The following is a 57671-nucleotide window of genomic DNA, read 5'->3' as shown; positions in this document are numbered from 1 at the left end:
GTTGGTGGAAAAATGAAATATACAGGTAAAAATCATATCATTCTGATTGGATGGAGTGAAAAGTCAAAATCAGCAATTCAAGAAATTTTTAAATCTGATGAAACCATTGATATTGTTATCATTGATAGCCTGGAAAAATCACCCATGATGGAGGAGCGTCTGTTTTATGTTCGCGGGGATGCCACCGATGAAGAAACATTACTCCGTGCAAATCTGCCTAAAGCAAAAGGCGTTATCATTTTTGCTGACCAAATAACACAAGATAATTATGCTACAAAGGATCCGTTACTTGTCGATGGAAAGACATTATTAGTTGCCACTGCCATAACGTCCATTGAAGAAAAAACCAATACGCCAATACACGTCACCGCTGAGGTAATCAATCAAAAGCATATTCGTTTATTTGAGCGTGTAAAGGTGGATGAGTTTATTCCTACACAAGAAATGATCTCCCACGCAGCAGTACGATCATTATTTTCTCATGGAGTCACTCACATGTATTCAGAACTCATGAGCTCAAAGTATGAAGAGGCGATGTATGAGATTTCTAAACAAGATGAATGGCGAACCTATCGTGATGCATTCATGGACCTTCTTAATAAAGGGGCCACACTGGTAGCAGATCTTGGTGATCTTAACATAAACCAAAAATTAGATGCACGAATTCCTGATGATGCACAGCTTTTCATTATTTGCGATAAAGAGACCATTTCCAAAATAAATTCAAAAATACATTAGAATCAGGAATCTTTAGGGATGCTATAATAGCATCCCTCAGTTTGTAGGCAAAAGGGTTTTTATTTAAGTTAAAACTAAGTTGATTGGAGCGGGTGTTCGGGCCTCCTGCTTAGAAAAGCGAGTGCATCTCGTTCCCAATCAACTTGCCTGCAAATATGCATCCTAAATTGAATAAGCTTTAAAACAAAAAAGAACCTTCAATCAAAGATCGATTAAAGGTTCTGTTGTTTTCAATTTCAATGATGCTTCGATATCCAAAAATTAACTATAAACTAGCTCTTTTTTTTTGCTCAGACCAAGCGTCTCTGATGTTGAAGTTTGAATTTCGTGCAAAAGCTCTGTATTTTCCATTAGTGACTCTCCATAAGAAGGAATCATTTCTTTAATTTTCGGTTCCCACTCTTTCATGCGTTGCGGGAAGCATTTATTAATTACCTCAAGCATAACGTGAACAGCAGTAGAAGCCCCTGGAGAAGCACCTAGCAATGCTGCAATTGAGCCATCGGATGCACTTACAACTTCCGTACCAAATTGAAGTGTACCTTTGCCGCCTTCAGCAGTATCTTTGATAACTTGTACACGTTGGCCAGCTACTACTAAATCCCAATCCTCGCTCTTAGCGTTCGGGATGAACTCTCGTAACTCTTCCATGCGCTGTTCTTTCGATAACATAACTTGCTGGATCAAGTATTTTGTCAATGGCATCTCTTTTGCGCCTGCCGCCAACATCGTTAACACATTATTCGGTTTTACGGAAGTTATTAAATCGAACATTGAACCTGTTTTTAAGAACTTCGGTGAGAAGCCCGCAAATGGTCCAAATAGCAACGATTTTTTATTGTCGATAAAACGTGTATCAAGATGCGGAACAGACATTGGTGGTGCACCAACTTTAGCTTTTCCGTATACTTTCCCATGATGCTGTGCAACAACTTCCGGATTATTACATACCATGAAGTATCCACTTACCGGGAATCCTCCGATATGTTTCCCTTCAGGAATGCCGGATTTTTGCAGTAAATGCAAGCTTCCGCCCCCGCCTCCGATAAAGACGAATTTAGCATTATGACGTTCTACGCTACCGGTATCGACATTACGCACCTTTAATTCCCATGAGCCATCACTGGCACGTTTAACATTATCAACACTATGTTTATATTTGATATCGACGTTTTGAGCCTTTAAGTGGTCAAACAACATGCGTGTCAGAGCACCGAAGTTAACGTCTGTACCGTAATCAATTTTTGTTGCCGCTATCGATTCATTCGATGGACGGTCTTGCATAATAAGTGGTATCCATTCCATCAGTTTTGCTGGGTCATCGGAATACTCCATACCTTGGAACAAAGGATTTTTTGACAGTGCTTCAAAGCGTTTCTTTAAGAACGCTACATTGTTATTCCCTTGCACCATACTCATATGAGGCAATGGCATGATAAAGTCTTGCGGATTATCAATCAGCTTACAGTTTACAAGATACGACCAAAACTGCAATGAAACTTGGAACTGTTCATTTATTTTAATTGCTTTGCTAATATCTATAGATCCATCAGCTTTTTCGGATGTATAGTTAAGCTCGCACAGTGCAGAATGTCCCGTACCCGCATTATTCCATTCGTTAGAGCTTTCTTCTCCTGCGTTTGCAAGCTTCTCAAATACTTTGATTTCCCATTCCGGTGCTAACTGTTTCAGTAATGATCCCAAAGTCGCGCTCATGACTCCGCCGCCAATTAAGATAACGTCTGTTTGTTTCTGTATGTTGCTCATTATAACCTTCCTTATCCCCTATATTTGCAAAAAAGATGTAGGCGCTCCTGCTTAGGTGTTAAAAAAAGCCCGGCACGAACTAGGAACACACCTTTTCTGTCTCCTTATAACTATATCATAATCTATTATTATTATTTCATAGATTAAAATATTCTACTATTACTTTTTTTGTTAAAATGTTGATTTTGAAAAGAAATTGGCTTAAACTTATCCGCCTCGATAGTCGCATTAAAAGATTTCTTCAGCAACTCCCCATCATTGAAGGAAGAAACTGTTAGTGAAATAATATTGACAGATTCGAAAAAGCCAGAAAAATACACATTTATTTACAAAAACGGAAGGAAAATTAGAACTTTCTGTAACCATTTCCCTAAAAAACAAGGGCCTTCCTAAAATTGCTAAACTCTTAACTTTTTAACTAGTATCATAAATTCCACCCAATTATTAGATATTATAACAATACCAATAATTACTGAAAACTAAACCAATATAAGGTAATATCACCGATAATATTCTTAATTTTAAGACTTATCTCATAGTCCCTCATTAATATAATTTCTTAACTTATTGCTATTACAAAAAAACATTATTTCTCTTATTTTCGCAAAAAGATATTTTCAACTTTGTGTTCCGACCCTTTTTTCAAGACGAGTTTTGCCCGTCCTTTTGTCGGCAGTATATTTTCATGTAAATTTTTTAAATTAATTTCTTCCCAAATTTGAGTCGCTTTTTTTATGGCCTGTTCTTTAGAAAAGTCAATATAACGATGGAAATAGGATTCGGGACTTTGAAATGCAGTCTTTTGAAGTAAAAGGAACCTTTCGACATACCACCGCTCTATGTCGTTAACATCTGCATCTACATAGAGTGAGAAATCAAAAAAGTCACTGACGAATACTTGATTTTCCTTGTCAACTTGAAGAACATTAACACCTTCCACTATTAAAATATCCGGATTACAGATCGTCTGCACTTCATTTGGCAAAATGTCATACTTCAAATGTGAGTAGATTGGAACTTCCACTTTATTTTTTCCCGCTTTTACATCTCCGATAAGATTGATTAATTTTTGGGTATCATAACTTTCAGGAAACCCTTTTCTTTTCATCCATCCTTTTTCTTCTAAAAGATCATTTGGGTACAAAAAACCGTCGGTAGTGACAAGACCTACGTTTCTGTGATTATCCCACCTGGATAATAAAGTCTGAAGTAACCTTGCAGTCGTACTCTTTCCTACAGCAACACTCCCTGCAATCCCAATGATATAAGGTACTTTTTTAGCATCAGTTTTTAGAAATGAAGAAGTGGCTGTGTTAAGCTGCTGAGATGCCTCAACATGTAAATTGATCAAACGGGTCAAGGGCAAATAAACCTCTTCCACTTCCTGAATGGATATTTCTTCATTTATTCCTTTTAAGTTATCCAATTCTTCTTCAGTTAAAGGAAGAGGGGTATGGTTTCGCAAAGATGCCCACTTTTTTCGATTGAATTCAAAATAGGGAGTATAGGAACTCATGATTTTTCGTTACCTCACTTTTTAGAGTTACTATCAGTTTAACAAGGATGATGTCCATAAAAAAGATGTTCCTGATCCCTTATTCACTAAATTGATTAAGCTTTGAATGATAACCCACCTGTCTCCAAAGCTTCCCTAAGTTTCGGTAAAGAAGCTGGTCCCATACCGTGGAATTTCAAAATCTCTTTTTCACTATATGCTGATAGCTGTTGTAAAGTGGTTACCCCATTGCTTTCCAATGCACGTCTGGCAGGTGCCGAGAGCACTGAAAGGAATCCTGTATCAGGTTTTCGTTCCTGCTCACATACAGGGCAGGTCGGACAGTCGCTGGATTTATAGTATTTGTGTCCCTTTTCGCAAGTCCTCAAATTCTTCTTTGAAGTGGTCATTGCCAATTTCTCCATTTCTTCTGAATTTTAAGTCCAAACATAAAAGTTCACCCTTCACAATGAAGCAATCATTTTAATCCATTTTATCATTAATTTCATTGGAAAAGGGCTGCCGCAGCAACCCTTTTCAAAACGCAAAGTGAATGATGGATTAACCCACTTTGTCCTCCTTCTTAGCCTCTGTTTGAACATTTGCTTGTACACGCTTGTCTATTCCAAAAGCGAAATAACTGATTGCTACGATAGCCAGAAAACCTATTCCAACCATAAGAGATATACGTGTGTCGTCATTAAACCACATACCGATCAATACCATGATCAAGAAAGCGATGGTCAGGTAGTTTGTAACAGGTGCAAACGGCATCTTGAATGGATGATTGTGCATTTCAGCTTTTTTGACCTTCCTGAATTTAATTTGACTGATCAGAATGACAAACCATGGAATCATTCCGGGAAGTACACTCGCACTGTATACATGCACAAATAAATTTTCTGGTGCAATATAACTTAAAACAACCCCAATCGCTAAACCGACGATCACTCCGAACGTACCGAATAAAGGGACACCGCTATTAGATACTTTTGCAAAGAACTTTGGCGCTTGTCCATTCATCCCTAATGTGTAAAGCATGCGTCCTGCACTGTAAATACCACTATTACAGCCAGACATTGCAGCCGTGATTACGACAAAATTAATGATTCCGGCTGCTGCCGTGATACCAACCTTCGCAAAGGTCGCAACAAACGGACTGCCAATCGAACTTAATTGATCCCAAGGGTAAACGGTTACAATAATGAAGATCGCACCGATATAGAAGATTAAAATACGCCAAATGGTACTTTGAATCGCTTTGGTTATCGTTTTTTGCGGATCTTTTGCTTCACCAGCCGTAATCCCGATTAATTCTACACCTTGATAAGCGGCAACCACCAGTGAGAGAGCAAAGAAAAAGCCCTTCCAGCCGCCTGTAAATATACCGCCATGCTCCCAAAGATTCGATAACCCTAATGCTTCCCCTCCGTTACCGATTCCAAAGAAAATCAGTCCAAACCCTGCAACGATCATTAAAATAATCGTTACGATTTTAATCAGTGCAAACCAAAATTCAATTTCCCCAAAGGATTTAACGGAAATTAAGTTCGCTGCTCCAAGAATCACCATTGCAATTAAACCTGGAATCCAAGCAGGGAGATCAGGGTACCAATACTGCATGTACGTCCCCACTGCAATAATTTCTGCCATCCCGACGATAACCCACTGGAACCAGTTACTCCAAGCTGTCATATACCCTGCCAATGGATGAATGTACTTATAACCAAATGTTGCAAATGAACCTGTACTTGGCTCTAAGTACAACATTTCCCCCATTGCGCGCATGATCAAGAATATAAATAAACCAGAGATCGCATAAGCTAACATTACAGACGGACCTGTCCATTGAATCGTGCTGGCTGAACCCATGAATAAACCGACACCAATCGTTCCGCCCAAAGCGATCATCTGAATATGACGACCTTTCAAGTCCCTATTCAAATCTTTGTTTGCCATTCCATTTCCCCCTACACTACTAATAGTCGAAATTTTATGCAAGATGCTTATTACACTCCCTATTTAGTATAGAAATGATATAGCAGGCACCACTTTATTTAATCTTTCTTAAAGCCGCCTCATAAAATCACTCTTCACTTTTAAGCATTCCTGACAGTTGGAAAGATTACTATCCATTTTCATGTTAATTCTTTATTCTGTCCGAGGCGCCATAGAAAGCGCTTACTTTTTACCGGTTATAACAAGTTCACCCCTTAAACGTAAAAATTCCCCTGTATAAAATAACTCGAATAAAAGAGTTTTGCAACTCTTTTATTCGGCTGGCAGGTTTATTACGCTGTTACCAAAAGGGACTTTAATCTCAGCTTTAACAACATATCATTGGTCATTTTCTCCAAATCATATTCCGCCTTGAATCCCCACTCTTCCTTTGCACATGTTGAATCAATTGTATTTGGCCAACTGTCTGCAATGGATTGTCTTACAGGATCGACTTCATAATTCATGACAAATTCCGGTATATGCTTTTTAATTTCGGCTGCAATTTGCTCCGGATCAAAGCTCATGGCAGAAACATTGAAAGAATTCCGATGTTTCAACTTTGAAGCATCTGCCTCCATTAAAGCAATGATGGCAGCTAAAGCGTCCGGCATATACATCATGTCCATATACGTTCCCTTATCAATGTAAGAAGTATATCGCTTGTTTTTAATCGCTTCATAGTAAATTTCAACTGCATAGTCGGTAGTTCCGCCGCCAGGAGGCGTGACATACGAAATCAGTCCCGGGAATCGAAGCCCCCTCGTATCAACCCCAAATTTATGATGATAATAATCACATAATAACTCTCCGGATACTTTATTCACGCCGTACATCGTATTCGGCCGTTGAATGATGTCTTGCGGTGTCCAATCTTTAGGAGTGGTTGGACCAAACGCACCAATGGAACTAGGTGTGAATAATTGGCAATCGAGTTCTCGTGCCGTTTCCAAAGCATTGACCAATCCGCCCATGTTTAAGTGCCAAGCTAAAAGCGGCTTCTTTTCAGCTGTTGCCGACAATAAAGCGGCCAAATGTATAATCGTATCCACTTCATGTTTTTTTGCCATGTTAAACATCGCATTTTCATCCGTAACATCCAAAACTTCAAATGGACCTGATTGAGCAACATCGCTGTCCGTTTTTCGGATATCTGTGGCAATGATATTGTCAGCTCCATAAACCTCTCTCATTTTTAGCGTCAGTTCTGAACCAATTTGACCTAAAGCTCCCGTTACCAAGACCTTTTTCATCATAAATCCCTCCCCATGTTTTAAACTCTGAAATAAGCAATCTACTTATATGATCGACATCTCTTTTCCTACTTTTTCATAAATGGCCAATGCGCTATCCAACATCTCTTTTGTATGAGCCGCAGTAGGCATATTCCTTACTCTTCCTGTACCTTTTGGAACGGTAGGGAATACGATGGATTTAGCATACACACCTTCTTCATTCAGCCTCTTGCTGAATTGCTGCGTTTTTGCTTCATCACCTATAATGCAAGGCGTGATCGGTGTTTCGCTCTCCCCGATATCAAACCCTATTTCTTTTAGGCCTTTTTTCAAGTAATCGCTATTTTCCCAAAGCTTATTTTGAAGTTCTGAGCTATTCATCAAAATATTGATGGCTTCTATGCTAGCTGCAACTGCTCCCGGTGTGGCAGCCGTTGAAAATAAAAATGGACGGCTTCTCACCTTTAACCAATCAATCAAATCTTTCTTTCCTGCTACATAGCCCCCCACAACACCAATGGCTTTGGATAATGTTCCAATTTGGAAATCCACTTTATCAGATAACCCAAAATGCTTAACCGTTCCTGCACCATTACCTAATACACCCGAACCATGCGCATCATCAACATACGTAATTAAGTCGAACTCTTCGGCAATCTTCACAATTTCAGGAAGTTTGGCTATATCCCCATCCATCGAGAACACTCCGTCGGTAATGATCATGATCTTGTTATACAATCCGGACTCCTTTGCTTGACGTGCTTTTGTCCGTAAATCATCCATGTCGGAATGGATAAAGGGAATGATTTTCGCCTTGGATAGTCGGCATCCATCAATGATTGAAGCATGATTCAGTTCATCTGAAAGAATGGCATCATTTTTATCCATCACTCCTGAAATCGCTGCCATATTACAGTTAAATCCAGATTGATAAGCAATGGCTGCTTCTGTATGCTTAAACTCGGCGAGCTTTTCTTCCAATTTGACATGAATATCTAACGTTCCGTTGATCGTACGAACGGCACCTGCACCGACACCATATGTTTTCGTCGCTTCTATGCAAGCCTCTATTAATCGTCCATCTGTTGCTAAACCTAAATAATTATTGGATGATAAATTAATTAGCTCCCTGCCCGCAATCGTGATAACCGGACCATTAGCACCTTCCACTGGATCAATAACGTTGTAAAGTCCCTTTTCTTTTAAATCTTCCAAATTTTCTTTCAAAAATTCATTTAATATTTCACTTGACATTTAATATACCCCCTTATTGATGGTTGGAATAAATGCAGGATTTTTTTATGTTTTACACCTATTTTAAAAATATTGTATTTTTTCCCTTTTTTCCAAAAATACACGTGTCTTCTCCAAAAACACACACAGCATTAGCGAAAATCCCTTTATACTAAGTGTTATACCACTCATAATAATGGATAATTTTAATGTTGTCCATATTGTGTGGACAAAAAAATTGAATTTTTGTAGTTCTTACAATCAACATCCGCCTAAAATGCGTTTATATCAATGAAAACACGAAGAGAATTTCATCAATTTTCCAAGGCAAACGATGTTATATCTACTGTTTTTTTGGAGACCTTAACCATTAACCTAATTAAGGAGGGGTATAGTGAAAACGGAAGATGAAAAAACCTCAGAAGGCCTAAATGAGATTTTTGAGATTATCAATGCAAAAGGTGACATTGGAGAATTAAAAGAAATCATCCAAAAACCTGATGAACAAACAAATGAAGACAAGTAAACCAAGGGGAGAAATCCTCTTTCAGTTTGTTGACAAAAGGAAGTTCAGAATGGTTCATTCCTGATCTTGAACTGTTTTTGGGGCTTATTTCCCTCTCCAGGCAATCGCTTTCCTCGGGGGGCTTTGCGCCTGAGGGGTCGCTTTTTTAAGCAGGAGTCCCGTTCACCCGCTCCAATCAACTGGATTGTTTTTTAAAGATAAAAACTGCAGGCAAACCCGAGTTCTTCCAATTCTTCCATAGTCAGCAAGGGGATTAATTATCCTCTTTTTTGTCTTTTTTACATTGTACTAATGGACGCTTAAGTCCATTACAACAATACAAAATGAGCTGATGATAGCTCGGATATTTAATTGAATCTCATGTACAAAAAAACAAAAAAAGTCATGCAAAAGAATGGGATAAAGGCGCTAAGAATAAGGATTTTCCCTATTTCTCTTCCTTGTCCACAATCCATGCACAACTAACAAAATTACTCCTCTACTGCACTAATCCTATGACAATAATGCTCCCATAAATCAGATTTCCATGTCCCACCGTTCCTTTTCGGTCTCCTTCATCTGTTTTTCCGTTTTCTCGGGATGAACAGTACGGAATTTATGGTGGTCAGCAGGGATGATTTCGATCATCTTTTCTATCATATCTTCCGGATCGAATTGGTTTTTTAATCCCTTTTCTTGCTTTTTCATATCCTCTGCTCTTGTAAAATTCTTTTCGCCATCGTACCATTTCCATTTTTCCTCAGCTGCCCTGTTGTTAAAATCGGTATAGAAAAAGACCCTGAAATCGGAAAAGTACTTTTCACGAAATCAAGGCCTAAATATCATGATGTGCACGATAAAAACAGTACCGAACCCTTATCCCCTATATCTCAAAGTTAATCCTTTTAAGAAATTCCTGGCGTATCGATCTCCGCACTCTTTATAATTCCTATGACCCACTTTTCTTAATATAGCGCTTAATTCCCCTTTGGTTATCATGACTCCTGCTTCTTCCAAAATATCAATCATATCCTCACTGGTTAATGATAATGCTATTTTCAGTTTCTTCAGAAGGATATTATTTACACTTTCCTTTTGCTTTACAGCCGGTGCCTGACTTTGAGGCTGACCAGGTTTTGGCTCTTGTCTCCCTCTTTTAAAAATGATCAAACCATTTAAAAAGGACTCTAGCATCATGTTATTGCAGTTTACCCCATCATCGGCTTCATCCAAATCATCATATTCTTCATATTCATCATAATAATCATCTTTTGGTTTTGTGAGCATCTGCATGACTTCTTCCATTGTCACTTCGATCTCCCCAAGTTTAAATATCTCAACCATATCTTTATTTTTAATATCCAACGCATATCTTAATCGAATTAATATATCATGATTATGCATCCAAAACCCTCCTATGTATTTCTCGATTTTCACAGTACTTTCATTATTTCACAAATGGTTGGAAATAAACGCAGATTAAAATCCGAGAACCTTTTACAGATTCCCGGATCACTCTGCTTATTCTTTAATCAGCTTCAATGACGTTACTACTTCCACATGGCTCGTTTGCGGGAACATGTCCACGGGCTGCATGGCCTCCACTCGATATGATGAGCCCAGTTCTTGTAAGTCCTTCGCCAATGTGGACGGGTTGCATGATACGTACACTATGGTTTTCGGTTTAACTTTCAAGATTGTCTGCAGTAAAGATTGGTCACAGCCGGATCTTGGCGGGTCGACGACCAGTACGTCCGGTTTCCAGCCTTCTTTGGTCCAGCGTGGAAGGATATTCTCGGCTTTGCCTGTTTCATAGTATACATTGTTGCGTTTATGTTTTTTTGCATTTTTCTTGGCGTCCTCAATGGATTCTTTGATGACATCCATTCCTCTGACTTCCTTGGCGTTTTCAGATAGCCATAGCCCAATGGTTCCAACACCGCAATAAGCGTCAACCACTTTTTCCGTGCCGGTTAAGGCTGCTGCTTTTTTCACTTCATCATATAAGCGAACAGTTTGAACCGGGTTAAGCTGGAAGAATGTACGGGCCGATAGTTCGTATGATAGGTCACCCAATGTTTCGTTGATGACTTTTTCGCCTGCCAGGTGAATCGTTTTTTCGCCAAAGATCAGTGATGTGTCCCGGTTGTTGATGTTTTGTACGACCGATTTCACTTCTGGCAATTGGTCACGAATTTGTTTTAGCAACTGATCTTTTTGTGGAATTTCCTCCGCTCCCGTAACAAGGACAACCTGGACTTCACCTGTTTCAAATCCTACCCGTGTAATGACAGTACGGATGACACCTTTTCTTTTTCTTTCGTTATAAATCGAGATGTTCAGGTTCTTCAGTATCTTTTTTACTGTACGTGTTACCTTATTCGTTGCCTTATGCTGTACAAGGCAATTCGGGATATCGATCAGTGTATGGGAATTCATGCCATAAAGGCCTGCAATCAACTTGCCATCTTTTTGGCCGACTTGGTATTGACTTTTATTGCGATAATTCCAAGGATCTTCCATGCCGATCGTTTCTTTTATATTTAATGAAGAAACTGGGAATTTTGAATGACGTTCCATCGCTTGAATGACGATATCACGTTTTTCAACAAGCTGCTGGTCATAGCTCAAATGCTGCAACTGACAACCGCCGCATTCAGCGTAAACCGGACATGGCGCAGCAATGCGATGCGGTGATTCTTTACGGATGGTTTTTATTTTCGCCTCGGTGAAGTTTGGCTGAACCTTTGTAACCAAAGCTACAATTTCCTCACCAGGTAATGCTCCTGGGACGAAGACGACTTTCTTTTTGAAATAACCGACTCCCTCTCCGTTAATTCCCAGCCGTTTAATCGTAAGGGGAAGGGTTTGATTCACTTCTAGTTTTGTATCTTGAATGTTTGTCATTTCTTTTCACTCCGTTTTTCAATGCTTCTCCACAAATAGAGGGAAGCGTAGCTTAGATATGGAGCCCATTTCACACTATAGGACTCCATTTCTTCTTGGGTTGGCTTTTGCGGTAAGCCATATAATATTTTCAAGGCATTTTGAATGCCAATGTCGGCTTTAGGAAATAGGTTCGGCCGGCCAAGTCCAAAAAGCAGGAAGTTTTCAGCCGTCCATCTACCGATACCGCGTATTTTTATTAGTGTATCCATAACCTCTTGATCGGATAGCTTTTCCATTATATCAAGGTTGAGATGGCCCTGAATGATCTGCTCGGAAAGTCCGATGACGTATTCCGCTTTCCGGCCACTGAATTGAATGGCTCTTAATTGCTCGATTTGTAGTTGGGCGGTTGTTTCCGGTGTCGGATAAAACCAGGCGCCTTCCATCTGGAAGCCGAAGGTTTTAACGAATCGTTCCGTGAGCGTATGGGCAAAAGATAAGTTCAATTGCTGATGTATGATGCATTTCACGAGGCAACTGTAGTAATCGAAGTCCAAGACGATGGCAGTACCGCGGTGCTCTTCGAAGATTTCCCGCAAATCGGATTCCCGGAAGTGCCGGGAAACGCCTTCCAATGGCTCATGCCAATGAAAAACCTTTTTTAACCGTTCGATTGCTTTTGACTTGTACACCTCTGATTGACCTTTGATGATAAAAGATGGTTCATCGATATTTCCTATTGCCTGAACCTGCAAAACGATCGGTTCTTTTTCTATATATAGCGGAACTTTTACCGTCCTGTTAGTAAAATCAACTACCTGAAGTGGGTCTAACGATAATCGTTCGAGAACAAGATCGAAATTATAGGGTCCTTGAACCTGTAATTTTTCTGTCCACACAAGCGATCCATCCTTTAGCAGTTTTCCACGTATTATAGCATGTTTCCTGAAATATTACTTGAAATTGAGAAGAATGGATAAAAGCGGGACCTGAAATATTACGACAGGACCCGCTTCTCACTTTAATAAAGCATTCGGTTCGGCAACTGTTTCTCAATCATTAATTCATCAAGGCTACCAAAGGTGTACCCCTGTTTTTCAAGATCCGTCAGAATTGACTCCAATGCTTCCGCATTATCCTTCGATACGGTATGCAATAATAAAATCGCGCCGGGATGAATCTGCTTAAGCACTTCATCATGTGCAAAAGCGGCACCCTTTTGTTGATCTACAATCCAGTCCCTATATGCCAGTGACCAGAAGATGTGGTAATACCCTTCTTTTTTTGCGACCCTCATTGTTCTCTCATTAAATACGCCACGAGGCGGCCTTAAATAGTTCATTCCCTTTTGCCCCGTTAATTTTTCCGTTGCTTCTTTTACCCGCTCAAGTTCGGTGCGGATCACATCGTCCGTCACGCTGGTCATATCCGGATGGTTCCATGAATGGTTTCCTACGATATGCCCCTCATTGGCCATACGGACAACAAGCTCAGGTGCCGTTTTTAAGTAATGACCCGTGACAAAAAAAGCTCCAGGAGCACCATGTTTCTTCAGAACATCTAAAATCTGGGCCGTATAGCCATTTTCATAACCGTTATCAAAGGTTAAATAAACGACTTTTTTCTTTGTATCCCCCTTATAAATCGCTTCATATTCAGGCAGCATTTCATTGAATTTTTTTCCGGCATCGGCAGGTGCACCATTTTTCCCTTTATTGAATCCCCAATTATAGGATTCTGCAAAAGCTGGACTGGCCAAAGAGCATATCAAGCATATAAAAGCGGATAAAATCACCATTTTTTTCATTGGAACATCCCCCATGTCTTTTTTCTTATTGTTTGGAACATGGAGATTTATATGCATGATATTGTGAAGGTCGAATTCCTTCCGCAAAACAAAAAAAGGCCCTTCCTCCGAAAAGGATAGGCCTCCATGTTCTGATTATCCTTTAAATAACGCTTGTGCCGCCTTCCAAATAATGGCGATAGCGAAAATGAGAACGATTACAATTCCGACTACGTCAAGGAATGTTTCAAGACCGGAGAAAATCGTGTTTGCCACAGGAAGTTGGATGAAAGCAAAACCAGTTATCATGGCGAAAAAGAATAAGATGTAGTTATTCTGCATGAAAATCCCTCCTTTCTCTTCTAATGTATGTGCGACCATTCCAAAAGATTGTACTTTTCTGAGGTAATTTTCGCCTTTTTTTTCATATACATGTACCAAGAGGGGAATGTAATGCTGGAATGGGTTATCACTCTTGGCTTTGTTGGTTGTCTTGGTTTAAGTGGTGGAGTGTTTGTTCATTTTGTGAAAAGCGGATTGAATTTGGAGGATTCATCAAGGATCGATCCACTGCCGGAAATCAAAGAGTAAGATATGCAAAAGACGCTCAACCTTTTGGTGAGCGTCTTTTGCCAAACATTTATTTAAATACCGGTTCTTTGAATTGTGCCAATTTTTCCAATGAAGATTGCTGAACGTCTTTATGCAGGCTGTTTCCATGTGAATCCATGGTAACTACTGCAGTGAATCCTTCAACATTCAGATGCCACATTGCTTCTGGAATACCAAATTCAGTGAAGTTCACACCCTCGACGGATTTGATGCAGTCTGCATAATATTGAGCAGCCCCGCCGATTGCATTTAGATAAACGCCGCCGTGTTCACTTAATGCTTCTAGTGTTTTTGGTCCCATTCCGCCTTTACCGATAACTGCACGGATGCCGAATCGCTTCATGATATCGCCTTGGTATGGTTCTTCACGAATACTTGTTGTTGGTCCGGCGGCCTTCACATGCCATTTGCCCTCTTCATCCTTCAGCATAACTGGTCCACAGTGATAGATGATTTGTCCATCCAGGTCGATTGGTGCAGGATTTTCAGATAAGTGCTTATGGATGGCGTCACGGCCTGTATACATTCTGCCGTTAATATGAACTACGTCACCCACTTTTAATTCACGGATTTGTTCTTCCGTGATTGGTGCTTGCAGGGTGATTTCACGGGAAGCTTCAACGTCCGATTCTGCAGCGGCTGCCACTTCATCCTTCGCTGCTTTTTCTGCTTCCAGAGCAAAGTCGATTTTCTCACCTTCTTGATACAACCACTCATTGATTTCGCCTGTTTCAGGATTGACTTTCACTCCTAAACGGCGGAACGCCCAGCAGTTGTAAGCAACGGATACGAAAAAGCTTGCCGGAATACGGTGCATGACACCGATTTTACATCCAAGCAGTGTAGTTTCGCCGCCAAAGCCCATCGTGCCGATGCCCAATTCATTAGCAGTCTTCATGATGTAATCTTCAAGTTGACGAAGATCTTCATTCGGATTCACATCTTCATTACTGCGGAAAAGTTGAGCCTTAGCCAGATCATATCCGGATGAACGGTCCCCTCCGATACCCACGCCGATGAAGCCGGCACTGCAGCCTTGTCCTTGTGCTTGGTAGACAGAGTGAAGGATACATTTACGGATTCCGTCCAAATCACGGCCCGCTTTTCCCAATCCTTCAAGTTCCATAGGCAGACTGTATTGGATGTTTTTATTTTCACAGCCGCCGCCTTTTAAGATGAGACGAACATCAATATAGTCTTTTTCCCATTGATCGAATTTAATGACAGGAAGACCTTCCCCAAGGTTATCCCCGCTATTTTCACCCGATAAAGAATCAACTGCGTTTGGACGAAGTTTTCCGCCTTTTGTCGCTAAAATGATTGCATTTCGAATTGCTTTTTTTATTTCAAGTTGGTTCACGCCAACTGGAGTTTTTATTTTGAAAGTCGGCAGACCAGTATCCTGGCAAATCGGTGATACATTGTCGTCAGCCATTGTAATATTATTCGTGATGGTGGTCAGGCTCAATGCAGAACGAGTACCTGCATTTTCACGTTGTTTTGCACTTTTGACCGCACGACGAACATCCTTTGGAAGATTCGTTGAAGTTTCAACGATAAGACTGTACATACTTTCTTGGAATTTTTGAATATCCAAATTTCTCTTCCCCCTCTTATTTCCCCTAGATTAGATTTAATCATTTCCCTGCTTCTCTATAAATAGTGAATGATTCACACCCGTTTTATTATACATCTAACATAATCTTTCGAAAACAAGTAATTATTTTTCTTAATGAACAGCAATTTAGAGAGAAATGAGTAAAGCGCCAGAAATAGCCCATATGTTAAATTTCATCACCAAACATTTCCATCAAAAAAGGACGACGAAGTTTCTCGTCATCCCTTCATGAATATTAACATTGAAAAAATCATACTATCGAAACAGATATTAGTCTTCGCGGGTTTTGAATTGTTCCACTTTGCCTTCCAAATCATCTATCATGCCGATTAAACGGTCTATATCTTCCAACTCCGTATTTTCCGGTTCAATATGATCAAGAACTTCCATGAACATCGTGAGGCGTTCTTTTAAGTATGTTAATTGTTCGTTTTTACCTGTAATGGATTTTCCCATGAGGCACTCTCCTTCCGTTCTTCTTTCATCGTAACGAAATCTGCTTGAAAGTGCAATGGCAAGCTATAAATGCAGCTCTCCGCCATTTGACAATTTTTGTCCCCATTGTTCATAATGGGTTAGTGCATTATTACGTAAGGAGTTTTAAATATGTCAATAATCAAGCAAGATCTTTTAACACCAATTACACCCAAGTATGATCCTTGGGAAGCATATATGGACGTTGAACAATATGGAAAACTCAGCCTTACCAATGTGGAGTTCACCACCACCACCCTTTGCAATATGCGTTGTGAGCATTGTGCCGTCGGTTACACACTCCAGCCCAAGGACCCGGATGCACTGCCTCTTGAATTACTGTTCCAGCGTCTTGATGAGATCCCTTTGCTTCGCTCGCTCAGCATTACTGGCGGGGAACCGATGCTTTCAAGAAAACAAGTGAAGAATTATGTTTTGCCTCTATTGAAATATGCCCGTAGTCGCGGGGTCCGGACACAAATCAATTCCAATTTGACCCTTGACTTGGAACGGTATGAGGAAATCATTCCTTATTTGGATGTTCTCCACATTTCCCATAATTGGGGAACGATCGATGAATTCATTGATATCGGCTTTGCCATGATGGACCGAAAACCATCCCGGGAACAGCGAAAGAAATTATTTGATAAAATGATCGAAAATTCCCGTGCCCTGACAAAGGCTGGTGTACTGGTATCTGCGGAAACGATGCTTAATAAACGTACATTGCCTCATCTTGAGCATATACACAGGCAGATCGTCGATGAAATGGGATGTCAAAGGCATGAAATTCATCCGATGTATCCAAGCGATTTCGCTTCGGCACTTGAAACTTTATCACTGGACAAAATGCGTGAAGCGATTCATCATTTGCTTGATATCCGAGATGAAAATGTTTGGATGCTTTTCGGTACCCTGCCATTTTATCCTTGCAATAATAGTATAGAGGATATTAAGCTGCTTCAACGCCTTTATGGTTCACATAAAGTGACCGTAAGAAATGATCCTGATGGACGATCACGGTTGAACATCAATATTTTCACCGGGGAAGTGATCGTGACCGATTTTGGGGACGCGCCTACATTAGGGAATATCAAAGATCAGCCCTTGACCGAATCCTATGAAACATGGATGAATTCGAAACTGGCCAATGAATTGAATTGCCACTGCCCGGCAGTCAAATGTCTAGGCCCGAATGTACTCGTCAAAAATGCATACTACCCGAAAGAGGACTTCAGGATCAGAAAGTCAACCATATGAAGAAAAACTCGCCAATCCGGCGAGTTTTTCAATTTACCTGGGTTGCTGTGAGACTGTAAAACTGAAGGAAACATGGTCCTGAACCGGTATCCATGCACCGATGCCTTGGGAAGTGATGTTCTTTATCGTAATGGTTCTTTTATTTCCTTTTAGGTTCAAATACACTTCCCCATATGTGACCTTGCCTTTTTCATTTACGGCGGAAGCAAAACTGGATAAGTAACCAATCCTATTTGACGCAACATTGTATACTTGATCTTTTTTCGTACCAGCTCCAATGATCGTTTCAAAAGCCAAAGGCAAATTCGTTTTCTCGGTGGCTTTTAACAGCATCATCTTTTGAACATCCTCAGCCTTTGGAATTTTCGCCGTAAGACCGCCACTCACTGCCTTCTGACTTTCCTGGACATAACGGATCTTATATGGAACTTCACCGCCGCGATTATCATAGTAATTCGTATTGATTTTTTGGTATTCCCAGTTTGGTGCCGTTTCCGAAGACTCATAATTCAAGGCCCAATGACCAAGGTAAATGGTCGCCCTGTATCCAAAAGCAAGCGGGGCCTTTGCAATTGCGGATTCATTCAACATTTGGATGAGTTCTGGATTTTCAATCTTGATATCCGACGATTCGATCAATTGTTCGGCAAGATTACTTGGCTGCAGCATCGGAAGATCCTGGGTCGGGTTCGGATACGTATTCTCCTTTGCAATATTCAATACGGAAGGAGGGATATTCACCTTATTCGGATTTGCTTTGACTTCTGGTATATCTGCTGCAAAACTTACATTCGCCTGTATGAAGGCAATTAGGGCAATCATCGTAATAAGAATAGTTCTTCTCATGCTGTCGCACTCCTTTTGAGGGGTTCAATCATTTGTTTATAGATTTTGTTTTTAGCCAACATTCTATACATTTCATTCAGATTTCAACTTTGTAATGAATTTGTAAAGTTCAGAATATTTACTTTTCTTTTCAAATCGGTTATACTTAATTTACATTATAAAAAGGAGGCGAAATCGTTCATACCTATTAAAACTTCAGGAGGTATGCTTATCGAACAATCCATGACACCCTTTTAAAGGATGACAGAAAACGAATTCGCCAATACTTAAATCTGATGTAAAAGGATGGTGTGACACTCTAGAATATTTTCTCAACTTTTACAAAAGCATGATGAAAAATTTTGGAATGACTTATGAATGGTAATTTACTAATATAGAAATGACTCTGCTAAATCTAACCTGAGCAGAGTCATTTTTATTTTATTAAAAGAAAGACCTTCCACATCGGAAGGCCTGCATTCTTATAATAAATAAAATCCAATTCCCATAATGAAGTAAGCGGCCAATAAGGTAAGGCCTTCAAACCAGTTCGTTTCCCCGTCATTGGAAATCATGATCATCAAGAAGACTGCTGTAACCATGGAAATCAGTTCCGGCAGTGTGAAGACGAGCGGCATATGCGTTGGGTACATTAACGAAATAAGTACGAGTACAGGAGCTACGAACATCGCTACTTGAAGCGTGGAACCGACGGCTATCTCCACTGCGACATCCATTTTGTTTTTATAGGCCATCATGACGGCGGACGCATGTTCTGCCGCGTTACCTACGATTGCAACGATAATGACACCGATGAATAACTCCGACCATCCGAAGGTTTCCCCCACTTCGCTGAACGTATGGACGAGTTTTTCCGATACGTACGCAACGGCCAATGTAGCGGCAGCAAGTATTATAATTGCCTTTTTCCTGCTCCACTCCGGTACCTCCTTTTCATGTTCCTCGGGTTTCTCCGTATGCTGATATACCCCGCGGTGAGTAACCAACTTAAAGAATAATGCAGCAAGGTATAATAAGATCAATATAATGGAAATTCCTACACTTAACGACATCGTGCTTGATTCACTCATGTCTTGTGTGAATACTTCCGGTATGACAAAGGCTACAATAACCGCAAAAATCAATAGACCGGCATTATGCCTCGCATCGAATACATTAAACTTCTGCCGTTTGTATTTAGTCCCTCCGACAAAGAATGAAAGACCTGCCACCAACAATAAGTTCCCTAATACCGAACCAGTCAAAGAAGCCAACACGACCCCAACAAGCCCCGCCTTTAATGAAAAGATGGATATGATCAATTCCACCGCATTCCCAAAGGTTGCATTCAAAAGACCGCCAATCCTTGGTCCCATGACGATCGCTAAGCTTTCAGTCGCCCGGCCCATGAAGCCTGCAAGCGCGACGATTGTTAAGCAATATACGATGAACATGATCACACTCGGCCAATGCAATAATGACCCGATGACTGATATAGGGACGCCCAGCAGGACAAGGCCCAAAAATATTTTATTCACGATACTTCTCCTCACAATCTATAGTTCTTTTTATGTAACAAAAACTATCATACAAAATCTTCGGGCGATGACAAAGGAAAAATTTATCATCTTCTCTCTTCTTGTCAATATTTACCCAAATTTCTATTGCTTAATCCTCTTCCTAAGATGTAACATCAAGAAGGTATACATTTCTTAGGAGACATGATTTTATGAATAACAAATTGCTTTTTAGCGTTTTAATCTTAATTGTCGGCATTTCGGGGTTTTCTCAAGGGATGCTTCTGCCGATCATTGCCATCATTTTTGAAAATGACGGAATTAGCTCATCACTGAACGGGTTTCATGCAGCCTCGCTTTATATTGGAATTCTGTTGATTTCCCCTTTTATGGAAGCACCGCTCCGCAAATACGGCTATAAGCCATTGATCATATTTGGCGGGATAACGGTCATTCTATCGCTTGCCTTATTTCCTGTTTGGAAATCATTCTGGTTTTGGTTTGTCCTTCGTTTCTTCATTGGTATCGGGGATCATACACTTCACTTTGCTACCCAGACATGGATCACTGCCATTTCACCAATAAAGAAGCGCGGAAGGAATCTTGCCATTTATGGACTTTTCTTCAGTCTTGGCTTCATGGTAGGCCCGCTGATGACGAAGCTTCTCGAGATTAATCAGTCTTTGCCTTTCATCATCACATCCATACTTAGCCTTCTCGCCTGGTCTGCTGTTTTCCTTATTAGAAATGAACTTCCTGAACAGGATGATTCTGAAAGCACATCATTCCTGGGCACACTCCAAAGGTTTACGAAAGTAAGCCGCATAGCTTGGGTCGCATTTTTACTTCCGTTCACATTTGGCGTGCTTGAGGCATCATTGAATAGCAATTTCCCTGTATTCGCCCTGCGCTCCGGAATCGATTTAACGGCAGTTTCCATCATCATTCCGGCATTTTCCGCAGGGACCCTGCTTACCCAGATTCCCTTAGGGATGATCAGTGATCGTTTTGGCCGGCGAAAGACCTTGCTGACGATCCTTTTTTCAGGGTTTGCGATATTCACGCTTGCAGGGATTTATTCCGATTCAGTGCTTGGTCTATTCATCTGCTTTATGTTTGGCGGAATGATGGTTGGTTCGACTTTCTCGCTGGGAATCAGTTATATGGCAGATCTTTTGCCTCGAAACCTATTACCTGCAGGAAATTTATTATGCAGTATTTTCTTTAGTCTCGGCAGCATCGGCGGTCCATTTTTTGGCGGCCTGGTCATTGAACATATCAAAGGCGGGAATTTTTTCTACATGATCAGCATCATGCTTATCCTTGTCTTCATTTCATTGGCCATGTTTAAGGAGAAAATGCCTGCTTCAGTTATGTAATATAGTTTATTATCTGGACTACTTCTTTTATTATTCAATTTGAACGGATTTATCAAAAGTGCCTGTATAATGGAGATTCGATACTTTATATTTTTTACTAGATTAGAATCATTCTTCTTTATTTCTGAATAGGATATGTGGTAATATAATATTAACAAAAGGGAAATCACCTTAATAAACCTTTGAAAACATTGCTGTCATCGCAATTACGGTGGCAGCTTTCATATTTTATCCAGAGAAATGACGTTGATTATCTTTCTCAATTAGATATAAAGTAAATGATAATCTATATCATTTACACAAATAGAGAAGAATTTGGGAGGGAATCTTATGACTACAGATACTAAACATTTAACCCAATTGGCTACATGCAAAACCACTTGGTTGGAAAAAGCAAAACCTCATTTAGAACTTATTGCTGCATTATTCAGCGGTTTATTAATAGTTTTGGGCTGGGCCCTTTCAAAGAACGGAATGGAGTCCGCTTCCATCGTCATTTACTTAGCCTCTTTCTTGATTGGCGGATATGCCAAGGCAAAAGAAGGCATAGAAGATACGATTGCCGACCGGGAGTTGAATGTTGAGATGCTGATGATTTTTGCGGCCATCGGTTCTGCGGTCATCGGATATTGGACGGAAGGTGCCATATTGATTTTCATCTTCGCTTTAAGCGGCGCCCTTGAGACATACACGATGAATAAGAGCCATAAAGAAATTTCGGCACTTATGGACTTACAGCCTGAAGAAGCACTGCGCGTAACTAACGGATATGAAGAAACCGTGTCCGTTTCCCAACTGCATGTCGGGGATCTGATTTTAGTGAAACCAGGAGAAAGAGTTCCTTCAGATGGAAAAATCACGGACGGACGTACCAATATCGATGAAGCCGCCATTACAGGCGAATCCATACCAGTCAGTAAATCATTGGATGATGAAGTTTTCGCTGGAACGGTTAATCTCCGTGGTACGATTACCGTGGAAATCACCAAACCGGCAAGTGAAACTTTATTTCAAAAAATAATCACTCTCGTTCAATCCGCACAAAGTGAAAAGTCGCCTTCCCAGCTGTTCATTGAACGGTTTGAAGGAACTTATGTAAAAGTGGTATTGACGGTCGTCGGTTTGATGATGTTCGTACCCCATTTCCTATTGGAGTGGAGCTGGACCGAAACATTCTACAGAGCGATGATCCTGCTCGTTGTCGCTTCTCCTTGCGCCCTTGTGGCCTCTATTATGCCTGCTACACTTTCAGCCATTTCAAATGGTGCTCGTCATGGCATTTTGTTTAAAGGCGGCATCCATCTTGAGAATCTAGGTAACCTGCAGGCAATTGCTTTGGATAAAACCGGTACATTGACAAAAGGAAAACCAGAGGTAACGGATGTCATTATCCGCGAAGGTTTAAACGAAGAAGATTTCTTATTTCACATTGCATCTGTTGAAAATTATTCGAACCACCCTTTGGCAACTTCGATCGTTCGTTATGCCAAAACGAAAATGCAAAGAGATATCATTAAACCGGTTAACATGGAAGATATCTCCGGTAATGGGGTTCAAGCATACATCAATGGCGTGCTTTGGCAAGTCGGAAAAGCTGATTTTGTCGGTCGCAGTGAAGCAGAACGATTCCAAAATGGCATTTCGCAGACATTGGCTGAACAAGGTAAGACAATTGTGTATGCTAAAGATGATCACGGAATTGCCGGTATAATCACTTTGAAAGATGTCGTGCGTGATGAAACCGTGACAGCCATCGAAGCTTTGAGGAATGAGGGCATCCATACCGTCATGCTGACAGGCGATGGTGAAAAAACGGCTAAAGCGATTGCCTCGGAGAGCCATATTGATGCATATATTGCCGAATGCCTGCCAGAAACGAAAGTGACTGAAGTGAAAAAGCTTAAAGAACATTTTGGCACTGTAGCGATGGTTGGGGATGGCATCAATGACGCACCTGCTCTGGCAACAGCATCTGTTGGAATTGCAATGGGTGAAGGAACGGATGTTGCCTTGGAAACAGCGGATGTCGTTCTGATGAAGAATGACCTGCCGCGCATCGCGGAAGCAGTCAAATTATCCAAGAAGATGAATCGGATCATCAAACAAAACGTCATCTTTTCCATTTCGGTCATCATGATCCTGATAGCATCCAATTTCCTTCAATTCCTGGACCTCCCATATGGCGTCATTGGCCATGAAGGAAGCACAATCCTCGTTATACTGAACAGCTTAAGACTTTTGAGAAACTAAACCATGAAAAAGGAGCCATCCAAGGCTCCCTTTTTTTATGTTCATTTAATGATATCCGTTCTTACCGTTTGCAGAACCTGATGTTTTATGGTTCGAACCTTTATTTTTTCCTTTTTGTTTTGTGCCGCCATCCTTTTTACTCATGAAAGAACTCCTCCTCTTTAAAAGTTGTCATTTCTTGAATAGTATCCGCAGGATGATAATCCGCTATTACGGAAACTCCAGGAAGCTCATGCACATTCTGGCTTTTTCCTTTCACTAATGAGCGCATTTATTTCCCCGCCCAGTATGATGATAAGGCCCGATAAATAAAACCAGACCATTAATACGATTATCCCTCCAAGACTTCCATATGTTGCGGAATAATTAGCGAAGTTCTCCACATAAAATGAAAACAAAAAAGAAGCCAGGCTCCATCCTGCCGTTGCAAAGATTGCACCAGGCAGTACGGTTATGCACTTTAGCTTAATGTTGGGCGCAATCCAATAAAGGATGGTGAACACAATTAAAAATACAAGCGTACTGACCACCCAGCGAAGTTGGTTCCAAATCGTAAGAAACTCATCGGATTGTCCAATTTCGGCAAATAGGAACACTCCAATCTGTTTTCCGAATACCGGCAGCAATAAAACGACAATAAAAACAAAAATCATCGCTAAAGTGAGAAGAATCGACATTCCCCGGGAAATAAAGAAAGTTCGACTTTCTTTTACACCATATGCATGGTTAAATGCTTTGATGATTGCATTCATCCCATTCGATGCCGACCATATCGTTCCTATGACACCAAACGACAATAATGTCCCATTCGCTTCCAACACTTCCGATAGGTTAGCTTCAATAATTTTCATCGAATCGTCAGGTGCATATGTACGGACGGTATTTAATATATCTTCTTGTGAAAATGGCAGATAGGCCAATAAAGTGAATAAAAAAATAAGCAACGGAAACAGGGAAAGTAAGAAGAAATAAGACAGCTGTGCGGCAAGCCCCGACACATCATCGACCTGTAACCGTTTTACCAAAGTCTTGAAGAATGAGCCTTTCAGCCATTCTTTTTTATTGGCCATACCCCCACCCCATTTTCTAATTTAAGGAAATTCGTTCGTGGTTTCTAGAAGACGGCTCTTCTTCCTCTGCAGTAAAAACTTCCTTCGTCTCCATCACCACTTGGGCAACTTGTGATGGAATATCTTTCATTTCCTCAACCTTTTGGGAAATGAAGGATACATCTTCGGAAATTTTTTCAACAGTGGAACGGACCTTGGATGATGTTTCACGTACTTGTGTAAGCACCCCATTGGGATTCTTCACGAATTCCTTCATATTACTCATGCAGCTTTTGCTGTTTTCCAATACAGAATAACGCGTTTGCTTGTCAAAAAGGCTTATTGCCGCCCCAGCTAACGCCCCAATAAAGACCGCTTGCATAAACTTACTTTTCTTGGCACACTTATATTCTTCTCGAATGTTGCTCATATATTCTCCTCCTCGTCATATATTAGTTGATGGATAATGGTAGCTCTCTCCATTATACAATGTTTAAAAAAGTTTTTTCCTATCTTTTCCCAAACTCTCTCACTTTAAAACGCAAAGATCACCAAGATTATCGGGGGTCAATCTTCATATCCCACCCGAATACTCATTGACTTCCAGCGGTAATCATGCAAAGATGAAAATAATTTAGGAACGTATGAAAGGATGAAGGAAATGGATTTAACACAAAACACAGCCGAAAGTGTCGAATTTATGATCGAGGCAATCAAGGATAAATTAAAAGTAATGAACTTCGGTGCAATCAAATCAACTCATTTTGATATTGAAATGTACGAAGAACTGCACGATATTTATACAATGGTGATGAAAAAAACGAATTTCAGTGTCCGTGAAATGGAAGCGATCGCTGAAGAACTTGGAAGACTGCGTAATAAGTAACATTCAAATCCTCCCATACCGGTGAGGATTTTTTTCATTTTCAAAAAAATTCTGCTACATTTGATATAGAAATTGAAAACGGACAGGAGTTGTAGGCATGGTAGAAAGAAGAACGCCCATCAGCATCGCAGAAGCAGTGGAAAAAGTGATGAAGCATAAATTAACAGGACATGTGGAACTGATTCCCCTCGAGGACAGCCAAGACCGCTTTTTAGCTCAGGATATTGTAGCTACAAATGATGTTCCGCATTTTAACCGCTCCCCATATGATGGATTCGCCCTCAGGTCCAAGGATACTTCTGAAGGTTCCATAAATAACCCCCTCGAGTTCGAAGTGGTGGAAGAGTTGGCTGCGGGTATGGTATCGACTATTCCCGTTCAAAAAAATCAAGTGGCAAGAATCATGACTGGAGCCCAAATGCCAGCTGAGTGTGATGCCGTAATCATGCTTGAACTTACGAAGGAATTCGAAAAGGACGGAAAGAAGTACATATCATTTAAACGCTCACTTAAGGAAGGCGAAAACGTTTCTTTTCAGGGCGAGGATGCAAAGAAAGGCGATGTTCTTGTAAAAAAAGGAACAGCGATCAATCCAGGGATCATCGGCTTGCTGGCAACATTCGGTTATGACGAAGTGCCAGTTGCCAGGAAGCCTGTCGTCGGATTATTCGCTACGGGATCGGAACTGCTTGATGTTCATGAACCGTTGCAGCCTGGGAAAATCCGCAACAGCAACTCACATGCCATCTCCGCCCAAATTCGGAGGGCCGGGGGGGAAGTCCGTTTTTATGGAAAGCTTAAGGACGAATTCGAATTAAGCTACGAGGCCATTTCAACTGCGTTGGAGGAAGTGGATTTGCTCATTACAACAGGAGGAGTTTCTGTCGGTGATTTTGACCTTCTCCCGGATATTTATCAAAAGATTGGCGCCGATGTATTATTCAACAAAGTGGCCATGCGTCCCGGCAGCGTGACGACCGTAGCGGTATATAATGACAAATTTTTATTCGGTTTATCCGGCAATCCATCCGCCAGTTATGTCGGCTTTGAACTATTTGCAAGACCGATCATCCGCACCATGCTGTTCTCGGAATATCCGCATTTAAGAAAAGAGACGGCCCAATTGGCAGAGGACTTCTTAAAACCCAATCCATTCTCACGTCTGCTTCGCACCCGATTATTTTACGAATCCGGCCAGTTGAAGGTAATTCCAAGCGGTGTGGATAAATCGAATATTACAACAAGCTTGGCAGGTGCCAATTCACTGACCGTCTTACCTGGGGGGACACGTGGTTTCCAAACGGGAGACTTCGTGGACATCCTTCTCCTCGATGATCAGGAAGGTTCCAAATGGCCTTGGTGAAGCCCTTTATTTTTCAGGTGGTTGGCTACCAAAATAGAGGAAAAACGACCTTCATAACGAATTTAATCAAAAAGCTGCGCGAAGCAAAATTAGAGACAGCCGTTTTAAAACATCATGGACATGGCGGAAAACCAGATGTTACAGGCACGAAGGATTCCAATAAACACTTTCTTGCCGGGGCGGCCGCTTCACTTGTTGAAGGAGATGGAACAATCGAGCTGCTCGGCAAATTCAGGGGGAGCGCCCCTATCACTGAGCTGATTCAATTACTTTGTCTATTTCTCCCTGATGTGATTTTAATTGAAGGGTATAAGCAAGAGGATTTTCCCAAGGTCATTTTAATCAAGGAAGAAAGTGACCTCCCGTTATTGGAACGGCTTACCAATGTCAAGGCAGCGGTGGCTTGGCCCGAATGTCTTGAGCGAACCAGGAATCATGCTTCAGTACCTGTCTTCCCTTTGGATTCGGATCAATTCATTACATGGTTTTTAGAACAAATATGAAGGAGTGGGACAATGTTCATTCAATTCCCCATAGAAAAACGCCGTAAAATGATCGAAAGTATCCAAGAATATGTTTATCAGGAACATGGGAAGGAAATCGGTGAAATTGCTGCTGAAAATCACTTGCAGTTCATTTTCGAAAATATCGCTCCCTTTATTTACAATGAAGGGATCAAAGATGCTAAAAAAGTCATGGAGGACAGATTAGGAAATATCGAAGAGGATTTGTACTCATTGGAACGCCCCATTGATTAAAATGAAAAACAGCATCATAAACGATGCTGTTTTTTAATGTTCATTGTTCGGTTAGAATCAACGGACCGTTTTTCGTTATGGCAATCGTATGCTCATATTGAGCCGAGTATTTCCCATCTGCTGTGGATGCCGTCCATCCATTCGGATTCCGGCTTGCTTTATATGTACCTACGTTTACCATTGGCTCGATGGTGAATACCATTCCTTCCTTAAGACGCGGACCTTTATTCGGCAGTCCATAATGCGGAACCTGAGGCTCTTCATGAATGACATTCCCTATCCCGTGTCCGATGAAATCACGAACGACAGAGAAGCCTTCCGCTTCGACATATGTTTGTATGGCATGACCTATATCTCCAATCCGATTGCCTTCCACACATACTTCAATTGCCTTATATAAAGATTCCTTCGTCACATTCACTAAATGTTCGGTTTCCTTTGAAACCTTACCGACCGTATACGTCCAAGCAGAGTCAGCAAGGGCCCCATTATAATTGACGACCATATCAATCGTTACGATATCTCCGTTTTTCAAAGGGGTCTTACGAGGGAAACCATGACAGATTTCTTCATTTATGCTGGCACATGTCGCATACTCATACCCTTTGTAACCCTTTTGTTCCGGCTTCGCACCATGTTTTTTTAAGAATCCTTCAACAAATTCTTCTATTTCCCATGTTGTCACACCAGGAACAATCAACTTTGCAATCTCCCTATGACAAGCTGCCAAAATTTTACCCGATTCATGCATCGCTTGAATTTCACGTGCAGATTTTAATACGATCAATCGTGACACTTCCTTTTTTATTCGTCTCTCCTTTTATTTTACTGCAAAGATTGAAGTATATGAATCCTTTAAAATGAAAAATCCCGGCAGCCGCCGGGATTTTTCATTATTTCAATAGATTGAGCGATTCCCGGTTAAATGCCGGTAGATCTTCAGGAGTCCTGCTGGTTACAAGCTGGTTGCCGCAAACCACAACCTCTTTGTCCAAATATGTGGCACCTGCATACTCCATATCGACTTTAATGGATGTATACCCTGTTGCGTGGCGTCCTTCAAGTGTTTTGGCCGTAATCAGCAACTGCGGTCCATGACAGATCGCAAATACAGGCTTTTTATCATCCATGAACGATTTTGCGAAAGATACGAAGCGTTCGTCAGCACGCAGTTGATCAGGCGAGAACCCACCGGGGATGAATAACGCATCGAAACTTTCCGGTTTCACCGAGTCGATGCTTTCATCAATCTCGACTTCCACCTCCCCTTGTTTCCCTTTAACCGTTTTCCCTTTCACCATTTCAATCGTCGTTACCTTATGGCCAGCTTCTTCAAATGCTTTTGCCGGTTCACTATACTCCGAGTCCTCAAACATATTCGTTACTACACATGCGATTTTTTTACCCATAATCATTCATCTCCTCAATTTTTGGTCGAATGAACCTACTCTGCACTTTATTTATGTTCCCTCTGACACGATAAATAAAACACATAATTAATAGTTGACCCTCTGTCCATGAGTAAAATACCGCGAATCAATGTTTAGGATACTGGCCAACAACGTGTATCGCATTGATGATTCTTTTATTGATCCATTTCCTGTTTTCTTCTGTATTCAAATTCCCAAATATCCTAATCCGACCTACTTCCGTGGTTACATAGTAATTAGGCAGGTTATTCAATGATAATGTGATGATGTCATTTTTACATTTCCTGCACGAACAAAATGTTTGGTATTCTATACCTGACATTAAAACCTGCACCCATGTCACAACGATTTCTTCCATCACATTTGTGTATTCTCTTTCCATATATTCTCCTTCAAAAAGAAAAACCCATCCATTCCTGACAGGTTTTCACTCATTTATCGCTGTCCGTGGAACAATTAGGATTTCAACTCTCCGGTTTTTCGCCCTTCCTTTTTTCGTTTCATTGGAAGCAACCGGCTTGAATTCCCCATGTCCTTTAGCACTGAACATTTCGGGATCCAAATCCTTATTTTCGAGGAGAAGTTTCATAAAATTCACGGATCGCATCACACTCAGGTCCCAGTTGGATTCATACTTGGAATTTTTAATAGGAATATTATCGGTATGTCCGCTTACGATGATGTTTCTGGGTAAGTCCATGACCAGTAACCCCGAGATTTCTTTAGCCATTTTACGGTTTTCACTCCTCACCTCGGCCACACCCGATTCGAACAGCACGTTTTCCCTAATTGAAATCAACATACCTTCATCCGTAAGGTTCGTTCCCAATTTATCCGTTAAATCATTTTTTTCGATATAGGCATTTACGCGCTCCTGAACTTCCGTAAGTTCTTCCTGCTCGTTTTTCCCTAGCTTCTCAAGATCTTCTGCACCTGTTCTTTGTTCGGGCGACGTCGGCTCATTGCTGGGGGAATCACTAGGAAAATCCATAAAACCCGTTCCGCTTGTAAAAACCTGGTTAAATACATTGGACAACTGCTGGAACCTTACTGCATCAACCGAACTTGAAGCGAACAAGACGATAAAAAGCGCAAGAAGCAATGTTAAGATATCGGCATAGGGAACCAGCCATGATTCATCGATATGCTCTTCATGCCTTTGTTTCTTTTTGCGCCTAGCCATTATCTCTCACATCGCCTTCCAACCACTTTTTACGATCTCCAGCAGGCAAATATGATGTTAATTTCTGTTCGATCGTTCTCGGCGCTTCCCCTTCGATGATCGATAAAATCCCTTCAATCATCATTTCTTTGATCCTGACTTCCTGCTGCGATTTCCGTTTGAGCTTATTGGCAAATGGATGCCATAACACATACCCCGTGTAAATCCCCATCAAGGTCGCGACGAACGCTGCAGATATGGCATGTCCCAATGCCTCTGTGTCAGCCATATTCCCCAATGCAGCAATCAGCCCGATTACGGCACCCAATACGCCAAGCGTCGGTGCGTATGTACCGGCTTGACTGAAAATCGCCGCCGCACTTAAATGACGTTCTTCCATCGCGTCTATTTCCTCTGCTAAAATATCACGAATATAATCGGCACTCTGACCTTCGACTGCAAGGTTCAAGCCATTTTTCAAAAAGGCATTATCCACCTGATCCGAAATGCTTTCCAAGGCCAATAAGCCTTGCTTCCTGGCAATGACCGCCCATTCCGAAAAGTTCTTTATTAAATCTTCCGGCTTTGTCAATTTTTGTTCAAAGAATAAAATCTTGAATATTTTTGGCAGTCTTTTTAATTCCGACAAAGGGAAAGCCGTTACGACAGCAGCTATCGTCCCTACAATGATGATCAAAATAGCCGCCGGATTAATCAGCGCCGTTACACTAACACCTTTCAACACCATTCCGACTAAGATGGCCACAATACCAAGAACTACGCCCAAAACTGATGTTATATCCATAATACTCACCCATTCATTTAAAGTCTCGTCTCCTCCTTATATCGGATGAAGTTCAAAAAAAGTGAGGATTATTTTACTATTCAGTTTCAATTTTCATTAAATCATCACAAAATCTTCCCACCTTATTGCCTGCATGAGCTTATCAACAGCACAAATATTCCTTCAAGAATGGAACCTCAAGCATGTTCCGTACATGATTTTCTCATAACATCTGGAATATACTCATTTACTCGTTGTTTTCACGCATTTATTCGTGAGTTTCACACTTTTACTCGTGGGTTTCATGCTTTTACTCGTGAGTTTCGTGCTTTTACTCGTGAATTCCGTATATCGCCTGACATTTTTTCTCACTCTTCAGTTTTTCCGAAAGAAAAGGACAAAGCCTGTCAGCTTTGTCCCTGTTCTTGTTTTCCATGATTTCTTCCGGCCAGCCATTTTATGATGGGGGACAGAAAAAATAAAATGAATAAGATCCTGAATAAATGAAAGCTTGTGACAACGGATAAATCCACATGCACAGACATGGCTGTGACTGCCATTTCGGCGACGCCGCCTGGGGCCATGCTCAAAAAAAGTTCATTTGCCTGTAAAGATAGGGTCGGGGCAAACTGAATGGAAAGATAATAGCAAAATCCAATCAATAGGACATTACTGACGAATACGGCTCCGAACATCTTTCTGAAAAGTCGGGGATTATCTACCTTCAGTGTGTAGCCTAAATGTGCGCCGATCAACAATTGCGACAGATTCAACCAAAAGTCAGGAATCTGCGGGGCACCTGGGCCTGCTAAATTGAATAGTGCTGCGGCCATGAGAGGTCCTAGCAAAAAAGGCAGCGGAAAATTGGCTTTCTTTGTGATGAAAATGAACACTATCAAGGTTAACAACATCATGATTGCTAATTTCCCATCATATTCAAAAAAGAAAAACGGCCGCTCCGTTACGGCCATTACCGCACCTGGTTCAACTGACATTACATGAGTCACAATCCAAGGGACAATGGAAATTACCAGGATGACCCGCAGTGTTTGCATGAAACCTACAACCGTTTCATCACTATCCTTCATTTCCTCACTTAAGACCACCATCTGGGAAAGACCTCCCGGGAAACTGCCAAGCATGGATGTGCCCAAGGATAAGTTCATTCGTTTTCCGATAAACCAGCCAGTCAACACTGTAAATGAAATGATTGCGATTGTCGTAAAAAGCATTACAGGCAGATATTCAATCATCTCATTTAACGATTGTTTCGTGAATGAACTGCCCAATTGTAAACCTAGAATGACCAATCCAGTACTTCTAAAGGTTTTGGACCAATATAAGTACTTCCTTAACTTCACTTTCGCAATCATCACGACGAATAATGGTCCTAGCATCCATGGCAGGTATATGCCATGGCTATTAAACGCGTAACCACCCAGGAATGCTAGAAAAGCTGTAAAAATGATTCTAAAACTCTTACTCTCGATTAAATTTACACTCACAAAATTACCTTCTTTATCTAAGCGGTTTTTTCATCTATATCTTAACATAAAATAAGTTGGTTCAAAGCTGTCATCCACGCTTGTTTTCGACTGAAGCGAGGAGCGCAGCAGTGATACCTTCTCCAGTGCAATTTTTATATTTAATCATGTTTTCGCTCCATGAAAAGAAACAGCATGGCACTTCCACCATTTACTAGATTTCCCACCCCCACAAACTCGCAATAAAAGGTAGAATAATATATATAGGGGGTCAAACTCTTATGGAGGGGTGACTAGATGTTATCAAATACAGAAATAGGCATTGACTTAGGAACTGCAAATACGCTAGTTTACAGTAAAAATAAAGGAATCGTATTTAATGAGCCATCTGTGGTGGCCATTGATATAGAGACTAATAAAGTATTGGCAGTCGGTGTTGATGCAAAAAACATGATCGGGAAAACACCCGGCAATATCGTGGCAATCCGTCCGCTTAAGGATGGTGTCATTGCGGATTTTAATGTGACCGCGCAAATGCTTAAGGAAATCATGAAAAAAGCAAGCAAGGCCCTAGGTTTATCGATTCGCAAACCTAGTGTAGTGGTCTGTACACCATCAGGTTCCACTTCGGTTGAGAGAAGGGCCATTCAGGATGCAGTCAAAAGCTGCGGAGCGAAACAGGTCCACCTTATCGAGGAACCGGTAGCGGCAGCAATAGGTGCGGGCCTGCCTGTCGAAGAGCCCGTTGCCAATGTCATCGTTGATATCGGCGGCGGAACGACTGAAGTCGCAATCATTTCTTATGGCGGCGTCGTTTCCTGCAATTCAATCAGAATTGGCGGAGATCAATTGGATGAAGATATCAGCCAATATGTCAGGAAAAAACATAATGTGCTGATTGGGGAAAGAACAGCCGAGGAAATAAAAAAAGAAATCGGCTACGCACTCGTTGAACATTCCGTGATCACCATGGAAGTCAGGGGCCGCGATCTTGTAACAGGGCTACCAAAACCGATTACAATATCATCCACTGACGTCCAGGAAGCCATCCAGGAATCGCTTCTTCATATACTGGAAGCAATAAGGGCCACTTTGGAAGATTGTCCTCCTGAATTGAGCGGCGATATCGTCGATCAAGGAGTCATCTTATCCGGCGGGGGTGCACTTCTCAACGGGGTACAGGAATGGCTGACGAATGAAATCGTCGTCCCTGTCAAACTTGCGGATAACCCGCTTGAATCAGTTGCCATCGGAACCGGGCTTTCACTTGAGGTCATTCACAAATTACAAAAAGCCGTGTACTAAAAAGATTAGGAAACCCCAACTTGGGGTTTCTTTTTTTATCATTCCAGACCGATTCCCCCCCCATGATGCAAACACAATCTCCACATTAAATAACTTCCCGAAAATATTTTACCTCGTTTGAGCAGAGAATAAGGAAAAGGATTTTTTACGTTCGAAAGCAAGCATTACTGATTGGGTAGGCATCACGTGCAGAACTAATTGCATGCAATGTTACATAACTTGTGTTATAATATAATTATGTTACATTGGTAAGAGGAGAAGATCTATGGAATATGTAGAAGCCTTTAAGGATATCAATCAAATCAGCAAAATAAAAACATACTTACGCGCTCACTCCAGTCGGGATTATTTATTGTTTGTACTCGGCATCAATACAGGTATGAAGATAAATGAAATGCTCGAAATCACCGTCGCCAGCGTTCTGGATGAAACGGGCAAAATCAAGGAGTTCTATGAGCAACGGACGGAAACTGACGAAGTCAACCAAATTTATTTGAACCTGAAAGTCCGTACCGCCCTACAAGAATACCTTAAAGGCTCGAAGGTTATCGAAGGTCAGTTTTTATTTCTTTCCCCTAAGACAAAAAAGCCGATTACACGTCAACAGGCGCACCGAATCATCCATGATGCTGTGGAAGGTGCAGGGCTTACAGGCAAATTCGGAGCAAGTTCGATGCGTAAGACTTTTGGCTACCATGCCTATAAACAAGGCGTGTCTCTGGCCTTGATACAGAAGCATTACCATCATTCCAGTCCATCGGAGACATTAAAATACATCGGTTTATCCAAGGAGAAGAAATTCAAGACGAATATTGACGTTAACTTATAAACATTCTGCTATCTTCTATTAACTCTAACCAACATTTTAAGGAGGAATTCCAGTGAAAATTAGAGAAAGTGAACTTCCTGGCATTGGCCAAAAATTCGAAATCATAACGAGAAATGATGAAAAGTTAGTAATCGTCATTCACGATGATGGCCGTCGGGAATTATACCATTTTGATAATGAACATGAGGACGTCATATCGAGCATCACCCTTAATGATCAGGAATCCCGGCAACTGGCTTCCATCATAGGCGGCATGGTCTATAAACCACAAGCACTTGAAACAATTGAAATGTCCTTGGGTGACTTGGTGATCGAATGGTTCAAAGTCGAACCCGGTTCAAAGGCCATCAATCAAACGATCGGTTCGATTGATATCAGGAGCAATTATAACGTGACCGTCATCGCCCATTCTAAAAAAGGCAAAAAACAACTGAATAATCCTGGTCCAGACTCCATCATCGAAACAGGCGACACCCTTGTAATATCCGGTGAAAGAAAAGATATTCGTAACCTGATAAGAGAATTATTGACCGACGAAAGGAGTGACTAAGCTCATATGGATCATTTAGTCTTTGAAGTGGGAACTGCCCTACTTCTAGTGGCATTAGCCGCTCTCGTTGCAGGTAAATTCAAAATATCAAATGTTCCGTTATTAATTATCATCGGGATGCTCGTTGGACCCCATGCCCCGCACTTCGGATTAATTGACCTGCGTTTCATTGAAAGTGATGAAATCATAGCATTCCTCGGTCGTGTCGGTATTTTATTCCTTCTGTTTTACCTTGGGCTTGAATTTTCCGTCAAAAAGCTTATGAAGTCAGGGAAAAGTATCGTGACAGGCGGAACCTATTACATTTTAATCAACGTGGGAATGGCCTTGCTGTATGGCTTCCTGCTAGGTCTTCCATTAAAAGAGGTCCTGATATTAACCGGGATCATCAGTTTTTCTTCAAGCGCCATCGTGGCAAAGGTACTTGTGGACCTTAAAAGGACCGGTAACAATGAAACGGAGTTAATCCTTGGCATCATCATGTTTGAAGATATCTTCCTCGCTGTTTATTTATCAGTCGTATCTGGATTGGTATTAAGCTCTTCTGGTTCCGTTTGGGGAACATTACTTTCTACATTTATCGCGATTGGGTATATGCTGATATTTTTCGTTATCGCCCGGAAAGCATCTGGGGTCCTTAACAAATTATTCAATATAACCTCCGATGAGATTTTTATCATCGTCGTGTTCGCATTACTATTCTTCATCGCCGGTTTCTCGGAAACGATTCATGTTGCGGAAGCCATTGGTGCATTACTTCTCGGCCTGGTCTTTTCTGAAACGGAGCATAGCGACAGGATCGAGAAACTTGTCATTCCCTTCAGAGACTTCTTCGGGGCCATATTTTTCTTCAGCTTTGGCTTGAGTATCGATCCGACGACCCTTGGCGGAGCTGTCTGGATGGTTCTTGGTGCCGTCATCATCACCATAATCGGTAACTTTGCAGCTGGTATGATTGCCGGACGCAAATCCGGTTTATCTCACAGAGCTTCCGCAAACATCGGTTTAACGATCGTTTCACGCGGCGAATTCTCCATCATTTTAGCCAACTTAGGCATTGCAGGAGGTTTAATGCCTATACTAACCCCGTTTGCAGCACTTTATGTTTTAACCTTAGCGATTCTTGGGCCCATCCTTACAAAAGAATCCAAACACATCTATAATATCCTAAATAAAGTATTCAAATGGACCCCTCCGAAGGTTCAAAAGAAACAGGAAAAAGAAGTCCAATAGAAGAAAAAGGTGAAGTGAACCCAAAAAGTTAGACACTATATTTACTTAGGCAGCCTTGAGGGCATGAACCCGGTAATCTACTGGGCTCATGCCTTTTAATTTTACCTTGATTCGTTGATGATTGTAGTAATGGATATATTCTTCCAGTTCTTGTTTGAAATGCTCCATGCTTTCAAATTCTTGAAGATAGAGTAATTCGGATTTTAATAAGCCAAAGAAGTTTTCAATAATCGCATTATCGAGACAATTTCCTTTGCGGGACATGCTTTGTATAATGTTATGTCTTTTCAAATCATGTGAGTATTGTTTCATCTGGTAATGCCAGCCCTGATCTGAATGGAGAACGGGGGAATCTTTCGATTCCAATCGCATAAAGGCTTGGTCAAGCATCTTGGAGACTAAGGGATAAACAGGACGTGATTCGATATTGTAAGCAATAATCTCTCCATTAAATAAGTCTAGAATGGGCGATAAATACAATTTCTCACCGTGTAAATGAAATTCAGTTACGTCCGTAACCCATTTTTGATTTGGCTTTGTTGCCTTAAAATTACGATTGAGGATATTAGGCGCAACCTTTCCAATCTTGCCTTTGTATGAACGGTATTTCTTCATACGGACCAGACACTTTAGTCCCAACTCCTTCATCAATCGAAGGACCGTTTTATGGTTCAATGAAATCCCTCTATTACGTAATTCCAATGTAATGCGACGATACCCATATCTCCCTTTATTCGTATGAAATATCTCCTGGATAACTGGCTTTACTTCTTCGTATTTATCCTGACGCCCGAAGGCGTTTATCCAATAGTAATAGGTACTCCTTGAGAGATTTGCGATGGACAGAAGTAGCTTTAAATTAAAATCTCCCCTTAGTTCATGTACTACTTTCGCTTTTTGCGTTCGGACGCTTTGCTTTCTTGAACTAAGGCTCTCAACTTTTTTAAATATGCATTCTCTGCACGTAATCTTTCATTTTCAGCCTGTAATGCCTCTAATGACCCTTCTACTGGTTTTTTCTTCGTTTCTTTTTTCATGGATGGACGCCCCTTTTTCTTCGTTTCAAGAGCGTCAACTCCGTACTCCTCCAATTGCTTTAGCCAATTAGTAATAGTAGAAGGAGAAGCAATGTTATACACAGCAGCTGCATGGGTACTAGACACTCCAAAATCGTTCATATAGTTTAGTACATCCATCTTAAAGCTAATATCATAATTTGTATAGGTGGACATTAGCCCTTCTAACCCATGTTCTTTATAATGCGCCACCCATTGCTTTAAAGGAGTTAAACTGATATTAAATTGATTGGCTACAGTTCTGAATGAGTCCATTCCTTCTAAATAAGCAAGGACCGCTTTTAATTTCAACTCTAATGAATATTTTGTCATAAAAAAAGCACCTCCAATTGTTAGATGTGTCTAACAATTGGGGTGCAGTTCAAAATTGCTTTCTGGCCTTTTTTCTGCTTACCTTTCATAACTCACTAACATGATAATACTTGTAAGAAAGCGGGCATAAAATCATACCTAGTAGTAGTATTGGTGCCGTACTTGAAGTTTCAACAGCACCTATTCACAGTTATTCTAGAAACTTTCGAGATTGAGGGATATTTCTTTACTGAGGATTTAAAACTTGCCTCTCTCCAATTTTACGGGCTATGTCATTGTCACAAGCTTCTACAAGTGCCCGGATTAGAGGTTTCAATTTCTTTTCTTTTGAGGATTAACTTACATGAACAAAGGGAATAGAAGCAGATAACCTAAGTAACTATTCAGGAGTGATGCCCAGATGAATAAGTCGATCCAATTTTCAAAGAAACTTATTAAAGAAATAAAGGAAGATCGTGTGACCGGGCTGGCAGCAGAACAAGCTTATTACTATTTACTGGCACTATTCCCTTTGCTCATATTACTGCTGTCCATATTACCTTATCTGAACATCGATATTCAGACAGCCCTCGACACAATCAAAACCTTCATGCCTGCGGAAACGATGGAAGTCATCGAGAAAAATATCATCAACATATTATCTGAACGGAACGGCGGCTTACTGACCTTTGGTATCCTTGGAACGATATGGTCCGCATCCAACGGAATGAACGCGTTCATCCATTCCATGAATATCGCCTATGATGTGGAAGAAACAAGGAATTTCATTAAAGCCCGCTTCATTTCCATTATACTGACATTAGGCCTGGTTGTAGCATTCATCGTCATGTTAGGTCTCCCCGTCTTTGGAAAGGTCATCATCGAATTATTACAGCAGGTCATTCCGATCCCAGAAGAAACGCAAATCTTATTCAGCTTATTACGGTGGGTCATCGCGGTTGTGGTCATCTCACTTGTCCTGGCCTTTTTATATCGCTTTGCACCGAATAAAAGTTTCCCCATTAAACATGTCATCCCTGGCGCAGTTACCGCAACTGTACTTTGGCTTGGAATATCACTTGGATTTTCATTCTATGTCAGTAACTTTGCCAACTACTCTTCCACTTACGGCAGTTTAGGAGGCGTCATCATCTTGATGCTATGGCTGTATTTGAGTGGTCTGATTTTTGTGATCGGCGGAGAAATCAATGCAATTCTTCATCGCCAAAATTCCATTCCAAAAAAACAGTCACGCACGATCGTTCATCCTGTCCCGCTTAAAAGATAAAATCAAGATTGAAAAGCGGCTGTCCCATTCGGACAGCCGCCTTTCTAATTAACCCTTATTGACAAACTCTTCATATCTTTCATCATGGGCCAGCCATGCAGCGTATTTCCGCTTCATGTATTTTTCCGCTTCCGCAAATGTATCGAATGTTTTTTTCTGTTGTTTTCCGTTGATTTCAACAATCCATTCCTCTTCTTCATCTTCATAGATGAATATATCCTGTTTGTCTCTTGTTGAATATAGGCAACCCTCTGGGGATCCTTTTACATTCAATTGATTCTTATGTGCGTCTCGTTTAAGGGGCTCGGCATAGAAGGTCTTTTCAACATATTGGCTATATGCCTTTTCGGACATCGTACAACCGGCGGCTTTTTGGTGGCCGCCACCATCGTACTTGCCAGCAACCTCAGAAACATCTATATCATCGTGGATTGTCCGGAAGCTGATTCTTTTGCTTCCTACCATCAAGATGGCTATATAATCCAGATGTGAGAACTCTTTCGACAGTTCATTTCCCAATTCCGAGTGGTATGACTCTGCATGGACAACACCAGCTGTATGGGGACCGACCGTAGCTTGATAAACTTCTCTTTTTTTCCTGTTTATGTACCGATCCACTCGACTCTCTTCAACATTCAGAAGCGTTTGCTCCACTTCGTCAAAAGTGAAACTTTCAGCCGTGGACAGCTTATTTGCGATTTTCATTTCGAATTCCTCTATCGGAATCATGAAAAACAGGTCATTCAATCGCTTTGCCGTTGTATTTTTATTGACTTCCCATTCCCAAGTATCATATTGACGGACCAATTCAACGAATTCAGCGACAATGCTTGAAGGTTCCAGCAATTTATTTTCAACTGCATACTGATAGAATAATGATGTGGCTGCCGTCTGTTTACCATCTTCCTGTTCGACAGTTACAGATGCCCAATCATGTTCGTTCAAATGCAGTGCTGACTTATGATGATCGATCAGCAGCGCCTTGCCTCCATCTTCCACAAACTGAGTAATCATTTTTTCATTATCTTCATCAACCGATAGATCAGTAACGATCAATGTATCTTCAATCTTGGCCTGCTCAAGAAATGCACCTACATTCTGATTAAGGCGACCAATTGAATTATAACTAACCACTACTTCATCTCCGAATGCCAGCTTTGCTACAATGCCGCACCCGACTCCATCCAAATCATTATGTGTAAAGAGATGGTACACACAAACCCCTCCTAATAACTAATAAATTTACTTTTCCCTAAAGACATGAATTTCAATTGCAATCTTTACAATTGTAGCATAATCATATCTGCATATTTTATCATGCTTCCATTACGTGACGCTTTTGTTCGTTTTTTTTTCGATGAATTTCCTAATGATTCCTAATTCCCCATAATTTATAATAATAAATAATGAAAAAACACATTACTTTGAAATCGGGGTATTTCCAGTGAAGGAGTTTCGGTGAGTGTCGAAGAGCAGCATTAGCTAATCGATCAATGGCTAACTTTACGAACTTTAAAGAATTGCCAGATGGTTGAAGAAAGTTGACTCAATCAGACCACGATCCGGCACATCAAAAAAAAGCCGCAGGAATGTCATTCCCTGCGGCTTCCTTATGTGAAATCACTGTTCAATCAATTTTCCAAGGTTGGCCATTTCAATTGCACTAACGGCCGCTTCATAGCCTTTGTTACCTGATTTTGTTCCAGCACGTTCAATGGCTTGTTCAATATTCTCAGTTGTCAGCAAACCGAAGATAACCGGTACACCTGTTTCCAAAGAAACGGAAGCCATGCCTTTAGCTGCTTCATTGCAGACATAATCATAATGTGAAGTAGCACCCCTGATTACCGTTCCAAGACCGATTACCGCATCATATTTACCTGTATTCACAAGTTTCTTAGCAATTAACGGAAGTTCAAAAGCACCCGGGACCCACGCGATGTCAACATCATTCTCATCAACGCCATGACGCTTAAGGCCATCCATTGCCCCTCCTAAAAGCTTGCTTGTGATAAACTCATTAAATCTTCCTACCACGATTCCTACTTTCAATCCTGATCCGATTAATTGTGCTTCAATAGTTTTCCCCATGTCTAATTCCTCCTAATTTTTAAAAACAATAATTTTTTCATGTTAAGATTTCATTCCTTAAAAATCTTTCAAGCTTTCGGGATGTTCATTTCAAGTTCCTGTTTCCCGATTGGATCATTATGTTGAAGATACCGAACCAAATCGGCTATCGTAATGAACTTCAGGTTAAATTTATCAGCGATGACTTCTAAATCGGATACGCGGGCCATCGATCCATCTTCATTCATGATCTCACAAATTACACCGGCTGGAGCGGCACCGCATAACTTCGCCAAGTCCACCGATGCCTCCGTATGTCCTGCCCTTCTTAATACGCCGCCTTCTTTAGCGACTATCGGAAAAGTGTGACCAGGCCTTTGGAAATCTTCTGCGACCGAATCTTCATTAAGAAGCTCAAGGATGGTCAAGGACCGTTCAAAAGCACTGATTCCTGTAGAGGTGCTTTTATGATCGACACTTACCGTAAAAGCAGTGCAATGATGATCGGTATTTTCGCCTACCATAGGATGCAGTTTCAATTTTGCCGCCAGTTGTTCAGTGATGGTCGTACAAATCAAACCACGTCCATGAGTCGCCATGAAATTAATCGCTTCCGGTGTCGCCTTTTCGGCCAACACTACAAAATCCCCTTCATTTTCACGGTCTTCATCATCGGACACGATTACTACCTTGCCAGCCTTCAAATCTTCTATTGCTTCTTCTATTGTATGGAACATCATTACACCGCCCTTTTATTAGAATCCATGCTCTGCCAAAAACTCTAAATTCAGTCCTGGTTTTGGATTGCCATTTTTCATTTGATGTATTATATATTTCCCAATCATGTCGTTTTCGATGTTAACGATATCGCCAGCCGCTTTTTGTCCCAATATGGTGTCCTGATGAGTCAATGGAATCAATGATACCGTCAAAAGGTTCCTTTCGATCCCAAATATCGTCAAGCTTGTTCCATCAATGGCCACGGAACCTTTTGGAATGCAAAAGGCACTAAGCCCTTCTTCCAGTTGGATTACATAATATACGGCATTTTCTTTCCGTTCTTTTTTTATGATCGTTCCGGTTCCGTCGATATGACCTGAAACAAAATGACCGCCAAATCTTCCCTGTGCACTCATGGCTCGTTCGAGATTAACAGGTGATCCCAATTTTAACGTCCGGATCGAGGAAGCTTTGACCGTTTCCGGCATCACGTCGACCGTAAATAAACTTTTCGTGAAGGACGTTACCGTTAAGCAGACCCCGTTGACTGAAATACTATCCCCCAGATGCACATCTTCAAGGATTTTTTCAGAACGAATCGATAACTCCATACTGCTTTTTCCTTTTTTCAAGGAATGTACGGTACCGATATCCTCAATGATTCCCGTAAACATGTTTTTCCCCCTTTTATAAAATATAAAAAACCCCTTAGGATGGCCTAAGGGGTTAGCAGGAGAAATGAGTGAAAAAAATTGTATACCTAAAAAGCCTAATATTTTCATTTTCGAAAAATTAGGCGTACGTATACACTTGGGTTCCACACGTCCTTCTCCCATCCAGACTGTACTGTCGGCTTTGGAATCTCACCAAATCCTGCCTTTTAACAGGCTCGCGGGCTTAGAATTTCTTCATCACCGCCGGTTGGGATTTTCACCCGACCCCGAAGGACTAAAATAATATGAATCTTTGAATATTTTATCACCATAAAGTGAAGATGTAAAATTTCTAACCTTAAATGGTTCAATTGTTACAGGAACTTCCTAACTTTATGTAAAAATGATCCCCATTAACCCCGATGTGCTCCAAAAAGGTTAGGCAGGCTAAATATGTGGAATAGGATTAGAGAATCAAACTTCATATAAGGAGGAAGCTTAATGCTTATTTCCATCATCAACCTGATTTTCTATCTGTTCGTCGTCACGATGAATTTTTTAGCCAATTTCCTGCCATTGAACGGCCAGACATCAGGAGAGATTTCCGATAAACTTCATGTCGTTTTCACTCCTGCCGGATATGTATTTTCCATATGGGGCTTGATCTATTTCCTTCTCGCCATCTGGGTATTCAGGCAGTTTTTAAGTAAACATCAAAACAGCCCTGCTTATAAGGCATCCTTCCCTTGGTTCACTTTAAGCTGTGTCCTGAATGGCGCTTGGCTTTTAGCTTGGCACTATGAACACTATTTGTTATCCGTATTCATCATCATTGCTCTTTTGGCTACTTTAATAGTCATTTATACAAGCATAAAAAAAGTGGGACACACTACTTTCGACCTATTTCCGTTTTCCGTCTATACAGGCTGGGTAAGTGTTGCAACGATCGCTGACATTTCTTATTACCTAACCTATATCAAATGGGACGGTTTTGGGGTTTCCAGTTTAACCTGGACGATCGTCCTGCTGATTGCAGCAACAATCCTGGCCTTTGTCTTCGCAGGTAAAAACCGGGATTGGTGCTATCCTCTCGTATTCGTTTGGGCGTTCATAGGCATCGGGATACGAAATAGCTCCGCCTATCCTGTAATCACGGACATTTCTTATATCCTTGCTGCCATCACTTTTATCATATCCATAACCATATTCATAAAAAGTAGAAGGAATATGGTAGCCTAAAATGCTTGCTGAAGATCTTGCCATACATCCTGCCAAGCTTCTAGGCCAACTGAGAGACGGACCAGCTGGTCACTGATGCCCATTTGTTCCCGTGAATCTTCAGGAACGGCAGAGTGCGTCATGGTAGCGGGATGCTGGATCAATGTTTCGGCATCCCCAAGACTTACGGCAATTTTAATTAGATTCAATTTATTGAGAAATTCCTGTGCATCCTGTTTTGTGCCATGCAATTCGAAAGAGATAAGGCCGCCGCCATGTTTCATCTGTTTTTGCATGATATAATGATCCGGGGAAGTTTCATCACCTGGATAATATACCTTTTTCACCTTTGGATGGTTCTTAAGTTCATGAAAGATTGCCATTGCATTGGCCGAATGACGGTCCATCCTGACGGGCAAGGTCTTTAACCCCCGCAATAGTAGCCAGGCGTCGAATGGTGAAATGATTCCACCGATATCTTTCTGTGTAGTCCCAGCCATATGATTCATGAATTCCTTTTTACCGACGACAAGTCCCGCAACGACATCCCCATGCCCGCAAAGATATTTCGTAGCGCTATGAAGGACGATATCACAGCCATACTCAAGCGGTCTCTGTAGGTAGGGCGTCGAAAATGTATTATCGACTACGACCGTCACATTATATTCCTTCGCAACTTTCACCACCATCTGTAAGTCAATCATTTTCATCGTCGGATTGATCGGGGTTTCTACATAGATGCAGGTCGTTTCCGGCCGGATCATTTTCCTAAGCTGTTCTTCAGTATCCATTTCACAAAAATCATGAGTGATCCGGTATTTATTTTTCATTAGCTGCAGAAGGCCAAATGTACAACCATATACCCCCTGTGAGCAGAGGATGTGATCATCTGTTTTAGTTAACGCAAAAAGTACTGCTGAAACGGCAGCCATGCCTGAACCGAAAGCAAGGCCAGCTTCCCCGCCTTCCAGTGCGGCAATCTTTTCTTCAAGCACTTGTACCGTTGGATTTCCAAGGCGAGAATAAATATATCCATCTTCGATACCGGCAAAACGCCTCTCCCCTTGCTCGGCATTTTCGAAAGTGAATGTTGAGGTTTGGAATAAAGGTGTTGCCAAGCTTCCCAAATGCTTCTTCGAGTCATATCCTTCATGGATGACTGCCGTTTCAAATTGTTTATACTTTCTTGTCATACCGTTTCCCCCTAACCTATGTCTATTGCTATCATATGTCAAAAACCCATATTAAGGAAGCGTTTTCATTCATGATTATCACCCATAAATGAACACTGAATTTAGTAAAAATAAGCTTCATTCTGTTCAGTTGGATCCTGCAAATTGAGCACCTCTTTTAATTTTTAATTCTTACGTGAATTCCAAAAAAAAGGGACAGCCGCCATGGCCGTCCCTTTTTTGCGAATCATTCATCGACTACGATGTTTCCACCATAGAAGGTTACTCTCGTTAATGGTAACTCCAGTTCACGAGCCATTTTTTTCAACTCTCGCTCTTCTCTTTCCGTTACGATTGAAATGACCGTGCCATCTGCACCTGCACGCCCAGTTCTCCCGGATCTATGGATATATTGTTCGATATTGTCAGCCATATCAATATGAACGACCGCAGTAAGGCCTTTAATATCGAGCCCCCTGGCAGCTACATCCGTTGCTATCAGCATCGGGGATTTTCCGGAACGAAGCTTACGCAGTGCTTTCTCCCTGTCGACTTTATTGGATTCACCGTGAAGCACGCCCATTTCAATACCTTTATAACTCAGCTTTTCATGTAAGACGCTAAGCTCCGCAATATCATTCAGGAAGGCAAGTGCCTTCACATCTTTAAGTCTTGTGATTTTCTCGAGAATCTTGGACTTCTCCCGTCTCTCAACAACAAAGTAAAGATGGTCCACCTTGGATTCCATTTTTTCATTTTTATCGACCTTGATCATTTCGGGTTCATTCATGAATCCCCTGGCCGCTTTTTCCGTTTCCTCTGGCAGGGTTGCTGAAAACACCATGATTTGCCGATCTTTTAGTGTTGTTTTGATAATATTATTGATCGTTCCCATATGCTCTGGAATGATCAATTGGTCACCTTCATCAAGTACTATCGTCTTAACTTCATGCATCTTCAGTTTCTTTTGGGCAATCAATTCGTAAATCCGCCCCGGTGTTCCAGCAATCACCTGTGGACGCTTCTTCAGTTTGTCCAACTGCCTTTTCACATTAGCACCGCCGATGAATGCTGCACCCATTATGCCGCTTCCCTCTGACCAAATGCGAATTTCTTCATTGATCTGCATGACCAGTTCCCGTGATGATGCCAGAATCAAAGCTTGGGGCGATTTTTTTTCAGGATCAATCTTTTCCAGCAATGGCAGTAAATATGCCAATGTTTTTCCTGTACCTGTCGGTGATTCGGCCATGATATCCATTCCCTCGACAATCACGGGGATCGCTTTCGTTTGTATCGGGGTAAGTTGTCCGAATCCGGACTTTTTCCAGGCTTCTTGTATATATGGTTTTCTATCGTTTATTAATGCAGGTAATTCGCTCATATTGTTCTCCTTTAATATAAAACTTTTTCTATCTTTCATAGTACCATTTATTCTTGTCCAGTAGCCAACGGAATACGAATTGTAACCGTCGTCCCTTTGTTTATCTCACTTTCAAAATCCATTTCCCCGTGAAGGCGATGAACGATTTTCCGGCAAATTGCAAGCCCGATCCCTGAACCTTTTTCCTTCGTCGAGTAAAAAGGCTCACCAATCCGTTCAAGGCGCTCGGGTCCCATTCCCATGCCATTGTCACTTACGCTGACTACAGCATGTCCATCGATGATTTGCAGCGATATATCAATTTCCCCATTATCTTCGATCGCTTCAATGCTATTCTTGACGATATTGATTACCAACTGTTTAAGTTCAATTGAATCAGCCATAATATAAATCGGTTCGGCGGTTTTAATCCTTAGCCCCATTTCGATATTATTCAAATTCGTTTCTGCTTTCATCAACGTGAATACCTGTTGTAAACTGTCGGCAAGATCGATCCTGCAGAATGCGACATCCTGTTTCTTCCCGAGAACCAAAAGTTCACTTGAAATAATATTGATTCGGTCAATTTCCTTCAACATGATATCAGAATGCAGCGGGTTCACTTCCTGGGTCATATCCATTAACTGTACGAATCCTTTTAAAGATGTCAGCGGATTCCTTATCTCATGTGCGACGGCTGCAGCCAGATGTCCGATAACAGATAGCTTTTCAGACATGATCATCAATTCCTCTTCGCGCCGCAATTCGGTGATATCCCTTACGATGGCATATACTCCAAGCATTTCCGAGTGGACGATGATCGGTAAAAAAGTTACACGGATTATCCGTTGTTCATCACTGCTATTCTGTATGGTCGTTTCGAATTTTACAGCCTCCCCTTGAAGGGACTGTTGAAAGAATTTAGCTACTTTATCACTTTCATTCCAGTTGATGAGATGATTCGCATTCTTGCCTTTCAAATTTTCACTATGATGACCTAACAGTTTTTCTGCTTCCGGGTTTATCGAAACGACATTTCCTTCGAGATTCAGCTCAAGGACACAATCCGGGTTATGCTTGAACAGCGACCGATACTGTTCATCCTTCAGAATGAATTCCTGTTGGGACCTCAGCATTTTCCCCGTCCAATACCTGATTATGAAGTACAGGAAAAGTCCGGTTATGAATATGAACATCCACCCTTTGGAATGTTGAAACATTGCATATATCTGAACATCTGACCTTGCCTGCGTCATAGAGATGTAATCCGTAATGATAATCCATAAGACCCCAATGAATATATATATAAAAGCCACTTTACATGCAATTTTATGAGATTGGTTCATATTTTTTCCTTTGTATTGTTTTTTGGTTTATTATTCCCAAATCACTCAAAAAAAGCCCTCATGTTTTCAACATAAGGACTCTATCGATATTGTAACATATATATAGTAATCATTGTTTTATATCGTTAAAAAATCCAGCAGCATTACTACTGGATTTTCAATAAATCAAGAGAGGTCTTTAATGGCTTGATTGAATTCTTCTTCGATATCTTTTGTAGGCTTGGCCGATAGTAAGCTGAAAACGACCACCGCTATTGAACCAGCGATGAAACCAGGAATGATTTCGTATATTTCAGCAAACCTATCGATCATATCCCAGACGATCACGGTTGCCGTACCGACAATCATTCCCGCCAAGGCTCCCCATTTCGTCATCCGTTTCCAGTACAGGCTTAACAAAATGACAGGACCGAATGCCGCTCCAAAACCAGCCCATGCATAACCAACCAATTTAAGGATCGTACCGCTTGGATTAAAAGCCAATAATAGGGCAATGGCAGATATCGCCAATACGCCAAACCAACCTACCAGCACTAATTCTTTATCAGATGCGTTCGGCCGAATGAACTGCTTATAGAAATCATCTGTCAGAGCACTTGCCGATACTAACAGCTGTGATGCAATCGTACTCATGACCGCTGCTAAAATCGCAGCCAACAAGAAGCCTGTAATTAAAGATGGAAACAGTTCTTTAGCTAATATGATGAAGACGGACTCAGCATTCCTATCCCCTAAAGGACTATTTGTCAGGTTAAAATATGCTATCCCCACCAATCCGGTGAACATCGCTCCAACAATAGCAAAAATCATCCATCCCATGCCGATTCGCCGTGCACTTTTCAATTCTTTAACAGATGAGACCGCCATGAAGCGGACGATTATATGAGGCTGCCCGAAATAACCAAGCCCCCATGCCAGAAGAGATATGATGCCAATGGTTGATGTTCCTTCAAAAACATGCAATAAATTCGGGTTAATCGATTTTATTTCATTGAAGGTGGGATCCCAGCCCCCAATATTTACAATCGTGACAACTGGTACTAGAATTAAGGCAATGAACATGATTGTACCTTGTACAAAGTCCGTCCAGCTGACAGCCAGGAATCCGCCAAATAATGTATAAAGAATAACAACGCTTGCCGTCAGCCAGATACCCCACCGGTAATCTAAATTGAAAGCCGTACGGAAAAGCTCACCGCCTGCCACCATGCCTGAAGAGGTATAAAAGGTGAAGAAAATTAAAATGACCGATGCTGATACCACTTTTAAGACGCGGGAGCCATCTTTAAACCGATTTCCCAAAAAGTCGGGAATCGTAATCGAATTGCCGGCAATTTCCGTATATGTCCGAAGCCTTGGTGCCACGAATAACCAGTTTAAATAAGAGCCTGCACACAGGCCGATGACAATCCAGCCAGCACTCAACCCGCTTATGTACATCGCACCAGGAAGACCCATCAACAGCCAGCCACTCATATCGGAAGCCCCTGCACTCAATGCCGTTACAGCCGGCCCCAAGTTCCGGCCGCCAAGCATGTAATCGGTTAAGTTAGCCGTTTTCCGATAGGCCAAATAACCAATTAAAAGCATACCTGCCATGTATATTGCAATTGATATTATAATTCCATATTCCAAAAATGAATCCTCCTATTTATAGGTTAATTTTCATCTTGTAAGCTTATCAGAAAAAAAAACATATGTTAAGAAGTTCTTGCACCTTTCAACGATTTCACTTTCAATATAAGTAAGAAAATTCATTTTATTAGAATAAATCATTTAGGAGGAATACGCCATGCAATCCTATATCAATCAGCCAGATGGAGTCTTTCCCTCTGTTTGTTCTCTTGACTGTCCTGATCAATGCGGTTTACTGCTGCACAAAAAAGATGGGAAAATCATTAAAGTTCAAGGAGATCCTGATCATCCAGTCACAAAAGGGAATATTTGCAACAAAGTCCGCAACATGACTGCCCGCCTATATGACCCCAATCGCTTAAAACAGCCATTAAAGCGCATCGGTCCGAAAGGAAAAGGGAATTTCGCTCCAATCAGCTGGGAAGAGGCCATTGATACAATCACTTCCAAATGGAAAGACTTGATTGAAATGCATGGACCGGAAAGCATACTTCCTTATAGCTTTTACGGAAACATGGGCAACCTCAGCGCCGAGGGGATGGATCGCCGCTTTTTCCACAAACTCGGCGCAAGCATGCTCGAGCGTTCCATTTGTAATGCGGCAGGCTCAGTCGGATACAGCTATACAATGGGTGGTTCATTCGGCATCGATCCAGAAGAAACGATTCATACGAAGCTTTTCATCATGTGGGGCATCAACGCTGTGAGCACAAATATGCACCAAGTGACGCTTGCCCAGCAAGCCCGAAAAAACGGGGCCAAAGTAGTTGTCATTGACGTTCATAAAAACCAAACCGGCAAGTGGGCAGATTGGTTCATTCCGATTCTGCCCGGCACCGATAGTGCACTTGCCCTCGGATTAATGCATATTCTTTATGCCGAGAATCTAGTCGACCAGCCCTTTCTCGATGAATACACAGTGGGTGCTGCTGAATTGCGCGAACATGTCCGCCAATATGACCCTGCGACCGTCTCCGCGATAACTGGCGTTCCCATTGATGACTTATATGAACTTGCCAGGATGTATGGCACCACAAGCCCATCATTCGTTCGGATAGGCAATGGCCTGCAGCACCATGACAATGGAGGCATGGCGGTACGTACCATTGCCTGCCTGCCTGCCCTTACCGGCCAATGGATGGAGGAAGGCGGCGGAGCCATCAAAGGGAATTCAGGATATCTGGCCTTTAATATAAATGCCTTAAGACGTCCTGATTTATTGCGAAATAAAGCTACCCGGACCATTAATATGAACCAAATCGGCCAAGCTCTTATGGAAAAAGAAAACCCGATTCGCTCTATGTTTGTATACGGCTCCAACCCAGCACTTGTCGCTCCGAATGCAAATAAGGTGCAGGAAGGTCTAATGCGGGAAGATCTATTCACAGTGGTACATGATCTATTCTTAACCGAAACGGCCATGTTTGCCGACCTCGTCCTTCCTGCCACGTCATCTTATGAAACGGAGGATTTTTATAATTCATATTGGCATAATTACGTCCAAATACAAAAACCTGTAGTCGAAAAATATGGCGAATCGAAATCGAATGTTGAATTGTTCAAACTGTTGGCTGCTGGAATGGGATTTGGGGAACAAGCATTTGGAGATTCAGAGGAAGATATGATACGGCAGGCTCTGGATTTTCCCGACAACCCGCATTTGGAAGGCATCACCTATGACTCCCTTTCAAGGAATCAATTTGTCAAAGCCAAAATGCAGCCGATGTTCCCAGGCAAACTCCCGACACCAAGCGGTAAAATCGAACTTTATTCCGAACGGATGAAGCGGGATGGATTCGAGCCATTGCCCACATATACGCCTATCATAAAAGACAGCGACCTGCCATTTTTATTCATTCCGGCACCTAATCACAATTTCTTGAATTCAACCTTTTCTAATAATGCCAAACATATCTCCATGGAAAAGGAACCGAAACTGCACATGAATGCCGCTGATGCCAAAACAATGGGGATAGCCGCCGGAGATATGGTTAGAATCTGGAACGGTCGCGGTGAATGCTTGCTTACCGCTGCTCCCGGTGAAAATGTGTTACCAGGCGTTCTTGTCAGCCAAGGCTTGTGGCAGAATACGCCCGAAACAAAGCAACACATCAATTCCCTTACCCCAGATCGCCTCGCGGATATGGGTAATGGCGCCGTTTTCTTTTCAGGACGGGTTGATCTTGAAAAAGTCCAACAATAGTAAAGAAATGTTTAGCAATCTATAACTATATCTGCGATTCTCGGATTATATCTCCGATTTTCGGATTTTTATCTCCGATTCCGGATTATATATCTGCGATTCCAGGATTTTATCTCCGATTCCGGATTATATAACTGCGGTTCTAGAATTATATCTGTGATTTTCGGATGATATATCTCCGATTCTCGGATTATATCTCCGATTTCGGCTTTTTATCTGCGGTTCTCGGATTATATCTCCGATTTCGGATTTTTATCTGCGGTTCTCGGATTTTATCTCCGATTCTCGGATTATATCTCCGATTTCGGATTTTTATCTCCGATTCTCGGATTATATCTCCGATTCCATAGAAAAAAGGCTGTTCCCCAAGGAACAGCCTTTTTTCGTCAAGCTATTTACTCTCCATCAAACCAGCCTGTTGGCTGGATATCCAAGTTATTATTGATTTGCTTCACTTCAGTGTAAGCTTCGTAACCGAAAGTTCCCAGTTCGCGTCCATTTCCACTTTGCTTGAACCCTCCCCAAGGAGCTTCGTTATAAGTCGGATGATATGAGTTTATCCACGTGATGCCGGCACGCACTTTTTTAATGACACGGTACGCTTTTGAGATATCATTCGTGAACACCGCTCCCGCTAAACCATATTTCGTATCATTGGCAAGTCGAAGAGCTTCCGCTTCATCCTTGAACTTTTGAACGACAAGCACCGGTCCAAAAATTTCTTCCTGCACAATCCGCATATCCGGTGTCGTATCAACAAAAATAGTAGGTTCGACAAAGTAACCTTTATCCATGCCTTCTTCTTTAATTCGATTTCCACCGACGATTAATTTGGCACCTTCTTCTTTTCCGATTTGGATATATGATAATATTTTGTTCATATGGGCTTCTGAAACGATAGGTCCCATCTGGCTGTTTTCATCAGAACCTGAACCTACTTTGATTTTTTTCGCCTTCGCAGTAAGACTTGCAATGAACTGATCGTAAATGGACTCTTCCAATAGTAAACGGGAGCCTGCTGAGCACACTTGTCCTTGATTACAGAAAATCCCGTATAGAGCATAATCAACTGCAGTCTCAAAGTCAGAATCCGCAAATACGATATTAGGCGATTTGCCGCCGAGCTCCAATGTGACTTTCTTTAGGTTACCCAGCGAAGCCTCCATGATCTTACGTCCTGTTGCCGTACCTCCTGTAAAGGCTACTTTATCGATTTCCTCATGCTCTGCAATGGCTTGTCCGACAACTGGCCCCGCTCCTAACACAAGATTCGCGACACCTTTTGGCAATCCTACCTCATCCATGATTTCAAATAGTTTGACCGCCGTCACCGGAGTGACCTCAGATGGTTTGAACACAACGGAATTTCCTGCAGCAAGCGCCGGAGCAAGTTTCCAGGCTGACATCATTAGTGGGAAATTCCAAGGAACGATCTGCCCGCATACACCGATCGGTTCCCTTACGACCATCGCTTGCTGGCCGTCAGGAACTTCAAAAGTCTGACCTGTCGGTTTTGTGGCCAATCCTGCATAATATCTAAAACATGCTGCCGAATCAGCTATATCAAAACGAGCCTCACGCAATGGTTTCCCATTATCCAATGTTTCCAACGCAGCTAGTTCTTCAGCTTTTTCTTCTATTTTGTCGGCTATTTTGAATAAAATGCGAGCTCTTTCGACGGCAGGAGTTCCCCACCAACCACCTTCATAGAAAGCATATTTTGCTGCCTCGACCGCTGCATCCACATCTTCCTGTGTTCCTTCCGCTGCTTTGGCAATAACTTCCCCCGTGGCCGGATTCAATACATCCCTCTTCTCACCCGAAGTCGAATTCACCCATTCCCCATTGATGAACATCTTTAAGTCCAATGCTCCCGTTCCTTCTTTTTTCGTATTATTTTGCAAAGTTTCCTGCATGTAATTTCCTCCTCTGTTTTAAGTTATCTACCTATATATAAATATGAGCAAGATTCATGCCAGTTTGAAATTTTAGGTAACTCACGTTTTTTTGCCCTTTCCTGTCATATTTAAATTCAGTCGTGAATTACCTATTCATTTTTGCATAACCCATAGGCAAAACTTCTTCCAATTTTCACAGAAAAAAAGAGATGAGCAGCTGCTCACCTCTCTTCTGATTAATTCCGATTAATAATGACCAATTTCATTTCCGTCATTTCTTCAATGGCATATTTCAATCCTTCGCGCCCAGTCCCGCTTTTTTTGACTCCGCCATATGGCATGTTGTCAACACGGTAAGTTGGGATATCATTAATAATGACACCGCCGACTTCCAATTTTTCTGCGGCAGAAAGAGCTAGATTGATATTTTCTGTGTAAATCCCGGCCTGCAATCCGAATTCGGAATCATTGACAAAGTCAATCGCTTCCTCCACGGAAGAAACCTTATTGATCAAAACTATTGGAGCGAAGACCTCCTGGCAAGATACCTTAAGCATGGCATCCACTTCCAGCAACACAGTGGGATGCAGGATATTACCTTCAGATTTACCTCCTGCTGCAACTATCGCCCCGTGTTGTTTAGCTTCACCGATCCAATCCAGGCTTCTCTGTACATCCCCGGCGCTGATCAATGCTGAAATATCCACAGACGGGTCCAAAGAATCTCCCAGTTTCAAGCCATTCGTTGCTTCCGTGAATTTTTTGACGAACTCATCATACACCTCTTCATGAACATAAGCGCGCTGTAAGGAAATGCAGACCTGCCCTTGAAAAGCGAATGCTGCCGATACACAGCGTTGGATGATTTTATCAATATCGATCCCTTTATCCACGATGACAGCCGCATTCGAACCTAGTTCAAGACTCACTTTCTTTAACCCGGCCTTATTACGGATCCCGATTCCTACAGCCGGACTTCCTGTAAATGAGATGCTCTTCACCCGTGAATCGGTGACTAATTTATCACCGATTACCGAACCGCTTCCAGTAACTAAATTAAACGCACCTGCCGGCAAATCCGTTTCGGCCAATAATTCAGCAAGAAATAGTGAAGATAGCGGTGTTTGGCTCGCAGGTTTCAGGACGAGTGTATTTCCGGCAGCAATGGCCGGGCCCACTTTATGGGCAACCAGGTTCATCGGAAAATTAAATGGCGTAATCGCACCCACAACGCCTAGAGGCTCACGGACCGTGTATCCTATCCTTCCTTCTCCGTCAGCTGTGGCATCCATCGTCAATGTTTCTCCATGAATCCTTTTTGCTTCCTCTGCTGCAAATTTATATGTGGCAATCGTCCGGGATACTTCAACCATTGCCGTTTTAATCGGTTTCGCTGCCTCTTTTGCAATAATTTCAGCTGCCTCATCTTTGCGGCTTTCCAAAAGGCTCGCAAGCTTTTCAAGTATGGCAGCGCGTTTATGACTAGGTAAAGCTGCCATCGTTTTTCTAGCTTGATAGGCTGATTCTATGGCCAACTCGACATCTTCAAGGCTTGCCGAGGGAATCTCCGCTAGGACCTCCCCGCTATAAGGGGACTTTAGTGTCGTGAACTTTTCAGCTTCTTGCCATTTACCATTAATGTATAATTTCTTTTTCAGCGTTTCCGTCATGACCATCACTTTCACCTCTTATAAAATTTCTTTTTCGACTGCAGTAAATGTCTCATCAAGGATTTCAATCATTCTTTCGACTTCTGCTTTAGTAATGATTAAAGGCGGTGCGAATACGAGTGTATCTTGATCAAACGTAACTGAACGGCAAATCAAACCATTCTTCGCAGCTTCAGCAACAAGTCTTGGAGCAAGCTGTGTCTCAAAGCCTTCACCTGTTTGTTTGTCCTTTACGATGGAGATGCCCCCAATTAGTCCAAGTGCCCTCACATCACCAACAATCGGATGTTTGCTTTGGAGCTTCTTAAAGCCGGCAAGCAACTCTTCACCACGCTGTTTCGAGTTTTCTATAAGGTTTTCACGTTCAATTATTTCAATATTTTTCAAAGCAACCGCACATGCCATCGGATGGCCACTGTATGTGTAGCCGTGTAAAAGCGTACCTTTTGAAAGGGCAATGAAATCCTGATGCATCTTATCATTCAGGACGACCCCGCCTAACTGTGCATATCCGCTCGTCACACCTTTTGCAAAGCACATCATATCAGGCACAACACCAAAGTGTTCAATCCCAAAATAAGTCCCTGTTCTTCCGAAACCTGTAATGACTTCATCCGTCACCATCAAAATGCCGTATTCATCACAAATTTCCCTTACTTCCTTAAAATAGCCTTCAGGAGGAAGGTTCACGCCACCGGCCCCTTGAATCGGTTCAGCGATAAATGCCGCAATCGTTTCCGGTCCTTCCTGTTCTATGACCTTACGCAACTCCTCAATGGAGGAACCGTCCACATGATAAAAATCAGGTGCGATTGAATTCGTGAAATCCCTGAACGGCTTCAGGCCAGTCGCACTTGTAGCTCCCATTGCCACTCCATGATAGGATTTCGAGCGGGAAATTATTTTTTGACGATTAGGCTGCCCTTTCAAAAGCCAGTAATGACGAGCAAGTTTGATCGCCGTATCATTCGACTCCGATCCACCTGAAGTGAAGAAAACTGCATTCAAATCCCCAGGCGCGATGGATGCGATTTTGGCCGCCAAACGGATTGCCGGCTCATTGCTGAAAGTGGCGAAACTTGAGGTGAAAGCTAATTTGGCCATTTGTTCCTTCGCGACTTCAGCCATCTCTTCTTGTCCATGTCCAATATTCACATTCCAAAGTGAAGCCATGCCATCAATGACAGTCCTGCCCGTGACATCCGTAAGATATATTCCCTTCCCTTCCTTAAAGATGAAACTTGGACCATCTGCCTGCTGCTGTTCGATTGCCGTGGTCGGATGAATAAAATGCTTTTTATCCAAATCGATTAATTCCTGAATACTCGTAGTCTCTTTAATCATGTAAAAAACACCCTTCTCATGTAATGGATTTTTTCAAGCTAGTTTATTTTTATATTTATAGATGTAGCAAGATGCATGCCAAATTATATGGGCCTGATATTAAAGGTATTCAAGTTAAAACGATTCATATATAAATCAATAGGAGCATGTGTTGATTCACATATAAATCATTTGATTCACATTCGAATCAATCAACTCACATTTATTTGATTAACTACTGAATGACAAGCATTTTTTCGAATCCCCCTCTTTATTTCTAATTGATGTTACAAAACCTGACACACAATGTTGAATTTTCGGAAGATTTGTATTATTATCATGTTAATATTTTTTCATTCCTTTTGAGCCGCTATGTTAATCTAAATGAAAGAAGTTGATATATATGCAGGTAGGATTTGAACTGTATCAAAAACAAACCTTGAAGTTGTCATTAACCCCTGAATTACAGCAATCGATCAATATCCTTCAATATTCCACCCATGAACTGATAGATTTCCTGAACCGACAGGCTTACGAAAATCCCGTTCTCGAAATTAGCTTTAAAGAACCCCCCTCATCGCACAGTATTCGTACAAATAAAATAAATTCTCAGATACGCAGTTCTTCCTCTAAAAGTAAAGGTTTCAACGGAGACAATGATTACAACCCTATCAACAATCATTCAGTCAGCACAGAAACACTTGAAAGGCATTTACTGGAACAATTGAGTTTACTAAGTTCATTGAATGCATTTGAAAAGAAGATTCTCCAATTTTTGATTGGAAACTTAAATGATTATGGATTTCTAGAATTGGATGTCCATTGGACTGCTTCGCATTTTTCCGTACCCGTGGAAGAAATCGAAAATATGATTCAAATATTGCAATCCCTTGACCCTATTGGAGTCGGTGCTAAAGATCTGGCCGATTGTTTACTCATTCAGCTGCGTGAGCATGAGAATCACAATGAATTGGCGTATAAGATCGTTAAAAAGCACTTAGAAGATTTAGCAGAAAAACGCTACAGGAAAATTGCCGCCCTTCACCAAGTGACCGTTCAGGAAGTACAAGAGGCCTCGGATTTCATCCGTACGTTAAACCCGCGTCCTGTCAGTCACTTTTCCGATGATATGACTCATTACATCGTTCCGGACGTTTACGTGGAAAAAGATAAAGAAGGTTTTCTGATAACGGTCAACGATAGCTGTACACCTAAACTTTCCATCAATCCTTACTACAAGAACCACGTCGCCATCAATTCCGTTAATCCAGCTAAAGATTATATAAAAGGGCACATAAATGATGCCCAATTACTGTTAAAAGGGCTCGAAC

53 protein-coding genes, 1 pseudogene and 1 riboswitch (2 of these 55 running past the window's edge) are annotated in these 57671 nt (G+C 41.5%); of the genes and pseudogenes, 18 read left to right on the top strand and 36 right to left on the bottom strand.

The genetic code is table 11. The features are described from left to right. Positions 1–738: the 3' portion of a potassium channel family protein gene (locus AC0VX1_RS03135; RefSeq protein ID WP_475469837.1), read on the top strand. 315 nt of this gene lie to the left of the window's left edge; 738 of the gene's 1053 nt are visible here — the last part of the coding sequence; its start codon lies off the left edge, out of view; it ends in the stop codon at positions 736–738. A 261-nt stretch (positions 739–999) separates the two neighbouring features. On the opposite strand, the gene AC0VX1_RS03130 is transcribed toward AC0VX1_RS03135, so the two are convergent. The 6 genes from AC0VX1_RS03130 to AC0VX1_RS03105 form a co-directional block, all read right to left on the bottom strand. Then, positions 1000–2505, bottom strand: a complete 1506-nt coding sequence (locus AC0VX1_RS03130; protein ID WP_475469835.1) for a malate:quinone oxidoreductase — start codon at positions 2503–2505, stop codon at positions 1000–1002. A gap of 595 nt (positions 2506–3100) precedes the next feature. Continuing rightward, positions 3101–4021 (bottom strand): type I pantothenate kinase, encoded by a 921-nt coding sequence (coaA, locus tag AC0VX1_RS03125; protein ID WP_413021852.1) that lies wholly within the window; start codon positions 4019–4021, stop codon positions 3101–3103. Between the two features lie 95 nt (positions 4022–4116). Further along, positions 4117–4410 carry an RNA polymerase alpha subunit C-terminal domain-containing protein gene (locus tag AC0VX1_RS03120; RefSeq protein WP_475469834.1) on the bottom strand — a complete coding sequence of 98 codons (294 nt, stop codon included), beginning with the start codon at positions 4408–4410 and terminating at the stop codon, positions 4117–4119. 151 nt (positions 4411–4561) lie between these two features. Next, positions 4562–5959, bottom strand: a complete 1398-nt coding sequence (locus tag AC0VX1_RS03115) for an amino acid permease (protein WP_475469832.1) — start codon at positions 5957–5959, stop codon at positions 4562–4564. A gap of 332 nt (positions 5960–6291) precedes the next feature. Next, positions 6292–7251, bottom strand: coding sequence for an L-threonine 3-dehydrogenase (locus AC0VX1_RS03110; RefSeq protein WP_413009614.1), 960 nt, complete (start codon positions 7249–7251; stop codon positions 6292–6294). 45 nt (positions 7252–7296) lie between these two features. After that, positions 7297–8487, bottom strand: a complete 1191-nt coding sequence (locus AC0VX1_RS03105; protein ID WP_413009612.1) for a glycine C-acetyltransferase — start codon at positions 8485–8487, stop codon at positions 7297–7299. 373 nt (positions 8488–8860) lie between these two features. Here AC0VX1_RS03105 and AC0VX1_RS03100 point away from each other — a divergent pair, with 373 nt between their 5' ends. Then, positions 8861–8992 carry a hypothetical protein gene (locus AC0VX1_RS03100; RefSeq protein WP_255256744.1) on the top strand — a complete coding sequence of 44 codons (132 nt, stop codon included), beginning with the start codon at positions 8861–8863 and terminating at the stop codon, positions 8990–8992. A gap of 516 nt (positions 8993–9508) precedes the next feature. Here the strand turns inward: AC0VX1_RS03100 and AC0VX1_RS03095 are convergent. The 6 genes from AC0VX1_RS03095 to AC0VX1_RS03070 all read right to left on the bottom strand — a co-directional run bounded on the left by AC0VX1_RS03095 (position 9509) and on the right by AC0VX1_RS03070 (position 13988). Continuing rightward, positions 9509–9679 (bottom strand): hypothetical protein, encoded by a 171-nt coding sequence (locus tag AC0VX1_RS03095; protein WP_237752031.1) that lies wholly within the window; start codon positions 9677–9679, stop codon positions 9509–9511. Positions 9680–9847: 168 nt separating this feature from the next. Then, positions 9848–10375: a YehS family protein gene (locus AC0VX1_RS03090; protein ID WP_413021860.1), complete on the bottom strand. Its 528-nt coding sequence runs from the start codon at positions 10373–10375 to the stop codon at positions 9848–9850. A gap of 117 nt (positions 10376–10492) precedes the next feature. After that, a complete protein-coding gene (gene rlmD, locus AC0VX1_RS03085) occupies positions 10493–11878 on the bottom strand; it encodes a 23S rRNA (uracil(1939)-C(5))-methyltransferase RlmD (RefSeq protein ID WP_057278632.1) in 1386 nt (461 codons plus the stop codon). Further along, positions 11875–12759 (bottom strand): DNA-3-methyladenine glycosylase family protein, encoded by an 885-nt coding sequence (locus AC0VX1_RS03080; RefSeq protein ID WP_106027551.1) that lies wholly within the window; start codon positions 12757–12759, stop codon positions 11875–11877. The genes rlmD and AC0VX1_RS03080 overlap by 4 nt, the downstream gene beginning before the upstream one ends. A 122-nt stretch (positions 12760–12881) precedes the next feature. Continuing rightward, positions 12882–13667, bottom strand: a complete 786-nt coding sequence (pdaA, locus tag AC0VX1_RS03075; protein ID WP_413021864.1) for a delta-lactam-biosynthetic de-N-acetylase — start codon at positions 13665–13667, stop codon at positions 12882–12884. Positions 13668–13802: 135 nt separating this feature from the next. Next, complete coding sequence (locus AC0VX1_RS03070; protein ID WP_034306471.1) at positions 13803–13988, bottom strand: hypothetical protein; 186 nt, start codon at positions 13986–13988, stop codon at positions 13803–13805. Between the two features lie 111 nt (positions 13989–14099). On the opposite strand from AC0VX1_RS03070, the gene AC0VX1_RS03065 reads away from it, so the two are divergent. Further along, entirely contained in the window at positions 14100–14237 is a 138-nt protein-coding gene (locus AC0VX1_RS03065; RefSeq protein WP_164468808.1) for a hypothetical protein, read from the top strand. Between the two features lie 49 nt (positions 14238–14286). Here AC0VX1_RS03065 and AC0VX1_RS03060 read toward each other — a convergent pair whose 3' ends face one another. Together AC0VX1_RS03060 and AC0VX1_RS03055 are read right to left on the bottom strand one after the other, a co-directional pair. Further along, positions 14287–15855 carry a fumarate hydratase gene (locus AC0VX1_RS03060; RefSeq protein WP_034305659.1) on the bottom strand — a complete coding sequence of 523 codons (1569 nt, stop codon included), beginning with the start codon at positions 15853–15855 and terminating at the stop codon, positions 14287–14289. Between the two features lie 291 nt (positions 15856–16146). Beyond that, entirely contained in the window at positions 16147–16332 is a 186-nt protein-coding gene (locus AC0VX1_RS03055; protein WP_034305661.1) for an SE1561 family protein, read from the bottom strand. 150 nt (positions 16333–16482) lie between these two features. On the opposite strand from AC0VX1_RS03055, the gene yfkAB reads away from it, so the two are divergent. Next, complete coding sequence (gene yfkAB / locus AC0VX1_RS03050; protein WP_475469826.1) at positions 16483–17610, top strand: radical SAM/CxCxxxxC motif protein YfkAB; 1128 nt, start codon at positions 16483–16485, stop codon at positions 17608–17610. A gap of 33 nt (positions 17611–17643) precedes the next feature. Here the strand turns inward: yfkAB and AC0VX1_RS03045 are convergent, their stop codons facing one another. Continuing rightward, on the bottom strand, positions 17644–18456 hold the full coding sequence (locus AC0VX1_RS03045) for a YfkD famly protein (protein ID WP_034305665.1): 813 nt from the start codon (positions 18454–18456) through the stop codon (positions 17644–17646). A 461-nt stretch (positions 18457–18917) separates the two neighbouring features. Then, entirely contained in the window at positions 18918–19976 is a 1059-nt protein-coding gene (gene cax / locus AC0VX1_RS03040) for a calcium/proton exchanger (RefSeq protein ID WP_057278739.1), read from the bottom strand. Between the two features lie 188 nt (positions 19977–20164). Here cax and AC0VX1_RS03035 point away from each other — a divergent pair, with 188 nt between their 5' ends. Both AC0VX1_RS03035 and AC0VX1_RS03030 read left to right on the top strand, forming a co-directional pair. Then, a complete protein-coding gene (locus AC0VX1_RS03035; RefSeq protein WP_057278627.1) occupies positions 20165–21331 on the top strand; it encodes an MFS transporter in 1167 nt (388 codons plus the stop codon). Between the two features lie 330 nt (positions 21332–21661). After that, positions 21662–23581 carry a heavy metal translocating P-type ATPase gene (locus AC0VX1_RS03030; RefSeq protein WP_475469823.1) on the top strand — a complete coding sequence of 640 codons (1920 nt, stop codon included), beginning with the start codon at positions 21662–21664 and terminating at the stop codon, positions 23579–23581. A gap of 230 nt (positions 23582–23811) precedes the next feature. On the opposite strand, the gene AC0VX1_RS03025 is transcribed toward AC0VX1_RS03030, so the two are convergent. Both AC0VX1_RS03025 and AC0VX1_RS03020 read right to left on the bottom strand, forming a co-directional pair. After that, the gene (locus tag AC0VX1_RS03025; protein ID WP_063577426.1) at positions 23812–24651 is read right to left on the bottom strand and encodes a YihY/virulence factor BrkB family protein; all 840 of its coding nucleotides are present in this window, start codon (positions 24649–24651) and stop codon (positions 23812–23814) included. A 16-nt stretch (positions 24652–24667) separates the two neighbouring features. Further along, the gene (locus AC0VX1_RS03020) at positions 24668–25060 is read right to left on the bottom strand and encodes a hypothetical protein (protein ID WP_106027547.1); all 393 of its coding nucleotides are present in this window, start codon (positions 25058–25060) and stop codon (positions 24668–24670) included. A 231-nt stretch (positions 25061–25291) separates the two neighbouring features. On the opposite strand from AC0VX1_RS03020, the gene AC0VX1_RS03015 reads away from it, so the two are divergent. The 4 genes from AC0VX1_RS03015 to AC0VX1_RS03000 all read left to right on the top strand — a co-directional run bounded on the left by AC0VX1_RS03015 (position 25292) and on the right by AC0VX1_RS03000 (position 27637). After that, positions 25292–25516, top strand: a complete 225-nt coding sequence (locus tag AC0VX1_RS03015; protein WP_034305672.1) for a DUF1128 domain-containing protein — start codon at positions 25292–25294, stop codon at positions 25514–25516. Between the two features lie 97 nt (positions 25517–25613). Then, positions 25614–26879: a molybdopterin molybdotransferase MoeA gene (locus AC0VX1_RS03010; RefSeq protein ID WP_475469820.1), complete on the top strand. Its 1266-nt coding sequence runs from the start codon at positions 25614–25616 to the stop codon at positions 26877–26879. Further along, complete coding sequence (gene mobB, locus AC0VX1_RS03005; protein ID WP_057278621.1) at positions 26867–27382, top strand: molybdopterin-guanine dinucleotide biosynthesis protein B; 516 nt, start codon at positions 26867–26869, stop codon at positions 27380–27382. Before AC0VX1_RS03010 ends, mobB begins: the two co-directional genes overlap by 13 nt. A gap of 12 nt (positions 27383–27394) precedes the next feature. Continuing rightward, positions 27395–27637, top strand: coding sequence for a DUF2164 domain-containing protein (locus AC0VX1_RS03000; RefSeq protein ID WP_034305676.1), 243 nt, complete (start codon positions 27395–27397; stop codon positions 27635–27637). A gap of 40 nt (positions 27638–27677) precedes the next feature. On the opposite strand, the gene map is transcribed toward AC0VX1_RS03000, so the two are convergent. The 6 genes from map to AC0VX1_RS02970 form a co-directional block, all read right to left on the bottom strand. Then, positions 27678–28424: a type I methionyl aminopeptidase gene (gene map, locus AC0VX1_RS02995; protein WP_034305678.1), complete on the bottom strand. Its 747-nt coding sequence runs from the start codon at positions 28422–28424 to the stop codon at positions 27678–27680. Positions 28425–28530: 106 nt separating this feature from the next. Next, the gene (locus AC0VX1_RS02990) at positions 28531–29046 is read right to left on the bottom strand and encodes a type 1 glutamine amidotransferase domain-containing protein (RefSeq protein ID WP_034305681.1); all 516 of its coding nucleotides are present in this window, start codon (positions 29044–29046) and stop codon (positions 28531–28533) included. 127 nt (positions 29047–29173) lie between these two features. Further along, positions 29174–29449, bottom strand: a complete 276-nt coding sequence (locus tag AC0VX1_RS02985) for a late competence development ComFB family protein (RefSeq protein ID WP_057278620.1) — start codon at positions 29447–29449, stop codon at positions 29174–29176. 45 nt (positions 29450–29494) lie between these two features. Next, positions 29495–30250 (bottom strand): flagellar motor protein MotB, encoded by a 756-nt coding sequence (motB, locus tag AC0VX1_RS02980; RefSeq protein ID WP_106027544.1) that lies wholly within the window; start codon positions 30248–30250, stop codon positions 29495–29497. Further along, positions 30243–31034: a flagellar motor stator protein MotA gene (gene motA, locus AC0VX1_RS02975; protein WP_475469817.1), complete on the bottom strand. Its 792-nt coding sequence runs from the start codon at positions 31032–31034 to the stop codon at positions 30243–30245. Before motA ends, motB begins: the two co-directional genes overlap by 8 nt. 386 nt (positions 31035–31420) lie before the next feature. Further along, positions 31421–32518, bottom strand: coding sequence for an AbrB family transcriptional regulator (locus tag AC0VX1_RS02970; RefSeq protein ID WP_475469815.1), 1098 nt, complete (start codon positions 32516–32518; stop codon positions 31421–31423). A gap of 276 nt (positions 32519–32794) precedes the next feature. On the opposite strand from AC0VX1_RS02970, the gene mreBH reads away from it, so the two are divergent. The 4 genes from mreBH to AC0VX1_RS02950 all read left to right on the top strand — a co-directional run bounded on the left by mreBH (position 32795) and on the right by AC0VX1_RS02950 (position 36414). Continuing rightward, a complete protein-coding gene (mreBH, locus tag AC0VX1_RS02965; RefSeq protein WP_057278618.1) occupies positions 32795–33802 on the top strand; it encodes a rod-share determining protein MreBH in 1008 nt (335 codons plus the stop codon). A 265-nt stretch (positions 33803–34067) separates the two neighbouring features. Then, on the top strand, positions 34068–34631 hold the full coding sequence (locus tag AC0VX1_RS02960; protein WP_063577433.1) for a tyrosine-type recombinase/integrase: 564 nt from the start codon (positions 34068–34070) through the stop codon (positions 34629–34631). A gap of 52 nt (positions 34632–34683) precedes the next feature. Then, positions 34684–35181: a cation:proton antiporter regulatory subunit gene (locus tag AC0VX1_RS02955; RefSeq protein ID WP_034305691.1), complete on the top strand. Its 498-nt coding sequence runs from the start codon at positions 34684–34686 to the stop codon at positions 35179–35181. A gap of 6 nt (positions 35182–35187) precedes the next feature. Next, a complete protein-coding gene (locus AC0VX1_RS02950; protein ID WP_475469812.1) occupies positions 35188–36414 on the top strand; it encodes a cation:proton antiporter in 1227 nt (408 codons plus the stop codon). 45 nt (positions 36415–36459) lie between these two features. Here the strand turns inward: AC0VX1_RS02950 and AC0VX1_RS02945 are convergent. Next, a protein-coding gene (locus AC0VX1_RS02945) for an IS3 family transposase (RefSeq protein WP_475469810.1) occupies positions 36460–37802 on the bottom strand; the annotation gives its coding sequence in 2 pieces (ribosomal slippage) (positions 36460–37361 and positions 37361–37802; 1344 coding nt in all). A gap of 400 nt (positions 37803–38202) precedes the next feature. On the opposite strand from AC0VX1_RS02945, the gene AC0VX1_RS02940 reads away from it, so the two are divergent. Continuing rightward, positions 38203–39069: a YihY/virulence factor BrkB family protein gene (locus tag AC0VX1_RS02940; RefSeq protein WP_057278615.1), complete on the top strand. Its 867-nt coding sequence runs from the start codon at positions 38203–38205 to the stop codon at positions 39067–39069. Positions 39070–39117: 48 nt separating this feature from the next. On the opposite strand, the gene AC0VX1_RS02935 is transcribed toward AC0VX1_RS02940, so the two are convergent. The 4 genes and pseudogenes from AC0VX1_RS02935 to ribE all read right to left on the bottom strand — a co-directional run bounded on the left by AC0VX1_RS02935 (position 39118) and on the right by ribE (position 42533). Continuing rightward, entirely contained in the window at positions 39118–40284 is a 1167-nt protein-coding gene (locus AC0VX1_RS02935; RefSeq protein ID WP_134784046.1) for a DHH family phosphoesterase, read from the bottom strand. A 405-nt stretch (positions 40285–40689) separates the two neighbouring features. Then, entirely contained in the window at positions 40690–41160 is a 471-nt protein-coding gene (gene ribH / locus AC0VX1_RS02930; protein WP_034305700.1) for a 6,7-dimethyl-8-ribityllumazine synthase, read from the bottom strand. 77 nt (positions 41161–41237) lie between these two features. Continuing rightward, positions 41238–41876, bottom strand: a pseudogene (ribB, locus tag AC0VX1_RS02925) (3,4-dihydroxy-2-butanone-4-phosphate synthase); the annotation flags it as partial. An 18-nt stretch (positions 41877–41894) separates the two neighbouring features. Next, on the bottom strand, positions 41895–42533 hold the full coding sequence (ribE, locus tag AC0VX1_RS02920; protein ID WP_034305702.1) for a riboflavin synthase: 639 nt from the start codon (positions 42531–42533) through the stop codon (positions 41895–41897). Between the two features lie 146 nt (positions 42534–42679). After that, positions 42680–42811: riboswitch (FMN riboswitch) on the bottom strand. A 202-nt stretch (positions 42812–43013) separates the two neighbouring features. On the opposite strand from ribE, the gene AC0VX1_RS02915 reads away from it, so the two are divergent. Further along, complete coding sequence (locus AC0VX1_RS02915; protein WP_475469807.1) at positions 43014–43751, top strand: TspO/MBR family protein; 738 nt, start codon at positions 43014–43016, stop codon at positions 43749–43751. Here AC0VX1_RS02915 and megL read toward each other — a convergent pair. The 4 genes from megL to putP all read right to left on the bottom strand — a co-directional run bounded on the left by megL (position 43748) and on the right by putP (position 49246). Next, positions 43748–44923 carry a methionine gamma-lyase gene (gene megL, locus AC0VX1_RS02910; protein ID WP_475469805.1) on the bottom strand — a complete coding sequence of 392 codons (1176 nt, stop codon included), beginning with the start codon at positions 44921–44923 and terminating at the stop codon, positions 43748–43750. The two genes, AC0VX1_RS02915 and megL, sit on opposite strands and share 4 nt — an antisense overlap. Before the next feature lie 226 nt (positions 44924–45149). After that, on the bottom strand, positions 45150–46286 hold the full coding sequence (locus AC0VX1_RS02905; RefSeq protein WP_475469803.1) for a DEAD/DEAH box helicase: 1137 nt from the start codon (positions 46284–46286) through the stop codon (positions 45150–45152). A 47-nt stretch (positions 46287–46333) separates the two neighbouring features. Further along, entirely contained in the window at positions 46334–47611 is a 1278-nt protein-coding gene (locus tag AC0VX1_RS02900; protein ID WP_475469801.1) for an ATP-binding protein, read from the bottom strand. Positions 47612–47776: 165 nt separating this feature from the next. Beyond that, a complete protein-coding gene (gene putP, locus AC0VX1_RS02895; protein WP_475469800.1) occupies positions 47777–49246 on the bottom strand; it encodes a sodium/proline symporter PutP in 1470 nt (489 codons plus the stop codon). 157 nt (positions 49247–49403) lie between these two features. On the opposite strand from putP, the gene AC0VX1_RS02890 reads away from it, so the two are divergent. Continuing rightward, on the top strand, positions 49404–51449 hold the full coding sequence (locus tag AC0VX1_RS02890) for a molybdopterin oxidoreductase family protein (protein WP_475469798.1): 2046 nt from the start codon (positions 49404–49406) through the stop codon (positions 51447–51449). A 395-nt stretch (positions 51450–51844) separates the two neighbouring features. Here AC0VX1_RS02890 and AC0VX1_RS02885 read toward each other — a convergent pair whose 3' ends face one another. The 3 genes from AC0VX1_RS02885 to AC0VX1_RS02875 all read right to left on the bottom strand — a co-directional run bounded on the left by AC0VX1_RS02885 (position 51845) and on the right by AC0VX1_RS02875 (position 56361). After that, positions 51845–53365: an aldehyde dehydrogenase family protein gene (locus AC0VX1_RS02885; RefSeq protein WP_475469796.1), complete on the bottom strand. Its 1521-nt coding sequence runs from the start codon at positions 53363–53365 to the stop codon at positions 51845–51847. Between the two features lie 218 nt (positions 53366–53583). Beyond that, positions 53584–55017 carry an aldehyde dehydrogenase family protein gene (locus AC0VX1_RS02880; RefSeq protein WP_034306540.1) on the bottom strand — a complete coding sequence of 478 codons (1434 nt, stop codon included), beginning with the start codon at positions 55015–55017 and terminating at the stop codon, positions 53584–53586. Between the two features lie 18 nt (positions 55018–55035). Beyond that, positions 55036–56361, bottom strand: coding sequence for an aminotransferase family protein (locus tag AC0VX1_RS02875; protein ID WP_048685056.1), 1326 nt, complete (start codon positions 56359–56361; stop codon positions 55036–55038). A 382-nt stretch (positions 56362–56743) separates the two neighbouring features. Here AC0VX1_RS02875 and rpoN point away from each other — a divergent pair, with 382 nt between their 5' ends. Next, positions 56744–57671: the 5' portion of an RNA polymerase factor sigma-54 gene (rpoN, locus tag AC0VX1_RS02870; protein WP_475469794.1), read on the top strand. Its footprint extends 431 nt past the window's final position; only the first 928 of its 1359 coding nucleotides appear in the window; it begins with the start codon at positions 56744–56746; its stop codon lies off the right edge, out of view.

It is taken from the genome of Peribacillus sp. QJM3NY_7 (assembly GCF_056173225.1).
This window is presented reverse-complemented; position numbering and strand designations above follow the sequence as displayed.

Excerpts from the sequence above, each read along its gene's own strand:
- AC0VX1_RS02900 (WP_475469801.1), bottom strand. The coding sequence starts at position 47,611 with ATGAACCAATCTCATAAAATTGCATGTAAAGTGGCTTTTATATATATA.
- coaA (WP_413021852.1), bottom strand. The coding sequence starts at position 4,021 with ATGAGTTCCTATACTCCCTATTTTGAATTCAATCGAAAAAAGTGGGCA.
- AC0VX1_RS03025 (WP_063577426.1), bottom strand. The coding sequence starts at position 24,651 with ATGGCCAATAAAAAAGAATGGCTGAAAGGCTCATTCTTCAAGACTTTG.
- AC0VX1_RS03055 (WP_034305661.1), bottom strand. The coding sequence starts at position 16,332 with ATGGGAAAATCCATTACAGGTAAAAACGAACAATTAACATACTTAAAA.
- AC0VX1_RS03130 (WP_475469835.1), bottom strand. The coding sequence starts at position 2,505 with ATGAGCAACATACAGAAACAAACAGACGTTATCTTAATTGGCGGCGGA.
- AC0VX1_RS03065 (WP_164468808.1), top strand. The coding sequence starts at position 14,100 with ATGCTGGAATGGGTTATCACTCTTGGCTTTGTTGGTTGTCTTGGTTTA.
- AC0VX1_RS02875 (WP_048685056.1), bottom strand. The coding sequence starts at position 56,361 with ATGATTAAAGAGACTACGAGTATTCAGGAATTAATCGATTTGGATAAA.
- pdaA (WP_413021864.1), bottom strand. The coding sequence starts at position 13,667 with ATGAAAAAAATGGTGATTTTATCCGCTTTTATATGCTTGATATGCTCT.
- AC0VX1_RS03000 (WP_034305676.1), top strand. The coding sequence starts at position 27,395 with ATGTTCATTCAATTCCCCATAGAAAAACGCCGTAAAATGATCGAAAGT.
- yfkAB (WP_475469826.1), top strand. The coding sequence starts at position 16,483 with ATGTCAATAATCAAGCAAGATCTTTTAACACCAATTACACCCAAGTAT.
- AC0VX1_RS03045 (WP_034305665.1), bottom strand. The coding sequence starts at position 18,456 with ATGAGAAGAACTATTCTTATTACGATGATTGCCCTAATTGCCTTCATA.
- AC0VX1_RS03070 (WP_034306471.1), bottom strand. The coding sequence starts at position 13,988 with ATGCAGAATAACTACATCTTATTCTTTTTCGCCATGATAACTGGTTTT.
- ribH (WP_034305700.1), bottom strand. The coding sequence starts at position 41,160 with ATGGGGAAAACTATTGAAGCACAATTAATCGGATCAGGATTGAAAGTA.
- AC0VX1_RS02940 (WP_057278615.1), top strand. The coding sequence starts at position 38,203 with ATGAATAAGTCGATCCAATTTTCAAAGAAACTTATTAAAGAAATAAAG.
- AC0VX1_RS02915 (WP_475469807.1), top strand. The coding sequence starts at position 43,014 with ATGCTTATTTCCATCATCAACCTGATTTTCTATCTGTTCGTCGTCACG.
- AC0VX1_RS02880 (WP_034306540.1), bottom strand. The coding sequence starts at position 55,017 with ATGACGGAAACGCTGAAAAAGAAATTATACATTAATGGTAAATGGCAA.
- AC0VX1_RS03035 (WP_057278627.1), top strand. The coding sequence starts at position 20,165 with ATGAATAACAAATTGCTTTTTAGCGTTTTAATCTTAATTGTCGGCATT.
- motB (WP_106027544.1), bottom strand. The coding sequence starts at position 30,250 with ATGGCTAGGCGCAAAAAGAAACAAAGGCATGAAGAGCATATCGATGAA.
- AC0VX1_RS03010 (WP_475469820.1), top strand. The coding sequence starts at position 25,614 with ATGGTAGAAAGAAGAACGCCCATCAGCATCGCAGAAGCAGTGGAAAAA.
- AC0VX1_RS03015 (WP_034305672.1), top strand. The coding sequence starts at position 25,292 with ATGGATTTAACACAAAACACAGCCGAAAGTGTCGAATTTATGATCGAG.
- AC0VX1_RS03110 (WP_413009614.1), bottom strand. The coding sequence starts at position 7,251 with ATGAAAAAGGTCTTGGTAACGGGAGCTTTAGGTCAAATTGGTTCAGAA.
- mobB (WP_057278621.1), top strand. The coding sequence starts at position 26,867 with ATGGCCTTGGTGAAGCCCTTTATTTTTCAGGTGGTTGGCTACCAAAAT.
- AC0VX1_RS02885 (WP_475469796.1), bottom strand. The coding sequence starts at position 53,365 with ATGCAGGAAACTTTGCAAAATAATACGAAAAAAGAAGGAACGGGAGCA.
- megL (WP_475469805.1), bottom strand. The coding sequence starts at position 44,923 with ATGACAAGAAAGTATAAACAATTTGAAACGGCAGTCATCCATGAAGGA.
- AC0VX1_RS02985 (WP_057278620.1), bottom strand. The coding sequence starts at position 29,449 with ATGGAAAGAGAATACACAAATGTGATGGAAGAAATCGTTGTGACATGG.
- AC0VX1_RS03115 (WP_475469832.1), bottom strand. The coding sequence starts at position 5,959 with ATGGCAAACAAAGATTTGAATAGGGACTTGAAAGGTCGTCATATTCAG.
- AC0VX1_RS02960 (WP_063577433.1), top strand. The coding sequence starts at position 34,068 with ATGGAATATGTAGAAGCCTTTAAGGATATCAATCAAATCAGCAAAATA.
- AC0VX1_RS03030 (WP_475469823.1), top strand. The coding sequence starts at position 21,662 with ATGACTACAGATACTAAACATTTAACCCAATTGGCTACATGCAAAACC.
- ribE (WP_034305702.1), bottom strand. The coding sequence starts at position 42,533 with ATGTTTACGGGAATCATTGAGGATATCGGTACCGTACATTCCTTGAAA.
- AC0VX1_RS03020 (WP_106027547.1), bottom strand. The coding sequence starts at position 25,060 with ATGAGCAACATTCGAGAAGAATATAAGTGTGCCAAGAAAAGTAAGTTT.
- AC0VX1_RS03105 (WP_413009612.1), bottom strand. The coding sequence starts at position 8,487 with ATGTCAAGTGAAATATTAAATGAATTTTTGAAAGAAAATTTGGAAGAT.
- rlmD (WP_057278632.1), bottom strand. The coding sequence starts at position 11,878 with ATGACAAACATTCAAGATACAAAACTAGAAGTGAATCAAACCCTTCCC.
- AC0VX1_RS03095 (WP_237752031.1), bottom strand. The coding sequence starts at position 9,679 with ATGAAAAAGCAAGAAAAGGGATTAAAAAACCAATTCGATCCGGAAGAT.
- motA (WP_475469817.1), bottom strand. The coding sequence starts at position 31,034 with ATGGATATAACATCAGTTTTGGGCGTAGTTCTTGGTATTGTGGCCATC.
- AC0VX1_RS03090 (WP_413021860.1), bottom strand. The coding sequence starts at position 10,375 with ATGCATAATCATGATATATTAATTCGATTAAGATATGCGTTGGATATT.
- AC0VX1_RS03120 (WP_475469834.1), bottom strand. The coding sequence starts at position 4,410 with ATGACCACTTCAAAGAAGAATTTGAGGACTTGCGAAAAGGGACACAAA.
- AC0VX1_RS02990 (WP_034305681.1), bottom strand. The coding sequence starts at position 29,046 with ATGGGTAAAAAAATCGCATGTGTAGTAACGAATATGTTTGAGGACTCG.
- mreBH (WP_057278618.1), top strand. The coding sequence starts at position 32,795 with ATGTTATCAAATACAGAAATAGGCATTGACTTAGGAACTGCAAATACG.
- AC0VX1_RS02890 (WP_475469798.1), top strand. The coding sequence starts at position 49,404 with ATGCAATCCTATATCAATCAGCCAGATGGAGTCTTTCCCTCTGTTTGT.
- AC0VX1_RS02950 (WP_475469812.1), top strand. The coding sequence starts at position 35,188 with ATGGATCATTTAGTCTTTGAAGTGGGAACTGCCCTACTTCTAGTGGCA.
- AC0VX1_RS02905 (WP_475469803.1), bottom strand. The coding sequence starts at position 46,286 with ATGAGCGAATTACCTGCATTAATAAACGATAGAAAACCATATATACAA.